This is a genomic window from Streptomyces sp. WM6378 (genome assembly GCF_001279695.1).
GTDB lineage: Bacteria > Actinomycetota > Actinomycetes > Streptomycetales > Streptomycetaceae > Streptomyces.
In genome coordinates this window covers 1-54,821 of record NZ_LGDD01000223.1, presented here as the reverse complement: position 1 = coordinate 54,821, position 54,821 = coordinate 1, and the positions used below count along the sequence as shown (strand labels likewise).

The 54,821-nt window shown below is 69.6% G+C and carries 57 protein-coding genes, 2 tRNA genes and 1 pseudogene (1 of these 60 running past the window's edge); 29 read left to right on the top strand and 31 right to left on the bottom strand.

The window, feature by feature from the left end:
• Together ADK54_RS18080 and ADK54_RS18075 are read left to right on the top strand one after the other, a co-directional pair.
• A protein-coding gene (locus tag ADK54_RS18080; RefSeq protein ID WP_053726671.1) for a hypothetical protein crosses the window boundary here: on the top strand, positions 1-460 show its 3' portion. 77 nt of this gene lie to the left of the window's left edge; 460 of the gene's 537 nt are visible here — the last part of the coding sequence; its start codon lies beyond the left edge, outside the window; it ends in the stop codon at positions 458-460.
• A 116-nt stretch (positions 461-576) separates the two neighbouring features.
• The gene (locus tag ADK54_RS18075) at positions 577-795 is read left to right on the top strand and encodes a hypothetical protein (protein ID WP_053726670.1); all 219 of its coding nucleotides are present in this window, start codon (positions 577-579) and stop codon (positions 793-795) included.
• A gap of 27 nt (positions 796-822) precedes the next feature.
• Here ADK54_RS18075 and ADK54_RS18070 read toward each other — a convergent pair whose 3' ends face one another.
• The 5 genes and pseudogenes from ADK54_RS18070 to ADK54_RS43490 all read right to left on the bottom strand — a co-directional run.
• Positions 823-2,289: a hypothetical protein gene (locus ADK54_RS18070; protein ID WP_053726669.1), complete on the bottom strand. Its 1,467-nt coding sequence runs from the start codon at positions 2,287-2,289 to the stop codon at positions 823-825.
• Positions 2,286-2,840, bottom strand: a complete 555-nt coding sequence (locus tag ADK54_RS18065; protein ID WP_053726668.1) for a hypothetical protein — start codon at positions 2,838-2,840, stop codon at positions 2,286-2,288. The genes ADK54_RS18070 and ADK54_RS18065 overlap by 4 nt, the downstream gene beginning before the upstream one ends.
• A gap of 202 nt (positions 2,841-3,042) precedes the next feature.
• Positions 3,043-3,246 carry a hypothetical protein gene (locus ADK54_RS18060; RefSeq protein ID WP_053726667.1) on the bottom strand — a complete coding sequence of 68 codons (204 nt, stop codon included), beginning with the start codon at positions 3,244-3,246 and terminating at the stop codon, positions 3,043-3,045.
• A complete protein-coding gene (locus tag ADK54_RS18055) occupies positions 3,246-4,301 on the bottom strand; it encodes a hypothetical protein (protein ID WP_053726666.1) in 1,056 nt (351 codons plus the stop codon). Before ADK54_RS18055 ends, ADK54_RS18060 begins: the two co-directional genes overlap by 1 nt.
• 690 nt (positions 4,302-4,991) lie before the next feature.
• A pseudogene (locus tag ADK54_RS43490) lies at positions 4,992-5,258 on the bottom strand (WhiB family transcriptional regulator); the annotation flags it as partial.
• A gap of 236 nt (positions 5,259-5,494) precedes the next feature.
• Here ADK54_RS43490 and ADK54_RS18050 point away from each other — a divergent pair.
• A complete protein-coding gene (locus tag ADK54_RS18050; RefSeq protein ID WP_053726665.1) occupies positions 5,495-6,040 on the top strand; it encodes an HAD domain-containing protein in 546 nt (181 codons plus the stop codon).
• A 52-nt stretch (positions 6,041-6,092) separates the two neighbouring features.
• Here the strand turns inward: ADK54_RS18050 and ADK54_RS18045 are convergent, their stop codons facing one another.
• Positions 6,093-6,749 carry a hypothetical protein gene (locus ADK54_RS18045; protein ID WP_053726717.1) on the bottom strand — a complete coding sequence of 219 codons (657 nt, stop codon included), beginning with the start codon at positions 6,747-6,749 and terminating at the stop codon, positions 6,093-6,095.
• 386 nt (positions 6,750-7,135) lie between these two features.
• Between ADK54_RS18045 and ADK54_RS18040 the strand changes: the two genes are divergently transcribed.
• The 6 genes from ADK54_RS18040 (at position 7,136) to ADK54_RS18015 (ending at position 12,552) form a co-directional block, all read left to right on the top strand.
• The gene (locus tag ADK54_RS18040; RefSeq protein ID WP_107090556.1) at positions 7,136-8,332 is read left to right on the top strand and encodes a methyltransferase domain-containing protein; all 1,197 of its coding nucleotides are present in this window, start codon (positions 7,136-7,138) and stop codon (positions 8,330-8,332) included.
• Positions 8,333-8,705: 373 nt separating this feature from the next.
• Positions 8,706-9,263 carry a hypothetical protein gene (locus tag ADK54_RS18035; protein ID WP_053726664.1) on the top strand — a complete coding sequence of 186 codons (558 nt, stop codon included), beginning with the start codon at positions 8,706-8,708 and terminating at the stop codon, positions 9,261-9,263.
• Entirely contained in the window at positions 9,260-10,435 is a 1,176-nt protein-coding gene (locus ADK54_RS18030; protein WP_078966454.1) for an MFS transporter, read from the top strand. The genes ADK54_RS18035 and ADK54_RS18030 overlap by 4 nt, the downstream gene beginning before the upstream one ends.
• A 422-nt stretch (positions 10,436-10,857) precedes the next feature.
• A complete protein-coding gene (locus tag ADK54_RS18025) occupies positions 10,858-11,496 on the top strand; it encodes a hypothetical protein (RefSeq protein WP_063802000.1) in 639 nt (212 codons plus the stop codon).
• Positions 11,497-11,971: 475 nt separating this feature from the next.
• Positions 11,972-12,175, top strand: a complete 204-nt coding sequence (locus ADK54_RS18020) for a ribbon-helix-helix protein, CopG family (protein ID WP_053726662.1) — start codon at positions 11,972-11,974, stop codon at positions 12,173-12,175.
• Entirely contained in the window at positions 12,172-12,552 is a 381-nt protein-coding gene (locus ADK54_RS18015; protein ID WP_053726661.1) for a hypothetical protein, read from the top strand. Before ADK54_RS18020 ends, ADK54_RS18015 begins: the two co-directional genes overlap by 4 nt.
• Positions 12,553-12,739: 187 nt before the next feature.
• On the opposite strand, the gene ADK54_RS18010 is transcribed toward ADK54_RS18015, so the two are convergent.
• Together ADK54_RS18010 and ADK54_RS18005 are read right to left on the bottom strand one after the other, a co-directional pair.
• On the bottom strand, positions 12,740-13,003 hold the full coding sequence (locus ADK54_RS18010) for a hypothetical protein (RefSeq protein ID WP_053726660.1): 264 nt from the start codon (positions 13,001-13,003) through the stop codon (positions 12,740-12,742).
• 82 nt (positions 13,004-13,085) lie between these two features.
• A complete protein-coding gene (locus ADK54_RS18005; protein ID WP_053726659.1) occupies positions 13,086-13,415 on the bottom strand; it encodes a hypothetical protein in 330 nt (109 codons plus the stop codon).
• A gap of 122 nt (positions 13,416-13,537) precedes the next feature.
• Here ADK54_RS18005 and ADK54_RS18000 point away from each other — a divergent pair, with 122 nt between their 5' ends.
• Both ADK54_RS18000 and ADK54_RS46070 read left to right on the top strand, forming a co-directional pair.
• The gene (locus ADK54_RS18000) at positions 13,538-13,981 is read left to right on the top strand and encodes a hypothetical protein (protein WP_234392120.1); all 444 of its coding nucleotides are present in this window, start codon (positions 13,538-13,540) and stop codon (positions 13,979-13,981) included.
• A gap of 66 nt (positions 13,982-14,047) precedes the next feature.
• Positions 14,048-14,971: a hypothetical protein gene (locus ADK54_RS46070; protein WP_053726658.1), complete on the top strand. Its 924-nt coding sequence runs from the start codon at positions 14,048-14,050 to the stop codon at positions 14,969-14,971.
• Between the two features lie 168 nt (positions 14,972-15,139).
• Here the strand turns inward: ADK54_RS46070 and ADK54_RS17990 are convergent, their stop codons facing one another.
• The 10 genes from ADK54_RS17990 to ADK54_RS17935 form a co-directional block, all read right to left on the bottom strand.
• Positions 15,140-15,574, bottom strand: a complete 435-nt coding sequence (locus ADK54_RS17990) for a hypothetical protein (protein ID WP_159047823.1) — start codon at positions 15,572-15,574, stop codon at positions 15,140-15,142.
• A gap of 173 nt (positions 15,575-15,747) precedes the next feature.
• A complete protein-coding gene (locus tag ADK54_RS17985) occupies positions 15,748-16,644 on the bottom strand; it encodes a hypothetical protein (protein ID WP_159047822.1) in 897 nt (298 codons plus the stop codon).
• Positions 16,645-16,688: 44 nt separating this feature from the next.
• Positions 16,689-17,954 carry a hypothetical protein gene (locus tag ADK54_RS17980; RefSeq protein ID WP_053726655.1) on the bottom strand — a complete coding sequence of 422 codons (1,266 nt, stop codon included), beginning with the start codon at positions 17,952-17,954 and terminating at the stop codon, positions 16,689-16,691.
• A 121-nt stretch (positions 17,955-18,075) separates the two neighbouring features.
• The gene (locus tag ADK54_RS17975) at positions 18,076-18,315 is read right to left on the bottom strand and encodes a hypothetical protein (RefSeq protein WP_053726654.1); all 240 of its coding nucleotides are present in this window, start codon (positions 18,313-18,315) and stop codon (positions 18,076-18,078) included.
• Positions 18,312-18,920, bottom strand: a complete 609-nt coding sequence (locus ADK54_RS17970) for a hypothetical protein (RefSeq protein WP_053726653.1) — start codon at positions 18,918-18,920, stop codon at positions 18,312-18,314. Before ADK54_RS17970 ends, ADK54_RS17975 begins: the two co-directional genes overlap by 4 nt.
• Positions 18,921-19,054: 134 nt before the next feature.
• A tRNA-Trp gene (locus ADK54_RS17965) sits at positions 19,055-19,125 on the bottom strand.
• A 79-nt stretch (positions 19,126-19,204) separates the two neighbouring features.
• Positions 19,205-19,276 (bottom strand) — tRNA-Arg (locus tag ADK54_RS17960).
• 669 nt (positions 19,277-19,945) lie between these two features.
• On the bottom strand, positions 19,946-20,281 hold the full coding sequence (locus ADK54_RS17945) for a hypothetical protein (protein ID WP_053726652.1): 336 nt from the start codon (positions 20,279-20,281) through the stop codon (positions 19,946-19,948).
• A 90-nt stretch (positions 20,282-20,371) separates the two neighbouring features.
• Positions 20,372-20,578 (bottom strand): hypothetical protein, encoded by a 207-nt coding sequence (locus tag ADK54_RS17940; protein WP_053726651.1) that lies wholly within the window; start codon positions 20,576-20,578, stop codon positions 20,372-20,374.
• Positions 20,578-21,231, bottom strand: coding sequence for a hypothetical protein (locus ADK54_RS17935; RefSeq protein ID WP_053726650.1), 654 nt, complete (start codon positions 21,229-21,231; stop codon positions 20,578-20,580). The genes ADK54_RS17940 and ADK54_RS17935 overlap by 1 nt, the downstream gene beginning before the upstream one ends.
• A gap of 795 nt (positions 21,232-22,026) precedes the next feature.
• Here ADK54_RS17935 and ADK54_RS17930 point away from each other — a divergent pair.
• Both ADK54_RS17930 and ADK54_RS17925 read left to right on the top strand, forming a co-directional pair.
• A complete protein-coding gene (locus ADK54_RS17930; RefSeq protein WP_053726649.1) occupies positions 22,027-22,647 on the top strand; it encodes a hypothetical protein in 621 nt (206 codons plus the stop codon).
• Positions 22,648-22,958: 311 nt separating this feature from the next.
• Positions 22,959-23,393 (top strand): hypothetical protein, encoded by a 435-nt coding sequence (locus ADK54_RS17925; RefSeq protein ID WP_063801999.1) that lies wholly within the window; start codon positions 22,959-22,961, stop codon positions 23,391-23,393.
• Between the two features lie 214 nt (positions 23,394-23,607).
• Here the strand turns inward: ADK54_RS17925 and ADK54_RS17920 are convergent, their stop codons facing one another.
• The 3 genes from ADK54_RS17920 to ADK54_RS17910 are packed head-to-tail and all read right to left on the bottom strand — an operon-like array spanning position 23,608 to position 27,220.
• Entirely contained in the window at positions 23,608-24,930 is a 1,323-nt protein-coding gene (locus tag ADK54_RS17920; protein WP_053726648.1) for a UDP-glucose dehydrogenase family protein, read from the bottom strand.
• A 57-nt stretch (positions 24,931-24,987) separates the two neighbouring features.
• Positions 24,988-25,425, bottom strand: a complete 438-nt coding sequence (locus ADK54_RS17915; RefSeq protein ID WP_053726647.1) for an NUDIX domain-containing protein — start codon at positions 25,423-25,425, stop codon at positions 24,988-24,990.
• Positions 25,426-25,453: 28 nt separating this feature from the next.
• Positions 25,454-27,220, bottom strand: a complete 1,767-nt coding sequence (locus tag ADK54_RS17910; protein ID WP_053726646.1) for an asparagine synthetase B family protein — start codon at positions 27,218-27,220, stop codon at positions 25,454-25,456.
• A gap of 325 nt (positions 27,221-27,545) precedes the next feature.
• On the opposite strand from ADK54_RS17910, the gene ADK54_RS17905 reads away from it, so the two are divergent.
• From ADK54_RS17905 to ADK54_RS17885, 5 genes are all read left to right on the top strand, one after another.
• Entirely contained in the window at positions 27,546-28,943 is a 1,398-nt protein-coding gene (locus ADK54_RS17905; protein ID WP_107090555.1) for a sporulation protein, read from the top strand.
• Between the two features lie 291 nt (positions 28,944-29,234).
• The gene (locus tag ADK54_RS17900) at positions 29,235-31,124 is read left to right on the top strand and encodes an ABC transporter ATP-binding protein (protein ID WP_053726645.1); all 1,890 of its coding nucleotides are present in this window, start codon (positions 29,235-29,237) and stop codon (positions 31,122-31,124) included.
• 446 nt (positions 31,125-31,570) lie between these two features.
• Positions 31,571-32,161: a GNAT family N-acetyltransferase gene (locus ADK54_RS17895; RefSeq protein ID WP_234392119.1), complete on the top strand. Its 591-nt coding sequence runs from the start codon at positions 31,571-31,573 to the stop codon at positions 32,159-32,161.
• 308 nt (positions 32,162-32,469) lie between these two features.
• Positions 32,470-33,843, top strand: coding sequence for a hypothetical protein (locus ADK54_RS17890; protein ID WP_159047821.1), 1,374 nt, complete (start codon positions 32,470-32,472; stop codon positions 33,841-33,843).
• A 313-nt stretch (positions 33,844-34,156) separates the two neighbouring features.
• Positions 34,157-34,723, top strand: coding sequence for an RDD family protein (locus ADK54_RS17885; RefSeq protein ID WP_053726643.1), 567 nt, complete (start codon positions 34,157-34,159; stop codon positions 34,721-34,723).
• A gap of 217 nt (positions 34,724-34,940) precedes the next feature.
• On the opposite strand, the gene ADK54_RS17880 is transcribed toward ADK54_RS17885, so the two are convergent.
• Positions 34,941-35,483 carry an IS1096 element passenger TnpR family protein gene (locus tag ADK54_RS17880; RefSeq protein WP_053726642.1) on the bottom strand — a complete coding sequence of 181 codons (543 nt, stop codon included), beginning with the start codon at positions 35,481-35,483 and terminating at the stop codon, positions 34,941-34,943.
• Between the two features lie 591 nt (positions 35,484-36,074).
• Between ADK54_RS17880 and ADK54_RS46065 the strand changes: the two genes are divergently transcribed.
• On the top strand, positions 36,075-36,410 hold the full coding sequence (locus ADK54_RS46065) for a hypothetical protein (RefSeq protein WP_053726641.1): 336 nt from the start codon (positions 36,075-36,077) through the stop codon (positions 36,408-36,410).
• A 303-nt stretch (positions 36,411-36,713) separates the two neighbouring features.
• Here ADK54_RS46065 and ADK54_RS46060 read toward each other — a convergent pair whose 3' ends face one another.
• Positions 36,714-37,736: a hypothetical protein gene (locus tag ADK54_RS46060; RefSeq protein ID WP_159047820.1), complete on the bottom strand. Its 1,023-nt coding sequence runs from the start codon at positions 37,734-37,736 to the stop codon at positions 36,714-36,716.
• Positions 37,737-38,357: 621 nt separating this feature from the next.
• On the opposite strand from ADK54_RS46060, the gene ADK54_RS17865 reads away from it, so the two are divergent.
• From ADK54_RS17865 to ADK54_RS17845, 5 genes are all read left to right on the top strand, one after another.
• Complete coding sequence (locus tag ADK54_RS17865) at positions 38,358-38,669, top strand: hypothetical protein (RefSeq protein ID WP_053726639.1); 312 nt, start codon at positions 38,358-38,360, stop codon at positions 38,667-38,669.
• Positions 38,670-38,888: 219 nt separating this feature from the next.
• The gene (locus ADK54_RS17860; protein ID WP_053726638.1) at positions 38,889-39,203 is read left to right on the top strand and encodes a hypothetical protein; all 315 of its coding nucleotides are present in this window, start codon (positions 38,889-38,891) and stop codon (positions 39,201-39,203) included.
• Positions 39,204-39,500: 297 nt separating this feature from the next.
• Positions 39,501-40,346, top strand: a complete 846-nt coding sequence (locus tag ADK54_RS44930; protein ID WP_053726637.1) for an endonuclease domain-containing protein — start codon at positions 39,501-39,503, stop codon at positions 40,344-40,346.
• 681 nt (positions 40,347-41,027) lie between these two features.
• Positions 41,028-42,113: an RNA ligase gene (locus ADK54_RS17850; RefSeq protein ID WP_053726636.1), complete on the top strand. Its 1,086-nt coding sequence runs from the start codon at positions 41,028-41,030 to the stop codon at positions 42,111-42,113.
• Positions 42,113-43,021, top strand: coding sequence for an AAA family ATPase (locus tag ADK54_RS17845; protein ID WP_053726635.1), 909 nt, complete (start codon positions 42,113-42,115; stop codon positions 43,019-43,021). Before ADK54_RS17850 ends, ADK54_RS17845 begins: the two co-directional genes overlap by 1 nt.
• Positions 43,022-43,420: 399 nt before the next feature.
• Here the strand turns inward: ADK54_RS17845 and ADK54_RS17840 are convergent, their stop codons facing one another.
• Positions 43,421-43,690, bottom strand: coding sequence for a hypothetical protein (locus tag ADK54_RS17840; protein ID WP_053726634.1), 270 nt, complete (start codon positions 43,688-43,690; stop codon positions 43,421-43,423).
• Between the two features lie 687 nt (positions 43,691-44,377).
• Here ADK54_RS17840 and ADK54_RS48290 point away from each other — a divergent pair.
• Positions 44,378-44,506, top strand: a complete 129-nt coding sequence (locus ADK54_RS48290) for a hypothetical protein (RefSeq protein ID WP_267887019.1) — start codon at positions 44,378-44,380, stop codon at positions 44,504-44,506.
• A gap of 122 nt (positions 44,507-44,628) precedes the next feature.
• Here the strand turns inward: ADK54_RS48290 and ADK54_RS17835 are convergent, their stop codons facing one another.
• From ADK54_RS17835 to ADK54_RS17825, 3 genes are all read right to left on the bottom strand, one after another.
• Positions 44,629-45,072 carry a hypothetical protein gene (locus ADK54_RS17835; RefSeq protein WP_159047818.1) on the bottom strand — a complete coding sequence of 148 codons (444 nt, stop codon included), beginning with the start codon at positions 45,070-45,072 and terminating at the stop codon, positions 44,629-44,631.
• 715 nt (positions 45,073-45,787) lie between these two features.
• Positions 45,788-46,225, bottom strand: a complete 438-nt coding sequence (locus tag ADK54_RS17830; protein ID WP_053726632.1) for a hypothetical protein — start codon at positions 46,223-46,225, stop codon at positions 45,788-45,790.
• 7 nt (positions 46,226-46,232) lie between these two features.
• Positions 46,233-46,535 carry a hypothetical protein gene (locus ADK54_RS17825; protein ID WP_053726631.1) on the bottom strand — a complete coding sequence of 101 codons (303 nt, stop codon included), beginning with the start codon at positions 46,533-46,535 and terminating at the stop codon, positions 46,233-46,235.
• 355 nt (positions 46,536-46,890) lie between these two features.
• On the opposite strand from ADK54_RS17825, the gene ADK54_RS17820 reads away from it, so the two are divergent.
• From ADK54_RS17820 to ADK54_RS17810, 3 genes are all read left to right on the top strand, one after another.
• Positions 46,891-47,352, top strand: coding sequence for a DUF5949 family protein (locus ADK54_RS17820; protein ID WP_159047817.1), 462 nt, complete (start codon positions 46,891-46,893; stop codon positions 47,350-47,352).
• Positions 47,353-47,684: 332 nt separating this feature from the next.
• Positions 47,685-48,056, top strand: coding sequence for a DUF6573 family protein (locus ADK54_RS17815; protein WP_053726629.1), 372 nt, complete (start codon positions 47,685-47,687; stop codon positions 48,054-48,056).
• A 126-nt stretch (positions 48,057-48,182) separates the two neighbouring features.
• Positions 48,183-48,680 carry a hypothetical protein gene (locus ADK54_RS17810; protein WP_053726628.1) on the top strand — a complete coding sequence of 166 codons (498 nt, stop codon included), beginning with the start codon at positions 48,183-48,185 and terminating at the stop codon, positions 48,678-48,680.
• Positions 48,681-48,829: 149 nt separating this feature from the next.
• On the opposite strand, the gene ADK54_RS17805 is transcribed toward ADK54_RS17810, so the two are convergent.
• From ADK54_RS17805 to ADK54_RS17795, 3 genes are all read right to left on the bottom strand, one after another.
• Positions 48,830-49,414 (bottom strand): hypothetical protein, encoded by a 585-nt coding sequence (locus ADK54_RS17805; RefSeq protein WP_053726627.1) that lies wholly within the window; start codon positions 49,412-49,414, stop codon positions 48,830-48,832.
• A 254-nt stretch (positions 49,415-49,668) separates the two neighbouring features.
• Complete coding sequence (locus tag ADK54_RS17800) at positions 49,669-51,096, bottom strand: hypothetical protein (protein WP_053726626.1); 1,428 nt, start codon at positions 51,094-51,096, stop codon at positions 49,669-49,671.
• 12 nt (positions 51,097-51,108) lie between these two features.
• A complete protein-coding gene (locus tag ADK54_RS17795; RefSeq protein WP_053726625.1) occupies positions 51,109-51,636 on the bottom strand; it encodes a hypothetical protein in 528 nt (175 codons plus the stop codon).
• Between the two features lie 243 nt (positions 51,637-51,879).
• On the opposite strand from ADK54_RS17795, the gene ADK54_RS17790 reads away from it, so the two are divergent.
• A complete protein-coding gene (locus ADK54_RS17790) occupies positions 51,880-52,359 on the top strand; it encodes a hypothetical protein (RefSeq protein ID WP_053726624.1) in 480 nt (159 codons plus the stop codon).
• A gap of 410 nt (positions 52,360-52,769) precedes the next feature.
• Here the strand turns inward: ADK54_RS17790 and ADK54_RS46795 are convergent, their stop codons facing one another.
• Positions 52,770-53,351 (bottom strand): hypothetical protein, encoded by a 582-nt coding sequence (locus ADK54_RS46795; protein ID WP_199826987.1) that lies wholly within the window; start codon positions 53,349-53,351, stop codon positions 52,770-52,772.
• Positions 53,352-54,821: the final 1,470 nt, after the last annotated feature.

The window sequence follows — 54,821 nt, the reverse complement described above, 5'->3', positions numbered from 1 at the left end:
CGCCTCGCTCACCCGGGCCACCACCATCCCGGAGAAGGCATCGGCTTCAGCCGAGATCGTCCGGTTCAACTCCGCCGAGCAGCACCTGCCGCTCCTGGACGCCGAGGTCGAGACGGTCCTGGAGTTGATGGACGACACCGAGCAGGGTGTCGAAGCTCCCTTCCCTAACCTGTGGGACCGCCTCGTGGCCCAGCACGGGCTCACGGTGGCCGACGCGCTGATGCGCGTGGCCCTTGCGGCGGGCCGCGAAGGCCACCGGCCGCCGGCCCACCGGGCCGCACCGCGCCCTTCGCGCAGCCGGGCCGACGAACGCTTCGAGCACGCCCTGCGGGAAGTCCTCCTGGGGCACGTTGGCCCCGGAGGAATCTCGCCCGCTGCGCTGGACGACACCCTGACCAGCATCCGACACCTCGCCGAGGCATGGGCCCGGTCACGTCCGCTCCACGCCCCGGGCAGCTGAGCGCCCCCTCCGCATATCCACCCGGCAGCGGGTCACAGCGCCCGCGGCCGTGCCATCCCCAAGGAGCAGCCCTGAACCCCGGACTCATTCACGAACTGCACCAGGCTGCGTACTACTTGCCGCCCGACCCTCATGCCCCCGGGGAGGCCGTCTCCGTTCTGGCACTGGCTGGATTTCGCATCGCCGCGTACATCACCGAGGACGGCGGGCTGTCCCTCGACGTGAACAGCGAGGAAGCCGCGCCCGTCTTCCGCCGCCGCGCCGACGGCAGCCTCGCCGTCATGGTCCGCGTGGACTCCTTCACCGCGCAGACGTGGACCCGCGCAGTCCACTGATCGCCTGCAGCCCAGCGACGCGGCGCCTCAACCGCGAAGTCCGGGGTCTTGGGGAAGGTGGGAGCGGCCCCGGCCTTTCGCGAGACGGACGAGCGCCTCGCGAACGGATACCGCGCCCCGGCGCGCGGGCCAGCCGACCACGCTCTCCAACGGCTTCTCCTGCGGCGGCAGCGCCCATGACTCCGCCGTGCCCAGGTGCATGAGCCGCTTTCCGGACCGCTCGGTGTCGGCAGTGATGGAACCGCGATCCCGCTCCGGCCGGCACGGCACGATCAACCGCTCCCTCGTCACCCGGCGCACCATCGGCAACACCTTCTCCCACGGCAGCGCCCGCTCGAGGTCCGCATCGCTGATCTCGTGCACACGGCGCTCGCCCAAGGGAGAGCCCGGCCGTACGGGGCGGTCCAGGAGCACGGCGCCCGAGGCGATGTCGACAACCGCGACTTCGACGATCTCGTCCTCCACGCTCTCGACGCCGGACGGTCCGGATGTACGGGTGCACAGGACGACGCCGACCCCGTCCATCAGCAACGGGCGCGCCCACCGCGCCCGGCGCCCCCAGAGCGTGTTGCCGAGCCGGATGTCCGAGGTGAACCGTGCCACCGCTGGGTCCGCCCGCAGCTCCGCCAAGACGGCGCCGACGCCCGGGTTTCCCTGGTCGTCCCGCATCCAGTCCAACTCCCAGCAGCCTGTCCGCTCGTCGTGATGCGCCCAGACCTCGACGTGGTGACGGTCTGCCAGGGCGCCGGCGAACCCATGGACCAACTCGGCCCGGCTCGGCTGACGGCTCACGAACTCGCGCAGCGGGCTGGGGGCGCCCGGCCGCACCGCGCGGACCTCCTCCCAGGGTGCGCCGGGAAGGTCGCGCAGGGCCTCGACGTCGCGGGTGGTGAACAGCGGAATGTCGATCCACCGACGGCTACCCACCTGGGACTGCACGTAGGTCGCCGGGGTGATCCAGCCCGCGTCCAGGACGTACTTCCAGTCCGAGGGGCGGATCTCCAGTACGTCCGTGGCGGCGGCCTGCGCGGTGACGTACTGCTCGCCGTCGGCCTCGGCGGCCATCGTGTCCAGGTCGGCGATCAGGTACCGGCCGCCGCGACCGGTGGTGATACGGCCCTCCTCCCCCATCCGCACCAGGTCGCTCCAGTGCCACCCGATCCGGTCAGCCGCCGCGTCCCGGGGCAGGCTCGCTGCCTCCCACGCCAACCGGTCGGCGACCACCGACCGCACCAGGTCGGTATCGAGGGCAAGCGCGGCCGCCGTGGAGTACATCGGCCAGCCCTTGTAGTGGTCGACCACCTCCAGGTGTTCCTGGGCGACCAGGTCGTCGACGTCGGCGGCGGTGACCGGCTCGCCGACGTGGTCGGCGAGCAGGCCCGCGATCCGCCGGGCGCCCAAGGCCTCGGGCAGGGGAGGTTCCTGCTGCGGGACCACCAGGGTGGTCCCGGTCGTGGCGGTCTCGGTCGCCGTGTCCTGCATGGTGTCCGTCACGGTCGGGTCTCCTTCTCGGTGGTCGTCGTGCAGCGGTCTTTCTGGGTGCCGAGCCGGGCGACGGCGTCGATCTCGGCGGTGAGCCGGGCGCGGGCCTCGGCGAGCTTCTCGCCGGCCGTGCGCTTGGCGGCCCGGGTGCGGGCCAGGGCCTGGGCCTGGCGCTTCTCTCGCTCGGTCAGGGTCCGCACCACTTCCTCGTAGTGCGCCGCCTTCTCGGCGGCGATCTGGGCGCCGGGGCGCTGCGGGCTCTTGTGGCCGGTCCGGGGGCCGGACTTCCTCGACAGCTGGAGGCGGGCGAAGTCGATCAGCTCCGCAGCGACGACCCACTTGGTCCGCTTGTGCAACGAGCCGGTGAGCAGCACGAGCCGGGGGAAGTTCGCGTGACGCTTCTGCCAGTTCGAGATCGCGGACTTGCTGACGCCGACGAGCCGGGCGCCGTCGGCCAGGGTGACCAGCTCGCCGTGGCGGTCCTGATACTCGGGCCGGAGCCAGACCACACCGTCGGCGCTGGCTTCGGGCGGGGACTCGGGGTGTTTCAGTTCCTGGTGCATCTGCGGGTCTCCTCGATGCGCCCGGGGCCGGGGCCGGTGGCTGCCGGGGGGCTTCGCCGCCCCCCCCGGGCCCCCGCTCCCCCGGCACCGCCCGGCGCGGTCAGCGCTCCCGTGGTGCGGGTGCGTGCGCGCCGGACGGCACCGGGGCTGTGTGTCCCTGGCCTGGGCAAGTTCCTGTTTTCCGACCGGAAATGAGGCGCGGTCAGTCGACGTCTGGGTCCGCCGCGGTGTTGCCGGTGTCGAGCCGGAGGTAGGCATAGCCGCTGTCGTACGGCTCGGGGTCGGTGTTGCTGAACTCCCGGCGGAGGACTTCGACGACCAGGGCAGTGGTGGCCTCGTCGGCCGCGATGCGGAGGTCGGCGATCCCGGGCAGGTGCTGGCGGGGGCGGCGCTCACGGCGGGCCATCAGTGGAAGCTCACGCGTGCGATGACGGCGAGCAGTTCGCCCGCGTCGCCGGCGGCCTGGAGTGCCTGGTGGTCGGCTTCCTTGACGGGGCCGACCACCAGGACGTGCTGGGCCCGGTCGAGCAGCGACCACCAGTCCGCGGGCAGGCTCACGGTCTGCGCCGCCCGCCACAGCTCGATGTCGTCCTGGCCGTCGTCGTCGACGTGGACCAGTCCGCTCAGGGAGCGGTCGGCGATGGTGGCGCGCAGTCGCCAGGACGGGTCCACGTTCGGCATGCCGTGCAGCCCCCAGTGCTCCCAGTCCGTGCGGGCCTCCAGGTCCTCGATCCCGGCGCCCTCGCTCTCGGGGTACAGCGTGAGCATCGGCAGCGGCTGCCCGTCGGGAGTCGTCGTCTGCCCGACGAACACCCCGTAGTTCTCGGCGAGGTGGTAGGCGTCGACGTCGTCGCCCAAGTCCAGGTCGTCCAGGGTGAAGACGTCGATCCCGGCGGCTCGGAAGGCGTCCATCGGGTCGGCTGGCCTGCGCCGCGGCGGGGCCTCGGCGGCCTTCTCGGCGACCTTCCGGACGGCTTCGGCCAGGACGGGGCCGTCGCCCATCGCCCAGTGGTCGAGTGCGTCGTCCAGGAGCGCGGCCGCCGCCGTCTCGTCCATCGCCTCGACGGCGGCGAACGCCTCGTCACCGGTCCCGGCCTGCATGGCCGTACGGGCCAGGGGCGCCCACTGCCGGGTCGCGTCGGAGGCGACGAACCCCACGGTGGGGACCGCACCGTAGACGGCTCCGGCGAGCGCGGCGAGCGTCGCCCGGTCCTCCTTCACGACCTTCGGGATCAACGTCTGCTGGCACGGCTGGCACCCGGCGCGGCAGGCGGCGACCAGGCGGGCGGCGAGGTCGAGATCCAGGACCCTCCAACTGCCGTGCGGCACGAGCGGCAGGGCGCTCAGGTCGGGGAGCGGGGTGTGCGTGTGAGTGGTGCCGGCGGCCGCAGAGCTGTACGCGGCTCCGGTGCGCTGCGCCCTCTTCTTGGCGCGCTGCTTCTTCCCGTGCTTCTTGACCACGAGTTCTCCTCGTCGGCGTGCAGCGGTTACCCATGACCCGATGCACGCGAGCAAGAACGTGGTGAGCTGCGCGGGCATACGGAAGATCCGTTGGAACGGACCGGTGTTGCTCTCTTCGCACTGATGCACTGGGACCGTGTGGTCCTGGCACCTTCGCCTCAGATCGCTCCCAGTCATGGGCTGAGGCTGGCTTGGGCCTGTGCGTGGCCTTGCTCGAAAAACGATACCCACCCCCACTGACAAAGAACGGTGAATTCGGCCAAGGCGCGGCCAAAGGCGGTGTTCGGAAACACCCGCATTCATCGAACTGGCCCCCGGCGTACCTGGATCGAGGTTTTTGACCTTGGTCGGTAGGGTCCAGAGGGGATGACGTGGCGTGTGCTTGCTGACGTGCCACTGGAACCCGCTGCGAGTTCCGCACTCGGGCGGATCGCACACCGGGGAACCCGGAGCGCGCGGACCGACGGTCGAGGCCGGTTCCCTGCACTGTGCCGAGCGGCCACGACCGGTGCTCGCTGTCGCGCACATTGCGGTGGGGCGAGGGTTCGGCCTCTTTCCGGTCTCCGCTGCCGTGCAGGCGAAGCACCGGCACCCCTTCCGGTACGTACGGCGGACACCGTGCTCCTGCCCGTCATCAGGGATCGGCTGAGGGCGCTTCGGAAATCGGCGAGCGCGGGCGAGCGCGTAGCGCTCGCGGCCGTCGAGGCCGCCGCGGATCCCCGATCGCTCCGAAGCGGCGAGCCCGCGTTCGGCCACCTGAGCGGCATCAAGGCACTGCCCTCGTACCGGGCAGGGAGCGCAGACTGAACGAGCTTCGTCGGCCTGCTGGATGAGCGCGTTGCTGAGCGGGCCCTCCGGATAGAACAGTTCCGGGTCCGTTCCGCGACAGGAGGCCTTCTGCTCCCAGTGGGGGAGCGGGCGACATCGCCCTTCTGCCGTGGATCCGGGATGGGGCAAGTCGATCAACTCCTGGTGCTACTGGCGAAGTTCAGGGGGAAGGGGAGGCGACCACGTGCAGGCGGTAGCACCTCGCTCTGGGGGTGGCGGAGCCGGAGCCCGGCCACGAACACCCCTGCGGGTGCATCCCATGATACATGAATGACCCTTTAAAGTTGACACAAGCACCCTGATTGAGTAAATTAAAGAGTGAGACCCGGGCGTCGCCCCGAGTGCGCTTCGATCCTGGAGAGCCCTTGCCCAACCCCCTCCTGCTCCTCGACATCGACGGAGTCCTCAACCCCTTCCAGGCTGCGCCTCCGGGCCCGGCCGGCTACCACCTCCACCTCATGCGCCCCCAGTGCTGGATCGCTCAGCATCCCCACCTCCTATCGGAGGATGTCCCCGACTTGGAGGTGCGACTCCACCCCGAGCACGGCGCGGAACTCCTCGACCTGCCCTTCGAGCTCGCCTGGGCCACCACTTGGGAAGACGACGCGAACCGGCACATCAGCCCGGTCATCGGACTGCCCGCGTTGCCCGTCATCAACTGGACCAACCCCGATCACTTCCCGGCGGACGGCACCTATTTCAAGACGGCCGACGTCGTGAGCTACGCCGCCGGTCGCCCGTTCGCGTGGGTCGATGACCAGATACATCAGGCGGACCGCGACTACGTGAGCCGCAACCACCCCGGTCCCGCGCTGCTCTACGACGTCGACCCCGAAGTCGGCCTCACCCTCGACGACTTCGAGGCGCTCGCGCACTGGGCCGGAGAACTCGCCCTGCCCCGCTCCGCGTAGACCGCTCGCCGCCCGTTCCACCCGACGACGGGCGGCGAGGCCCTGAGGCCGCTCACCCGCGGTTGTTCACAAAGGGCACCAGCCCAGCAGCGGTGAACCCCAGCCCCCGGCCCCGACGGAACTCCTCCAGCCGCTCCTGGTCCGTGTATCGATTGGCCGGCATCCCCGGCGGCGTACGCACCCCGAGTTGGATCCCGTACAGGCACAGCACGAACCCGGTGGACACGGCGGCGGAGATCCATGCCGGATTGAGCGGGACCTCGATCCGCGAGAACACCTCCCCGTTGGGACTGCGAAGCTCCAACCGCTCGTCGGCGAGCCGGTGCAAAGACCAGCCAGGCGCGGAGCACAGTGCAGAGAGCCCCCGCCCGAACCGTCCCAGGCCCAACTTGATCGCGATCTCTACCTGTTGTTCCTGCGGGGGCTGGCCCGGCAGGCGCATCATCAGCGCCCGCTCCGGCTCAAACAGGGCCGCCGGCAGCTGCTCGGTTCCGCCAGGCTCGACCGTCACCGTTCCGGACGCGAGGTCGAAGCCACGGGCGACCTGGCCGAGTTGAAGCGCGGGGTCATCCCAGAGCGTCACCCGCCCGTGGTCGTCGACTGTTTCCGCCACCGCCGAGATGTGAGACATCAAGTCGGACCGGCCCACCGGGTGCCCGTCGACCTGGAACCGGCTGCGCCGCTGCTTCTTCTGCTTGAACCTGCCCACGAGGGCCTCCTGCTCGACTTGGGACGCCCCGCTCACCGCCAGGCGGCGCGGAGCGCATCACAACGCGGCTCTTCATCGCCGCGAATCGATGCTCGAACGAGGCCCCTGTGGACAGATTCCAGGCCCCGCGCCCTCGCAGCAGCGCCGGCCGACTCAGACGCTCAGCACCAAACCGGCGAGGCGAGCCGTCACGGAGGACGGCCTGCGGACGGACACGTGACCGTGGCACCGCACCGGAGTAGAACAGAGGTGAGAGGCAATGGAGTTGAGATGGACCTGGCACGCGAGGATGCCGAGAGCGACGGCGCGCTGAACGACGAGGAGCAAGAAGGTCTCGGTGGCATGCCGATCGACGATCCCGGCGACGGCGACGAGGAGTAGCGGCAGTGACTGCCGTTGCCTGGAAGGAGCTGGTCGACGAGGTCGCGACGGCCACCGAGCTGCCGGGCCCCTGGCGCAGCGCGTTCGAGGACGTCCCGCGGGGCCACTACGTGCCCGACGAGGTCTTCGTGCCGGAGCCGGGTACCCCGCGCGCCTACCGTACGGTGAACCGGAGCACCGAACCTGGGGCCTGGGAAGCCTTGGTCCACTCGAATGCCCAGGTCGTCACCCAACTTGCCCCGTCGCCGTTCGACGGAGGACCCTCACCGTCGTCGTCCTCCTCGGCCCCCGAAGCTGTCGCGCGTATGCTCGTCCTCCTCGACCCCGCCCCCGGAGCCCGCGTCCTGGACCTGGGCAGCGGCACTGGCTGGACAGCCGCCCTCCTGGCCCGCTTCGGGACCGTCGTGGTGACCATGGAATCCGACCCCGAACTGGCCGCGCAGGTCCGCGCACGCCTGATCGGCTCCGAGGCGACCGTCACCGCGCTGCACGGGAACGCGACGCTCGGATACCCGAATGCAGCACCGTATGACGCGGTGCACGTCGGCTTCTCCGTCCGGGACATCCCCGGCAGCTGGATTGCGCAAGTACGACCCGGAGGCCGACTCGTGATGCCCTTCGGCACCCTGTTCGCCAACACCGGGCTCCTGTGCCTGACCGTCCGCGAAGACGGTCAGGCTGCCGACGGCCGGTTCCGCGGCGGCGTGAGATTCATGTGGGAGCGCGGGCAACGGCCGCACTGGGCTCAGGCGGCTGCCGGCGAACCCGAGCGCATGGCCTCCCCAGTCGACCCGCGCACCGTGCTCGCCACGGGCGCCTCTCGCTGGGCGGTCGGTCTGCAAGTCCCCGCCGTCACCTGGGACCCCGTGCCAGCCGACGGGGACCGACTGTTGCGCCTGTGGTGCACCGACGGCTCCTGGGCCACCGTGACCGTGGACGCATGGAACAAGCCGGACGGCGTTACGCAGTGCGGACCACGGAACCTGTGGGACGAGGTATGCGCGGCGTGGTCCTGGTGGGACGGGCAGGGACGACCCGGCCGGAACCGCTTCGGCGTAACCGCCGGCCGCAGCGGCTCCTGCCGGGCTTGGCTCGACAGCCCGCAGTCCCCACTGCCCGGGGCTCTCGAACCCGCAACGCGCACTCGCCCAGCGGCGCCCCTGCTCTCCGACCGGCCCAACTCGACCACCAGGCAACGGTGATCCGACAGATCGCACATCAGCATCTCGAGCTGACGCTGACACGAGCGGTCTTCACGCGGGGACGCGCAGGACTGCCGCCCCCAGAATGATGTCGACTCGATAGCCGCCCACCTGCGCCAAATCGAGGGGCTCAGGCCGCAATGTCTGCTCCACCGTCTCCGACCAATCCTGGAATACCCGCTTCAGCACGTCCTGCTCGCGGCGCAGCCCCCGATGGTCGGCTCGACATCCAGCAGGGTCTCCACATGGCGCACCGGCATCTCCGCGCCACGCAGCAGGACCGCCCCCGATAGCAACAGATGTCGAGGACATGCCGGGCCGTACCGTTGCAGGGTCGGCCGAGACCATGGTCGATCGAAACGAGGGGGATTTCGTGCACATCGGTCCCAACGTGGAGTTGGCCCGCGACATCGTCGAACTGCTGCAGGCACTCAAACCCGATGACGCCAAGGGATTCCAGAACATCGCCGACCAGCTCCGACTCTGGCAGGTCGACCTTCACCTGCTTCAGGGCGGATACCCCGCCGGTGATCCGCCGCGCGTACGGATCGAGTACGGCCTCGCCCAGACCCTTCAGACCATGGAGAACGGGCCCCAGGAAGCCTGGTACGACCGGCAGAACATCACCTTCCACATCAACGTCCTGACTGCAGAAGCAGGCTCGCGCCCGAGCTCCCCGGAGGCGGAGAAGAAGCCGGACCTCCCAGCCATGCGACCCCATTCATACCCCTGGCAACGGGAGCCCGGGATGATGGCCGCCATCACCGGGGCCGACATCGCAGGACGCCTCTCCATGGACTCCGCCTGGATGGTGACGAGTTGGGATACGTATCAGCCCAACTCCGACCACCCCACGAGCTGTTCGGTGGCGCAGCGCTATTCGTGGACGGCTTCGACGGTACGTCCGATGCTCACGGAGCGGAGCAAGTGAGCGACACCGTTGGTGAGGCGGAGCTCGGCGAGGAGATCGAGCCGTCATACGTGGTGCGCCGGTCGCGCTGGCTGCTGGCAGGCTATTTCGCGGCCCAGGGCGAGATCACGGCGACCTGGGCTTCTCGCCTGCCCGCTGTGAAGGAGACGGTGGGGATCAGCCCTGGCAGGCTGTCCATCGCCCTCCTCGCGGCATCACTCGGGCTGATCGTGATGCTGAGTGTCAGCGGTCGGATAGCCGAGCGCCCCCGCGGCACGCCTCGTCTGCTGGTGGCCGCCATACTCACCCTCGGCGCCGCGCTGGTGCTGCTGGGCCAGGTCCGCTCCTTCGGCACTCTCGTCGCCGTCGCGGTGATCTTCGGCTGCGGCCAGGGGTTGCTCTTGGTGCCGCTGAACGCGGCCGGTGTCGAGTGCCAACGACGGCTCGGAAAGCCGGTCATGGGGAGCTTCCACGCGGCCTACTCGATAGGCGCGGTCGCCGCATCCGGGGTCGCAGCCGCCACCGCCGGGTTCTCCCACACGATCGTGTTCACTGTGGTCGGCGGCACCGTCATCATCGCGGCGCTCGTCACCATCCCCGCCACCTTGTCCCTCGCCGAAGCGGACGCACCGACCTCGGGCCCGGACCCGACAACCCGGCGCCCGGGCAGGGTGTTGCTGCTGGGAGCAATGGTCGCTGCAGGGCTCATCGCTGAGGGCACGGCGCTGGACTGGTCCTCGGTCCATGTCCGAGGTCTCGGCGTCTCCGCCACGACGGCGGCCGCCGCCTACTTCGCCTACGGCTCCGGCATGGCCGCGGGCAGGCTGATGGCCGACGCCTTCACGCAGTGCCTCGGCCCACGGAGGCTGCTCCGCGCGGGCGCCACGGTGGCTGCGGTCGGCCTCGGTGCGGGACTTGCCGCCACCAATACGCCCGTCGCAGCGTCTGCCGCACTGATCGGCTGGGGCGTCCTGGGCGTCGGGCTCTCCCCGATCGTGCCACTGCTCTACACCGCCGCAGCCGCTTCGTCCGGCCCCCGCGCCGTTGCAACGGTGAGCACGATCGGCAACGTCGGCCTACTGGCCGGCCCGGCTGCGGTGGGCGGCATCGCCACCGCCACCAGCTTGCCCCTGGCTCTCACGGTGCCGGTCGTTCTGACCGCTGCACTTGTCCTCGTCTCCCAAGCTGTTTGAGCTCACCACTGCCCGTTCGTCAACGGAACGCCCTGACCAACTGGCAGTCATCCGGAAACGGCACTGACACCTATGCGACAGCGTCAACCTGGCCAGCATCAAAACGGACACTCAACCACTCGGAAAATCACTGAGGCCCTTGCAAGATCCGTGCTGGTGTATGCCTCCCACGTTGGTGGCGTACCCGAAGCCGTGGGCTCAGCACAAGGCGAGAGGCCCGGCGCCTTCTTCCCCGGGGGCGACGAGGCGTGGGACACCGGCGCTGCCGAAATGGCTCGCCGACGAGGACATCCGAGCTCGCCTGAAAGCGGTCGGCCGAGCGGTGGCTGCGCGGCGCGCCGAACAGTTCCGGATCCGACGTGGGAAGCCGTAAGATCGCCGATCCCACGCGGTCAACGAATGCCGCGGATTATGGTATGCGCATGTCACGCACAGGTACCGCAGCACTCGTCGCCCTCCTGGGCATCGTCGCTCTCACCTCCTGCTCGTCGGACAACTCGGACAGTTCCGCACAGGAGTCGGACAAGCCCATCACCAAGCAGCTCGCCCAGGGCGAGATATCGCAGGCCCTTCCGGGCACCGGAGAGGTCATTTCGGGATGGGAGGCCTACGAGGGCAAGAGGGTGACATCGGAGGGCACGTCCTGCACAGCATCGGGCGCCACCGCCGCCCCCAAGGGGTGGGTCCGCGGCGGCTCCGCATGGTTCACCTACAACGGCTCCACGGACAACATGATGGATGTCGCCGTCTGCCTGTACGACTCGGCGGAGAACTCCAAGGCCGCGTACGGGGCGTGGAGGGGCAAGGAGTCGAGCAAGGAGCAGGACCTCAAGAAGAAAGTGGGGGAGGAGTCCGTACTCGTCGCCAACCCCGGACTGAGCAAAGACACCGTCTACGCGTTCAGCCGCTCGGGCAACGTCAACATCAGAGTGAAGGTCGACGGCACCGGCGGCGACAGCACCGGCGCCCAGGATGTTCTTGCCGCCACGCTCAAGCGGCTGCAGCAGGTGCAGGAGGGCGAGCGCCCCACAGCCACCGCCGCGGAGCAGGCCAAGAAGTAGCACCAGCATCACCGGCGGCCAAGAACCGGTGCGGCGGTCCGGCGGCCGCCCGCTGTCACGGAACTACAGACCCGGCAGCGGGTCCTGGCCGCGGCGTTCCACGGAGGATCCGGACGGCGGCTGGGCGGCCTGGGGAGGCGTCTCGACCGCCGAGGGAGCATCTGCGGCGGGATCGGTGCCCTCCTTTGCACAGGGGCACCGGCACCACCACACCGTTTTGGGAGGTGGGCCGCTCTGTGGAGGACTCGCCGTCACGTCGCTGCCGGCTCGGGAGCTCGGCATCGGACTGCAGGCCCTGCTCCGGGGAACTCCGCGAGCGCCACGGCCCCGGAGAGCCATCGCATACCCAGGACTACGCCGCAAAGCTGCGGCGCCTGATCATGGGCTTGCGGAAGTGGACACCAGCTCCGTAGGAGACGGCAATGCCTCCACTGGTGCCTCCACAGATGGAGGCATCGGGCGGTACGGTAGAGACATGCCGAAAATCTCCGTAGACCTCACACAGGAAGAACTGGACCGGGTGAACGAGCACGCCGCGAGACTTGGCCAGTCCACCCGGTCCTGGGCCAAGCAGCTGCTGATCAGCGACGCCGACAAGGCGCGCTTCCTCACTGCTGCCCGAACCGCTGTACCGGTCGCCCTGGAGGCCGTCAAGGACGCGCCCGAGGGCATGCGGTGAGCCCGATCGTCTACGTCGACCCTGGATGGCTCCTGGCCATCCAGGAGGAGGCCGCCCCCAGGAACATCGGGATCGCCGACTGGGGAGCCCTCCACTGGACCGGCACCGCGCACCGCTACGAACAAATCGCAGGCCAGCCCTATTACGAGGATGCCGTGTCGAGGGCGGCAACGTTCCTGCACCACGCCCTGGTCCTGAGGCCCTTCGAGGACTACAACCTCGTCGTCGGGTACGCGGCCGCTGATGCCTATCTCCAGATCTCCGGTCACGCCGTCGCGGCCAAGCCGGACGCCCTCTGGGCGCTCGCCGGAGCGGTCCGCGCCGGTGAAGAGGACCTTCGCGGGGTCGCGCGCTCACTCCGGTCTTGGACGACCTGACCTCGCGATTCGGCCGTCAGGCAGTGGCGACGGCGAGCCCGGCAAGGGGCGAGCGTTGCCCCTTCTGGAGAGTGCGGTGAGTGTCCCAACCGATCTCCGGGTGGGCAGCCGGCAGGCCGGCGTGCTCAGGTATGAGGCACGGCGCGCCCCATCTTCAACGGGGTTGGGGCCGGGGCGCCCTTGGCGGCTAGAGCTTGTGCTGGAAGCGGTAGTTCGTGACGACCGCCAGGGCAGCGTCACGCTGCGCCTCGGGCCCGGTCTTGCCGTCCTTGATGGACGAGTTGTAGGTCTTCGCCGCGCGGGCAATCGCGCCAAGGTTGCCTTCGAGCCGGGTCCTGACGGCCTCAAGGCTGTGCCCGTTGATGTTCTGTTCGGCGATGTTGTGGATCGCCGCGACCAGGATCTCCGCGACGACCTGCGCGGGGGCGAGACTTTCTACGTTCGTGATCACTGTGGAGCCTTTCGTTTGGCGTGACTGGGAGTTGGCGGGCAGCGCGCGGTGCTCTGGCCTGGCCGGGTGCCCACCTTCCGGGCTACGCCGGATCTCCTGCGGTGAGGCTCCGAAGGACCGGCAGGAACCCTGACCGGTCGAAGTTCTCGGGCAGGACGGCCGTGCTCTGCCCCGCGCTGATCGCCTTCGAGACGATCTCCGACAGCAGGTCCGGCCCGATCGGGAAGGATACTTCGGCGACGACGCCGGAACCCTGATCCGGGACGATGACGACCCAGTGCCCCTTCGCGATCACCCGCTGGACGAAGTCGAGGGGGCGCCAGAGGTCAGAGCCCGGCGGGCAGGTCAGGTCTTCCACGACCCCGTCCTCGTAGACCCGGTGAACGGTGATCCCAACAGGCAGCTTCTCCATCACACACTCCTCAGACATCCGGATGCGAGGATCGCCCCGCGCTGGCAAACTCAAATGTACCCAGAATGAGGTCGATAGTCAAATCAAAAGGGCCGTTTGGGGCCTGAGATGATCCTAATAGTTTGCTGAATGACGCCGACCTGAGTACATTGGAGTTGTGGCCGAACGCTCCATGCGCCGGCTCCCCCCGTCCCCATCACGAAGGAGTCCTCCTGCTGTACGCGGACGAGAACAGCGCCGATGAGTTGGAAGCCGTGCTCACTCAGCGCCTGGATGTCGATCTGGAGATGGCGCAGATGCACGCCGAGGCTGATGTCTGGCACGCGGTACGTGACCGCGGGTTTTGCAACCACGGCTCCGCCGTCGGCTACCTCAACCCGCCGGTGCACGAGCTGCAGAAGCGCCTCAAGCCCGGAGAACTGGCCTGCACCGCCGGATGCGAAACGATCTTTGCCAACGGCGAGGACTGGTACGTCCAACTGGATGACCCGATGCTCAACCCCGTTCCGCTGCCGCGCCGTTCCGGCATCGGTGGCGGCCGTGCGGCCTCCCGCTCCGGCGCCTGATCACGCCCCTCGTGCCGCCCGACGACGGCAAGTTCTACCGCTTCCCTGATCCTGATTGGAGACCTTGTGCCCGTCTACCTGGACAACCCCAACGACTACGGGTCCCGCGGGCCGGACGGTCAGGGGTGGAACCGGCTTTCGCTGAACGCCCATTTCGACACGCCTGCCCATTGCGGGCTTCGGCCGATCAGGTTCGCGTCGCTCTTCGAGGCCCGTACCGGCCGGCAGCGCTGGGGCGGCTACGAGCGCTGCGTCGGCGGGAAGCTCCCGAGCCTGCCCGCCGACGGCGGGTCGAGCGCGCCCCTGGTCCGGTGCGCGCACTGCCCGGTCTACCAGAACGCGCACGCGCATCCACCGCTGCCCAACTGGCCCGGCACGGCACCCCTGTTGCTCGGGCGGGTGAGGGACTGGCCGCGTACCCCCGGAAGGTGGATCGCGGATCCGGCCGCCGGACGCAGCAGCGTTCACCTGCACACCTGGCAGGGAGAGGACACCGGCGCCGCCGCCGACTGGCCGGACCTCGCCGTCGCCGCCGACATCTGCATGACCTGGCAGTTCCACGACCAGGATGGTGACGCCTTCTGGATCGTCCGGCTCAACTCCGGCGCCGAACAGGCCGTCGTGCACACGAAGAAGTACCAGGACCACACCCGGCACGTGCTGCACGCGCCCGACGGCCGGCGCCTGGCGAGGATCCGGTGCCACGGTGCGTGCGCGCACGAGGACTGGCACCTGCGCCACCTCACCGCCGACCTGGCCGACCTCGACGGCGCACTGCCCATCGACGGGCACTCTGCGGCGGACCTGCCCGAGAACCTGCCCGGGGTGCGGTTCTTCTCGCTAGCTCCCGTCGGGGGCACCGCAACGATCACCCACGCGGCCAGCCGCGCCTTCGGCGCCTCGACCATGACCATCAATGCCGAGGTCCCGACCTCGCCAGGTGTTACCGGGGCGCTGCTCGCATACATCGCACGCGTCGCCGCCTGGTAAGGATCGGCGGCCGCGGGCCGGTGGGCGTCGAATCACCTGGCGAGCGCCGGCGAGGCCCGGCGGCCAGCCGCCGGGCCTCGCGCTACATCGGGCGCCGGCGCACCGCGATGACGTCGACGTCGCGGACGGACCCGGTGCCGGGCAATGCGTTCGCTCCCGGGCCGTCCGTCAGGCCAAGTTCAGGCCGCGGTGGTCGTAGAAGCGGACGTGCACTTCACCGTCACCGTCCGTCCCGATCTGCTGCAGCTTCCCTAGCAGTTCGGACTGCGTACGCTCGCTCAAATCGACCTCGACCACGCTACCGCCGCCGAAGTACTGGAAGAACCCGCGTACGTCCGGCTCCCCATCCCAAGGGCTGATGCGGAAACCGTGGAAGCCATCGTCCTCATCGCCGGGGCTGCGGTAACTCTCCCGCTGGACCAGGGCCTCGCATATGGCGCGCACCTCACCGTGGGCGATGAACACCGCGGCACTCTTCACACGGGACCGGCCCTCGCGCGGGTTGAACTGGGATTCCCGCCGGGTGGAGGCGAACGACACCACCGCCCCGCCCACGATCGGCTCGATGCCGATGCTGTCGATTTGCTCCTCGTACTTCGCCACGATCTCCCCTTTCGCTGGCTTCTGATCCGCCACTCCGCGAGCGGCCCGTCCATGCTGGCAGAGAGCGCTGACACCGGAGTTCGGCACGTGCCGGCCCTTCCCGCTTGTGACCGGGCGACACAGTTGTCACCTGGGCGCGCCCCGTGCCCGTCATGCGGTATCGGCCGGGGCCGTTACCGCTCGGCGTGAACGGCTGCTTCCCGGGGCATCTGGAGCGGGCGCCGCGTACGGGACGGGGCGAACCACGGCTCGAAAACCGCCCGTTCGCCTGCGCTGCGGCCGCTGGACAGCTGCGGTTGCACGCGCTGAGTTCGTGCTCCGTGTACGACTTCGCCGACGAGGATCCGCGGCGTGGTGATCGCCTCGGGCGCGGCGCCCAGTGCCCGTGGGCCGGGCATGATCCGGCCTTCCAGCGGCGAAGCCGGATTGAGGACCTGGAGGATGCGTACGGCGAGATCCGCGGGCACCCAGTCCAGCTGCAGGTCGACTGTGGTTCCGGGGTTGTCCATGCGCGCTTTCACACGACACGTCGTCCGCTCCCCCTCCACCTGGTGAGCCACCGACCCGTACGACTGGAGCCGGTCGGGTCCGCCGCCGACAGCACCCGGCCCGAGAGCGGGCAGCGCGTGCTCAAGACGCGCATTGAGCCGGGTCCGGGCAGCGGTCTGCCGCTTCTCGAGCCGCTTGTGCAGCATCGCCTTGGGCCACACATTCAGGTACCCGGGCAGGAACCTGGTGACGATCCTGCGCGCGAGCCAGGCGGCCGGCTGGTCGAGTCCGACGCCGATCGTCGGAGCACGGTCGCCGTAGAACTCCCGCGGGTAGTGGCCGTCGACTGTCAGGCGGCGCCCGGCCGCTCCGGAGAGGTTGGGGGTGAGGCGGGCGACGTGGACGGCGAAACCGGCGGGGTGGTGCAGGGTGAACGACCCGTACACGTTGACCCCGGCCTCAGCCGTCCAGCCTCCGCCCTGGATGTCCTCGGCGTTGAGGACGTCGGCCACGGCCTGGCCGCGGGCGGCGAAGTCCTCGTGCGCCTCCTGCATCCGCTGCTCGATGACGTTGCTGTGCATGATCTCCAATCCATGGGCGGGGTACGGCGGAGGGTTTGGCCTCATCAAGCGGCTTCGACCGGCAGGTCTTCGCGAGGGCTGCCAGGGACCAGGGAGAGCAGCTCGCGCTCGCGGGCCCGATGGCGGCGCGCATTGCGCTCTTCGATGGCCAACTGCTGCGTGACCTCGCGCAGCGACCGCCGTGCGTCTGCCCGCATGGTCGGGACGTTGGCCTGCGCGGCCGCCAGGCGCAGCGCGGCAAGGTCCTTCCGGCGCAGGTAGTGCAGCGCTAGCGCGCGGACGACAGCTGCGGTGCGGCGCTCGGTGGCGTACGGCGCCGAGCCCCGGGACGGCACCTGGGCACCGATCGTGTCGGGGGCGGTGGGGGTGATGCCGGCGCTCGTGTCCTGGTCCCACTGGCCGCACAGGCGTACTCCGTTGACCACGGGCGCGTGAGCGCGCTCATGCTCGTAGTACGCGCCGCTGGCGTGCCCGTAGGCGACCCAGATGCCCTGCGGGATCGGCTCCGTCCGGTACCGGTTCGGTCCGACGGTGAACCGCCCGGATACCCGAGGGCCGGTAACCTCGTAGACGACGCTGCCCGCGACCTCGGCGTTCACCGCGACCTCGCGGACCGTGATCTGCCCGAGCGGCCCACGGCGGGGATCTTCGATCCGCAGCTGCACCGGCTCGGGATCCGGCCACTGCACGAGACGCGGGCGGCGGCGCAGAATGCCGGCCAGCGCACAGAGCCGCCGACGTACGGCCCGGGCCGCCTGCTCGAGCTCGACGACCTGAGCCTCCGCCGCGGTCGCGCGGTTGCCGTCGTGCTCGGCGTACTCCGCTGCCTTCTCGCGCGCCGCCGTCCTCATGAGGGCGCGCCGAACGGGCAGGCTGCGCCAGTGCGTGACGATGGCAAGGATCACGGCCTCGGTGCGGCGCTCCGTGCCGCGGGTGAGCTCATGGTGAATGCCGTTGCGCAGGCCCGCGGCGTAACGGCCCAGGAACCAGCCGGTCGGCAGGTCATCCGGGTACAGGTGCCCGGTCCAGCCATGGACCCGGACGCCGTGCACCACCGGCTCGTCGGGCCGGTGCTCGCGGTAGAAGTCGCCGAGCGGCTCCATGCCGTCACCGAACTGCACCGCGACGGTGGCCGGCAGAATCGGACCGTTCGCGATGTGTTCCGGCACGACCACGAAGGTCCCGTGCACATGTGGAGCACGCACGACGTAGCGGACGCGGCCGCGCTCCAGGATGGTGACCCGGGCTGAGGCGGAGCCGATGCCGGGCAGCGGCAGCTCAACGCGCTCGGTGAGATGTCGGACGGTCAAGGAACTCCTCTGCTGTACGGACGACTTCGGCTCGGGGCTGCGTCAGATCACTGCGGGCGATCGCCCCGTCTCAGGGCGCAGCGACCCCGTCCGATGACGGCAGGGCGGCGGTGGACGATGTTCAGGACACCTCCGGGGACTTGCGTGTCCGCCAGACCTCGAGTGCGGCCCAGGGCCGCGTGACGGCCAGGGCTGCGAAGAGGGCCCACTCGCGCACGCGGTTGCCGACCCAGCGTTTGTGGTTGTGCGGCAGGAGCAGGTCCTCCACCCACGTCCCGAAGCGTTCCCAGGGCCGGAGTCGTCCCGCGGCGTAGCCGAGAGCGAGCAGGCCGAGGACGGCGAGGACGGCGAAGGCGATCACGCTGCGCCCTTCGCGTACGAGTGCTCACGGATCAGTTCGCGGATCTTGCGCACCGACGGAGCGTCATGCCACTGCGGGCGGTCAGGCGTGCGAACAAGGCCGGCACGGGCCCGGCGGGCCGAGCCCGGTACACAGATCCAGGTCAACTCGAAGCGCCACTGGGCTCCGCGCGAGGGAGCGTCGGAGGGGAGGGCGTCCCGGCCGAGGACGACCTTCAGTAGCATCTCGTCCGTCCCCCGCGGCGTCCAGGCCCGCGCAGAGCGCCAGCCGTGGGCTTCGGCGTGCGCGAGCAGCGCCCGGACGGTCTTGGGCAGTTCCCACCCGTCCGGCGTGATCGCGGCCAGCTTTCGCTCCGCCTGGGCCAGCTCCATCTGAAGCCTCTGCGCGCTCGCCTTCCACTGATCGCGTTCGGACTGGGCGACGTCCGCATTCCACTCGGCGGTGCGCAGCTGCCGCATCAGCTCCAGCGGCGACAGGTCGCGGTACTTTGCGAACGCTCGCGTCTCGTCTGCGGTCTGCGGCCGGTCGTGGAACTCCACGCGATCGACGGTGCCGTCGGGGTGTATGACCCTCGACACTCCGGAGAGCGGGTACTGCGTGGCCACGGGCGGGCCTCCCTTACAGAGCAGCAGGAACAGCCGGGCAAACCCGTCGAGTGAGACGGCCGGCGATCTCCCTCGACCGTGAAGGCCGAGGAAGACGTCCAGCGGCGCGACGGATCGCACGGAGGGGACACAGCGGGGGGTGGCAGGAATCGAACCTGCGCTGCCGGTTTTGGAGACCGTCGCTCTGCCTCTGAGCTACACCCCCTGGGATTGGCGATCGCGCCCCGGAGGCCGGGGCCATCGCCTCTGGGCACCGGTGGGCGGCGCGACAGCGGACAAATAGGTGCTCCTGCAAGGACTCGAACCTTGATCTCCGGCTTCGTAGACCGGCGTCCTCTCCGTTGAACGACAGGAGCGGCGCGCATAATGCGCAACTTGCGTACCCTCGGTGAGATTTGAACCCACGACCTCCCGGTTTAGAGCCGGGCGAGATATCCACTACTCCACGAGGGCGTGTCCGGCATCGGCCGGGGACCAGATCAGGTTGCGTCCGTGAGGACACGTCCATCGCCTTCCCCGGCCGACGGCCGGTCCGTTTGCGGGACCTCCCCAGATGCTGCAAACGGATGCGTGTCAGCTAGGCCGGATCCGCGGGGAACTTCACCTCCCTGCTGACACGTCGTGAGCGGACGGGACTCGAACCCGCGACCACCCCAAACGGGGTCTCTGCCACTGAGCTACCGCTCCAGGGGAAGCGTCCTTCTCCCTTCAACCCGACCGAGGATCAGTCGGTCTGGTCCGATTGATGTGCTGGCGTGTGCCCTGCCGGAGCGCCGGTGGGTGGAGTGCGCCAACACGTCGTGACTCGTGGGGAGTTGGACCCTCGCCCCGAATGCCTTCAGGGCCAGCTCCTGTAGCTGCGAGCCTGCCGTACGGTGCGGATCGGCCGCGTCCGTGTGCCGTACGGCGACTGCGGGGTTGATCACCCCCGCTGACTCTTCTAATTTACGCCACACACCCCCCTGTGTCAAATTAAAAGGGTCGCCCTCCGCCGAAGACGGGGCCAGCTGCCGAGCGGCACCCGGCTAGCTCAGGTCGTACATGAACAACCAGCCGGGCTCGACCGGTTCGGCGTGTCCCACTGACACGGCGGCCCGGCGCACGACCTCGTCCCGCTCGGGCGACAGGGTGAAGTCGCGTACGGACTTGCAGCTGCCGGGCTCGAAGCCCACGACGGCGGCCCCGATCACCACCCGAGACGGTCCCCGGTCACCAGAGACGGTGAAGAGCTGCACGTCCTCGGCGTCACCGGCCGGGCTCTGAGCGCGACGCAGTTCCTCCAGGCGGTCGTAGACGTGTACCCAGTCCGCCCCGGGCAGCTCGACGCCGTACACGGCGAGGAAGGAGTGCTCCAGGCTCATCGCGGTTCCCCTGATCTCCCGGTTCCGCCGGGTACGGGGCTGCGGCTGATGCCGCCGCCAATGGGTTCGTCATCCTCGGCCTCGTCGCCGTCACTCATCACCGCGGTCTTCGCAGTCGGGGCAGTCGTCGTCGCAGCGCTCTTGGATGCCGAGGCTGTGGACGCGGCAGCGCATGCACGGCTCGCGGGTGAAGGTGACCTCGCCGTCGCCGTACGTCTCACCGTTGTAGTCGTCGACGGCGATGCCCTGCGGTTCACGGCAGTGGCCGCAGTTGACCTCTCCCGCGCGGTACAACATCAAGCCGTCCCGGCTGCGCGGCGGGCCTGCAGGTCACATACGACGGCGGCGATGTACTCGGGGTCGCTGGTGTCGGCGTCGACGAGCTCGGCGTGCACGCGGGCGACCATCTCGGCGATCTCCTCGACGTCTGCCTCGAAGTCGGACCTGTCCCATACGTCGTAGGCGCACCCGAGGAACCCCTGCGCGTACGCGTCGGCCGCGTTGCGGGCATGGCCGGTCCAGAAGTAGCGGGACCAGTCATCAGAGCGGATGCCGTTGATGTCGTACTCGTCGCCGGTGATCTTCACGCCCTTGAGCGCGTAGCCGCGCGTCCAGGCATCGGCGTCGGTCTCGCCGATGAAGTCGGAGGACACCCACATCACCGAGTACATGGGCCGCTTCCACGCCTTGTACTGGGCGTCGGTGGCGAGGTAGCGGTGACGGCCCTTGCGGGGGCTGCGGGCCTTGACGCCGACCTTGCCCCACTCGCGGGCGGACAGGTTGACCAGACGCCCACTGACCTCGAGTTCGAGGATGGCCATGTGGGCGGCGCGCCACTCCTCGGCGTTGGTGTCGTCGGCGATGGCGTGAGCGACGTCCTCGTACGGTACCGGCGCTTCCTGGGTGCTCATCCAAGCGTAGGCGGCGTCGGCGGGCTTCAGTTTGGGCATGGCGTGAGGTCCTAACGGTTCGTGGCGAACTGAGTGAATTTCGTCGCGGGGCGCCTGCCGCGGTCGCGTCGCGTGGGCGCCAGCCCAGGTCGCAGCCGGGACCTCGGCCTACTGGGGGCGGAGTTCCGGCGCCCTTGCGGCGCGCTGCTCCCTCATGGGCGCGGCAGCCGCCTGGTGGCCCGAGGGGAATCGCGTGGGGGCCGCTCTACTGGCTGAGCTACAGGCCTGCCAGGCAGGTCGGGTTGGCAGGCCTTCGCTGTCCGGTGCTGAGGAGGGCGCTCACCCTCATTGACCCTTTAAATTTTACCCACGTTGCTGTGGCATGTCAAATTAAAAGGGTCGCACAGGTGGTTTCATCCGTACTTACCCGCGCAGTTCTAACTGGTGAGACCTGTGGGTGGCTCGGACGTTGTTACCTAACGCCAGAGCCAGAGTGCGATGCCGGGACCTGGAAAACGAGGTCCCAGTGGTGCCGGAGTGACCGAACGGTATGACCGCGACTGAAAGACACCATGGTCACCGCGCGTGCGATCGGGACCAGGCCAAGGCCGAGCGTGCCGGCTTCGTCAACGCGTCGCCCAACTTGATCGACGGCCGCGTCCGGTTCGCCGCGTGCCCGCCATCTGTGGGCCGAGTTCCCCATGCCGCGGCTGGAAGGCGAATCGGAGCAGACCGTCACGGCGTTTGGTTCCCCGGCAATCACGGGCCGGGGTGATCGCGCCAGTGTGCGTGCGCGGCGAAGACACGTACCATCCGGCAGGAACTCCATGCACACACATCCGGAGGAGCATCAACATGTCGGAAAAGTCCACGCTCCAGTCGCAATACGCGGATCAGGTCCGCAACGACCTGGAGACTAATGTCGCGGAACGCGACCGCGTCTCGTCCCAGATCGACGACCTCCAGGCGCAGTTGAAGGTCTTGGAAGACAACCATGCGCTGCTCATCTCGATGCAGCACGCACTTGGTAACACAGCAACCCCAGTTGCCGAAACGCGGAAGACGCCCCGCGAGGATGCACCGGCCGGCGGGCAGGTTCCGCGGGCGCGCACCTCGGCCGAGCTCCCCAGCCCCGGGGCAAAGAAGCAGAAGCAGAGCACTACCAAGACCCGGGCACGAGGGAACGGTCCGACGCTGCGCGACTTGGTCGCCACGCACCTGGCCGAGCTTGAGAATCCGGCTTCGGCCGCCGAGATCACCACCAGCCTGGCCGCCGCCCATCCCGGCCGGAACATCGCCGCCACCGTGGTGCGCAGCACCCTCGAAAACCTCGTAGCAAAGCGGCAGGCCGAGCGCACCCGGCAACGCCGCTCAGTCTTCTACAGCCTGCCCACCACCGCTATCGGAGTGGCTGGGCGACCCCAAGACACAGCGTCCGGGGACGTGGCTACCACGGAGCCGAAAACCACGGCCTGATGGCTGAATGCCCCGACTTCTTCGGTGATGCCGAACGGCGGCGCTGGGAGACATGCTCCCTTCATACGGGCGAGGGGGGCCATGGGGGCGCAGGGTGAAGCAGGGCGGCTCCGCGTACGTGCGAATGATCACGGAGCCGCCGGGTGAACCGCTTCGGAGTTCACCCGGTGGTAAGGTCCCGAGCGCCAGAAGGCGCGTAAGGACACACATGCGCCCTGCTCCCGTGACATGAGCCCAGCGCACGTCAGCGCGCGCCTAGCCATCTCATGTTCGGGCGCCTGCGGTGTCCGAGGTGGCTCTACGATGCGGACGTGGCCTCCTACGCGAACGATCCGCGCTGCATCGCCCTGGCCGAGGCACTGGTGCCGCTGCTGCGCCGTGCCTGCCCCGAGAACGCGGGAGGCTACGGCGGCTCGCTTCAACTGAACCTGGACGACGAGGAAGCCGTTGCCATGGGAGGCGTGCAGCTGATCCGGGCCGCTATGAGACGCGCAGCCCGCTCGCTCAACTGGAAAGTGGAGACCGCAGGGTGGCCCGGCACACAGCATGGAACCATCGTGCTCGTCCATGACCGGCGTGAGGTTCCCGAACCGTACGCGAGGGTCGTGAACGACGACATGAACGACCGAGTGCGCGCCGCGCTGCACCGAGTCTGGGACGAACACGGCGAGCCGCCCGTGCAGCGACGCACCCCGACCCTGCAGACCCAAGAGTTCCGCGCCGCTGTCGCCGCCCTGACCAGCTGAACCGACGCAATCCACCACGAACTTCGTGGCCTGCTGAACTGGCGTCAACTGGACGGCACACTCGCCACGAAAGATCCCGAAACCCTAGTGCGCTCCGGACACACCCGTCGGCGGGCGCAACCTGCCATACGTGATGGACGACCTTGCGGGCCTCCGGCAGGGCGGTCAATGACTGCCTATGAGCAACTCGAATCACGAAATCCGTGATTGCGGTTCAGGTGCGGCGGCCAAGGGTCCGGACGGTCCATCCGGCTTCGCGCCAGGCGTCGGCGTTGAGGGTGCCGCGACCGTCGATGACCGTCGGGGTTGAGGCCCGGTGGGCGAGGTGGTGCGGGTCGATGTGCCCGAACTCGGACCACTCAGTCAGGTGCAGCAGAAGGTCAGCATCCTGGACTGCAGCGATCGGGTCCTCGGTGTAGTCGAGTTCGGGGTGGAGCTTGCGGGCGTTGTCGAGGGCCTTGGGATCGGTGACCGTGACGGTGGCGCCGAGTGCGTGGAGTTTCTGGGCGACGGCGAGGGCGGGTGAGTCGCGGATGTCGTCGGTGTTGGGCTTGAAGGCGGCGCCCCAGACGGTGATCCGCCTGCCGCCGAGATCACCGTCGAGCTGTTCGCGCGCGAGGGCGACGACGGCCTCGCGGCGGCGGGTGTTGACGGCGTCGGCCTCGCGGAGGATCCCGGTGGACTCTTCGGCCCCGAGCTTGGCGGCTTGGGCGATGAAGCCGCGGAGGTCCTTGGGCAGGCAGCCGCCGCCGTAGCCGAGGCCGGATCGCAGGTTGCGCCGTCCGATGCGGGCGTCGTGGCCGAGGATCTCGGCGAGCTGGTGTACGTCGGCGTCCGCCTTCTCGCAGATCTCGGCCATCGCGTTGATGAACGAGATCTTCGTGGCGAGGAAGGAGTTGGCTGCGCCCTTGGCGAGTTCGGCGGTCGCCCAGTCGGTGACGATCGTCGCGGTGCCCGCTTCGATGATCTTCTCGAAACACTGCCGCAGCATGGTCTCGGCCCAGGTGTGCTCGGCCTCGAAGCCGAGGACGAGCCGGTCGGGGCGGAGGGTGTCCTCGATGGCGAACGACTCGCGCAGGAACTCGGGGTTCCAGGCGACCTCGACCTGGTCGCCGGCCGGGGCGAACTCGTGCAGCAGGTCGCGGACGCGGGGTGCGGTGCCGACCGGGACGGTCGACTTGACCGCGACCACGGCCGGATCGGTGAGGCGGGGTGCGAGCTGGCGAACGGCGGAGTAGAGGTACGTGAGGTCGTAGGTGTCCGCGCCGGGGGTCTGCGGGGTGCCGACGCCGATGAAATGCAGGTCGGCGAAGTGAGCAGTCTCCGCGTAGGAGGCCGTGAACTTCAGGCGGCCACTCGCGGTGTGTTTGGCCAGCAGCTGGTCAAGGTCGCGTTCGAAGAACGGGGCCTTGCCGGAGTCGAGGGTGGCCACCTTGTCCATGTCGGAGTCCATGCCCAGGACTTCGTGGCCGAGTTCGGCCATGCAGGCCGCGTGGGTGGCGCCGAGGTAGCCGCAGCCGACGACGGTGAGCTTCATGACGAGGTGTCCTTCCAGGTGGGGCCGCCGCCCGGCGGCCCCATCCCGGGGACGGGTTCAGGCGGGCCGGGCGGCCAGGCAGCGGTGGATCCCGGTGCGGATGAACGGCGGGATCGTGAGGATGTCGAGGTGTTCGGGGGCGAAGAACTGGAGCTTGACGCCCTCGCTGAGCGGGAGGCTCGTCTCGTCGCCGTCCCAGTCGGCGGCGAAGAACGTGATCAGCTGGCCGGAGCCGTGGTCGTCGCGGATCTCGAACAGCTCGGTCAGATTCCGGACGGTGAGTCCGGCTTCCTCGTCGAGCTCGCGGACGATCGTCTCGGCAGTCTGTTCGCCGGGATCAGTGCCGCCCCCGAGCAGGCTCCAGTGGGCGGGCCAGGCAATGCCGTCGATGTCGTCCCGCAGGTGCATGAGGAGGTCGCCGCGCCGGTTGGTGATGATGGCGACCGCGCCGCGGGCGGTGGCCGGGCCCGTGGGGCGGGTGGTGTCGGAGTGCATCCGCCCACGGTAGTAAGCCAGTTGGGGATCATGCGGCAGCCCTCACCGTCTGGTCCTGAAACCAGGCGGCGGCCATGAGGGCCTGCATCCGGGTGCGGTCGAACCGGCCGCCCGGCTTGAGGCCGCCCATCAGCAGCGGCCGCAGCGCGGGCGGGGCCTCGGCCAGCGCGGTGCGGATCTGAGCGTCCGCCCAGCTTGCAAGCGGCCCGTTGAGCCAAGTGGGGACCGGAGAGGCGAAGCCGAGCTTGTCGCGGCTGGCCCAGACCTCGCGGGGCAGCCCGAGGGCTTTGGCGGCGTCCCGCAGGATCCGCTTGCCCGCCGCCGGGTCAGTGATCTTGTGGTCGACGGGGAGCCGGTAGGACAGCTCCACCAAGTTCCGGGCCAGGTAGGGGGACCGGCGTTCTAACGCGTAGGCGGAGGCGAGCTTGTCGCTCGTCATCACCAGCGGCCGCCAGGCTGTGGCCAGATCGGCCAGCGTCATGCCCCTGGCCAGGTCGCCACCGGCCCGCTGGATCGCGTCGGCGACCAGATCGCGGATGCGGTGGTCGGGGTCCGGGCCGCGCAGGATCAGCCGGGTGACCGCGTCCACCGGGTCCAGCTGTTGGCCGGCATCGTGTATGAGCTTGGTGGCCAGCGGCCGGTAGGCCTCCAGCCCGGCCTTCAGGACCGCGTCCGGGCCGAAGAGGACCAGGGCATGGCGGACGTAGCCCATCAGGAACTCGTCCGGGCCGAGCCCGCCGGCCACCACCTTGAGCCCGAGGTCGGAGATCTTCCGGTAGGCCATGTGCTCGGAGAAGGTCGATGCGTTGCCCATCGGGTAGTCCAGCGCGGCCATCATGTGCGGCAGGAGTTTGGTGAAGTCGATGTGGTCGGGCTCGACGACCACCAGTTCGGCCCCGATGTCGGCCGCGATGCGGGCGGCGGCCTGGGACTCGTCGAGGCGGTCCTGGCCGGGGTAGGAGACGGTGACGCAGACCGGGGGCCGCATGAGGTAGGCCAGGACCGCCGAGTCCAGGCCGCCGGACAGCAGCAGCGCGAAGTCGCAGCCCGGCGCCCGCAGTGGGATCTGCTCGGCCAACGCGACGGAGAACGCGGCTAGGGCCTGGCGGTAGTCGCCCGCGAACGGCAGCCGGTCCTCCAGGTGCCACCAGGTCGTCTGTTCCAGCGAGCCGGTCACCACGTCGAAGGACAACAGCGTCGCCGGGGCCAGCAGCTGGATGCCCTGGAACGGGGTGTCGACGCCGACCGGCGTCTCGATGGCCAGCATTTCCGGGCGGACGATCAGCGGCGCCGGGCCGTAGCCGGTCAGGGTGGTTACCTCGGAGGCGAACGCGAGCCGGCCGCCGTCCAGGCGCCAGTAGAGGGGCTTCTCCCCGAGCCGGTCGCGGGCCAGGAACAGCCTGCGGACGCGCAGGTCATAGACAGCGAGGGCGAACATGCCGTCGAGCCCGTCCAGGCAGGACGGACCGAGCTTCGCCCATGCCTTCAGGACCAAGTGGGCGTCGGTCTCCTTCTCACCCAGCTCGATGCCCCAAGCCTTCGCCTGGGCCCGCCAGTTGTAGATCTCGCCGGTGAAGGCCAGCAACACCCCGCTCTCGCGGTCGAGGTAGGGGCCCGGGTGGGCGAGCGGGTCGACGATCAGCAGGGTGTTCATGGACAGCACCGCCCGCCCGTCCTGGCTCGCGGTGTGCTTGGTGCCGTCCGGTCCCCGGTAGTGCTGGGCGACGCCCATCGCCCGGACAGTGGCCTGGTGCCACTGCGCGTCCGGTCCGGCCAGTCCTGCGATTCCGCACATCTGGTTCACCCCCGAGAGTGAGTGGTGCCCTGTCGGCGGCCACCGCCGGAAGGAGCTGCTTCCTGTTCCGGCGGTGGCCTGGGCCCTCATCACACCGGCCGGGGACACGACCGGGGAGGGCTCGCAGGGGGGCTCACAACTCGCAGACGCGGTTCGCGGCCGGTCGGGGAGGAATACCCTCGGTGACCCAACACGCGGAACGCGTACGACTCTTCGTGCACCAGCGGCGTTCGCGTACGACTGAACGTCCCCAGCCGTTCGCGTACCACTTCTGGGCCCAGGCGAGTGCGTGCGCAACGCTTCAGTAACTGGTCAGGGGGACGTCGTGGCATCGACCGTCCGCCGGTCCCGTCCGCCCAACGCGGACCTGGCCCGGCTCATCGAAGCCTGCGGTGCGAGCCACAAGTCCTTGGCTCACCGCGTCAACCAGCTCGCCCACCAGGCCGGGGTAGAGACCGACTATTCACACACGTCCGTGGCGAACTGGTGCCGGCGCGGCATGACGCCGAAGCCGCCGGTGCCCCGGCTGCTGGCCCAGGCGATCTCGGAGCGGCTGGGGCGGCCCGTCCACCTCGCCGAAATCGGTATGGGCGAGGCGGAGACAATCGACGCGTCGGTGGGGTTGGATTTCCCGCGAGATCCCGCCGACGCCGTGCGCGTCGCCACCACGTTCTGGAGCTCCGTGAACCGCCGCGACTTCCTCAACCAGGCCGGGTCCGGCTTCGCCGTGTCCGCGTTCGCCGTCCCGGTCACCCGCTGGCTGGTCCACCCCGCCGACGACACCGCCAACCACCAGGGCGGCGGGCAGGTCGGCCGGGCCGACCTGGACGAACTGCGCGAGGCCGCCGACCACGCCCGGCACTGGGACTCGAAATACGGCGGCGGGAACTGGAAGGCGAACTCCGTCACCGACTGCCTCGAACACCGGGCCGCCCCCCTGCTGGAAGGCACCTTCTCCGACACCGTCGGCCGGGAACTGTTCTCCGTGACCGCCGAGTTGTCCCGGCTCGCCGGCTGGACCGCCTTCGACGTCGGCCAGCACGACGCCGCCCAACGCCACTTCATCCAGGCCCTCCGCCTGGCCCGCGCGGGCGGCGACGTTCAGCTCGGCTGCTACGTCCTGACCACGATGGCCATGCAGTCCCTGATGCGGGGCTTCGCCTCCGAAGCCGTCGACATGGCCCAAGGCGCCTTCGAACGGGCCAAGGGCCAGGCCGCACCGAGGGTGCTGGCGTTCACCAAACTGATCGAGGCCCGCGCTCACGCCCGCGAGAACAACGCCCGCGCCGCCTCGCGGGCCTTGGCGGCCTCCGAGGACCTGCTGGGCCAGGCCAGGACCGAGAGCGGCTACGAGCCCGGCTGGATCGACTTCTATCACCACGCCCGCCTCTCCGCGGACGCCACCGAGGTCTTCCGCGACCTGAAGAACCCCAAAGCCTCCCTGGCCTGGAACAAACAGGCCACCGCCATGCCGACCGGGGTGTTCACCCGCTCCGTCGGCATGCGGCTCGCCATCGTGGGAACCGCCCACCTCCAGGCCCGCGACCTCGACCACGGCCTCGAACTCGGCCACCGCTCCGTCGACATCCTCGCCTGCGTCCAGTCCACCCGAGCCCTGGACTACGTCCGCGAGTTCAACACGGCCCTGGCCCCCTGGCGGCGCGAAGCGGCCGTCCGCGAGTTCATCCACCGCACCCGCCAAGAACTCGGCGTCACCGCCTGAGCCTCAACCGGCAGGTGGCTGGGGCTGCGTGGGCAGAAGGCGAACAAGGGGCCCGAGGGCGCGGTCGGCCGGGACATCGGCGACGCCGTCGACCGGCCCTGGACACCGGTCCTCGCCGTCCCGTAGAGGGCACCCAGACCGCCGTGGTCCGGGGCGGCCCGAGCCGGCGTCACTTGAACGAGTGAAAACCGCATGTCGCGATTGACGTCCGGTGCGGACGGCCTGATCCGATCCACAAGGCGCCGAACAACCCCGTTGCCCCGCCGCCCGGCTCGGCTCCCTGATAGGGCCGTGAGCACTTCCGTATCCTCGCCGCCCGTCACCGCAACGAGCCAGCCGCCCGTGATGCGCCTGGCCTCCGACCGGCACTTCGAGGCGAGCGTCAACCTGTCCACCTGGGCCATAGCGCGCCGTCTGCCCCGCACGCTCAACGAGGCAGCCCGCCTCGGATGGCGAACCGACCGCCCTGCCGTCCTGACCCTGCTGACCTGCCAGATCGGCGCCGCGGCGCTCACCGCGACAGGGCTCGCGGCCACCACCCGCGTGCTGGCCGCAGTGTTCACCGGAGACATCGCCGCCAGTCTGCACGCCAACCTGACCGCCGTGATCGTCCTCGCGCTCGCGGCCGGTGGCCGCTACGTGCTGGATGCCGCCGCCCGCGCGGCCGCCGCCCGGCTCGCGCCGAAGGCCGTCCGCGAGGCCGACCTCGAAGTCATCACCGCCGCCACCGCCGCCGAACTCGTCGCCTACGAAGACCCGGCCTTCGAAGACGCCCACGCCGCCGCCTCCGACGGCGCGGACAAGACCGGCGACCTCATCCTCGACGCCCAGCTCCTCACCTCCGCAGCCGCCCAGATGGCCGCCGCCGCGACCGTCGTCACCATCCTGAATCCCGTGATGCTCCCGCTGCTGGTCCTCTCCGTCATCCCGTGCGCCTGGGGCGCGGTACGAGGGGCGCGCATCGAACACGCCGCCCACCACCGCAACCTGGCGGACTCCCGACTCCGCAACGTGTTCCGCTCCTACACCACCGAGCGGAACACCGCCGACGAGGTCCGCGCGGGCACCATGGCCGACTTCCTGATCCGCCAGTACCGCATCGTCTCCAGCCGCCTGGAGGCCGAACAGCTCAAGGCCACCCATAAGGCACTGGTGGTACAGGGCATCGGCGACGCGCTCACCGCCGTGGGCACCGCCACCACCTGGGGCATGCTCGTGCTCCTGGTGGCCACCGGACGTATGGAGTTGGCCGGGGCGGGGACCGCCGCACTGGCGGTGCGGACCTCCGGGACGGCCCTGACCACCACGGTGCGGGCCGGGGCCCGGCTCTTCCGCACCTCGCTGTCCCTGGACGACTGGGCCCGCTTCCTCGCAGTGGCCAAGCCCTGGACAGCCCACCGAGGTTCGGCCCAGATCACCGACGACGGACCGCAGGTGATCACCGCCCGCGATGTCTCCTTCACCTACCCCGGAGCCGACCGGCCCGCGCTCGACGGCATCAGCCTGGATCTCAAGCGCGGCGAGGTCATCGCCCTGGTGGGCGAGAACGGCGCCGGCAAGAGCACCCTGGCCCGGGTACTGACCGGCCTCTTCCTCCCCACGACAGGGTCAGTGAGCTGGGACGGCCTGGACCTGACCGACGCCGACCCGGCAGGAGTGCTGTCCAAGGTGGCACTGGTGCCACAGGACTACACCCGCTGGCCCCTGGCTGCCCGCGAAAACATCACCCTTGGCCAGCCCAGGCCCGACGGCGACATCGCTGTCCACGCAGCCGCCGAGGCATCCGGCGCCGACACCGTCATCGCCGGCCTGCCTCATGGACTCGACACATCGCTGGCCCGCTCCTGGTGGGGCGGACACGATCTGTCCGGCGGACAGTGGCAACGCATCGCCGTCGCCCGAGCGTTTCACCGCGACGCCCCGGTGCTGGTGATGGACGAGCCGACCGCCGCGCTCGACGCCCGCGCCGAACACCGGATCTACACCCGGCTCAAGACGCTCGCCGCAGGGCGGGCAACCGTATTCATCACACACAGGCTGGCCAACACCCGTCTCGCCGACCGAATCATCGTCCTCGATCAGGGCCGCGTCGCCGAGACGGGGACGTACGACGACCTCGTCAGCCGCGGAGCAACATCGATCTTCTTCGAGATGCTCAAGCTGCAGGAAGACCGAGCATGACCTGGCAAGTTGCCCTGTCTGCTCGGGCGGGGGATCGGATACGTTGGCACGACTTCAAGGTGGCCAGTCCCTATGACTGAGCTCCGGCCCTGGGGCCGGAGCTCAGTTGGTAGCCGGGTGGTCAGTTCCAGATCGAGTCGGCACAGATGATCTGGACGAAATCCCACCGGGTGTCGCTGCTGGTCTTCATACGCATCCCCTCTCTCACAGTTCGGCCATGCGAGAGGGCCGTCTCGTTCGGCAACACCATTCCCGCCGCAGGGTTGGCGTCGAGGAGGTGATGGCGTAACGCGCGCCGCTCTGAGCAGAGTTGGGGAAGAATGAGAGGCATGGGACGAGCTTCTCGACGACGCGCAGAACGCCGCAATGCACCGCAGGCGGCGACCGGGCCCGATGCCGTTCCCGGCGTTGTGATACCGGAGCGGTACCTGATCCGCCCGGCCACCATGGACGATGACCCCGATGTGGTGCGCGCCCTCCTGGAGCCGGTGGATTTCATGGATGCCGCGATGCCCGAGGAGATCATCGATCGGATGCGCACCGGCTTCTGCATGCCAGCACACTTCGGCACCTCGACCCTGCTGCTCGCCCAGGAACACCCTGAGGGACAGGTGGTCGGCCTCGCTCATGCGATCCCGCCCGTGGAATGGCTGATGGAGATGGAGCCCACTCTGGGTCGGCAGCTGTGCCTGAGGCTGTCGAGGTCGCTCGTCGAGTTGGAAGCGGTGTCGGTGGCCGACAGCGCCCGCGGCCAGGGACTGGGGCACCGACTCGTCAACGAAATGATCCGCTTCTACAGCGGCCAGGGCTGCGAGGCGATGCTGGGCGGAATCCACACCCACAAGCCGCATTTGGAGCGGTACTACGAAGCCGTCGGCTTTCATGTCCTGCCGCCCGGGGCTCCACTCGACCTGGGGCTGCCTGCCGGCCGGATCCGGTACCCGGCCACTGCGTCGATGCGGCATCTGGCGCGCCCATTGGCCCCGCGTGTCTCCTACCGCGCCGGTGTCCTCGGAGAGTTGCTCACCAGCCGGTGAACCCACATGGCAAGGAACTGCCCACTGTCACCGGCGCACCCGGCAACTGCACCAACCCGCCGCCGATTTGCGCCGCGCGGTCCAGGAGTTGATGCAGCGAGGCTGGAGCGGCTCTACCCGTCCGCTGGCGCACGGGCGCCTCTGTCCACAGGGCGGTGCTCCCAGGATCGGTGGTGAACGCCGCTGCTCGTTGTCCGGGGGCTAGCGGGACGTAGCAGGCCGACGTCCCGCAAGTACCTGTCCGCGTGCAGTGTCGGGTTCGATCCAGGCCCGGATGGGCCGCATCGTGATGTCGAGGAGGGGTTTTCATGAGCATTTTCAGCCGACGGGCACCGGAGGATGCTGCCACCAGCGGCGAGGACAGGGCGTGGCTGGAGAGCTGGGCTGGAGGCCCGCGAGCCGACTTTGACGAGGTGGAGTTCGTCGACGACTACGCCGTGCTGCGCTGGGAGACCGACCGAGGCGGGTTCGGGCTCGCGTACGCGCTGCACGACGGCAACGGCAGCGTGCACGGCGCGCGCCGGGCGCTGCGCCAACGTCACCGGGACCATGTTGGTGCCCGGTACGCGTGCGTGGCGGTGGCGATGGCGGCGACTCAAGTCTCCAACCCGTACGTGCCCAAGCTGGTTGCCTGCGATATGGACGAGGGCGCCCACCAGTACGAGACGACGTGGGCCCGCCTGGCCGCAGTGCTCGGACAGCGCGCGCCGTACTGGTTCGCCACGCTGCGGGACCGCGACGCGATCGCCGCGTGGCAGCCGGGCGCCCCGCCCGCGGTGGTCCCGGCTTGCCACGTCACCAACCCCATCGGCGCGGCAGCCGATCTCGCGGCCGCCGAGCCGGACGGCTCTCCGGCCGCTGAACTCTGCCTGCACCTCGTCCGGGAGATCCGAGCCCGTGACCACGACGCCGTCACCCGCCACATCACCGAACTACAGGAGAACGCGGCTGAAGGCGGCGACGGCGCCCACCTCCTCTTGGGCGCGGTCCCGGCGGAGCTGCGCCACCCGGAGCCAGCCGAGCCCTCGGAGATGGTGCGCCGGGCCGGTTGGCTCGCCATCACCGAGCGCCGGGATGTCGTGGCCCACCGTGTCGCCGACTTGGTTCAGCGCTGGGACGGCGGACAGGACTGGCATACCGGTGGCTTCGTCATCGTCGACCCGAAGGCCTGCGCGGTGACTCGGGAGTGGGAACAGCGCCTGGTGCCGGCCAACCACGGACAGGCTCCGACGGTCCTGGAGAAGCACCTCCTCGACAACGCACATGGAGAGTCCGACGTTCTGCTGTTTGACCCGGCCACGGGCGTCCCGGCACTGCGCCGGGCCCCCGGCACTGACCGGGAAGACATCTTCACCCTGTGCCTGCAGCGCCTGCCTACCCGCTCTCCGCTCTCCGCCCTGGTCGTGAGCGGACAGACGAGCTGGATCCGTACCGAGGACGGCACGGTGTGGTTCGCGCCGCACCGCGAGGGCTGGGGTGTGAGTTGGGGCTACTCCGGGACCGGTTGTCACACCCTCGCCCAGCTCCTGGGAGCCCTGCTGGACGACATCTCTGCCCCCGCGATGACGTCCGGCGCCAACGAGGAAGAGAACGGCCTCTTCGAGCTGCTGCGGACCACCCCTCAATCCGGCGCGACGACGTACACGAGAGGTCAGCTGGAGGCGGCCCGCGCTAGTAGCTGAGCGAGTAGGAGCAGGCCGCGGTCGTGCCCGGAGGGGGGTTCCTTGACCAGGATCCGCCCGCCGCGGCCGCCACTCTGCTCGCCGTCAGACAGACTCCACGACGCCGCAGGACGAACGACCGGACCGGGCTGAGTGACCGGCTGCCCGCCTATACAGACGACACCGACGCCGGCTCACGGTTCTGTTGCTACCGCGAGCCGGCGTCGGCACCGATCGTCTTCACCGAGCAGAGCACTGCCATCAACGCGGCTGCCCCCGCCCGATCTCTCCGCCGTAGAATCACTGTGCGCCGCATCTATTTAGACAGGAAAGCATGTCGAACCTCCCGCAGTACCCGCAGTACCCGCAGCACTCAGCCGCCCCGCCTCCCCTTGGCGCGATCGGCAACACTCCGATGTATCAGCCCTACCCGGGGCCGTACGGCACGCCCGCCGGCATGGGAAGCATGGCCGCTCCGTTCGGCCTGGCCGACCTCGGCTCCAGGCTCGGCGCGCGAGTGCTGGACCTGGTCTTCTGGTACGTCGGGTACATGGCCACCGGTGGTATCTGGCTGAGCATGTGGATCGATGCGGGAGGCGGCTCCACCGCTCGCACGCTCCTCCTCATCTGGGTCGTGGCTTCCGGCGTCCTCTACTACCCCTTCTGCATAGGGAAGTACGGCTCCACGCTGGGCAAGCGCATCTGCAAGGTACGGATCGTGCGCCGCGAGACGGGACAAACCATTGGATTCTGGCGTGCGTTGAGCCGGGAAGTCTTCTGGCCCGTGGCGAGCATCATCCCGGTCCTCGGGTTGCTCAACTCGCTCTGGTGCTGCTGGGACAAGCCATATCAGCAGTGCCTGCACGACAAGGTCGCCGACACCATGGCCGTAGCGCGATAGAACCCCGCACGGACGTTCCACCCACCCAACCGTCCGCCGGCTATCAGCCCATCGCCCTCCGGGGGGCCCATCCGGACGCCGCAGACCGGGACGACTCCCACTGCCCAGAGGACGCTCATGCTCATCGATGAGCCGACCGGCGGGCCCCGGAGGATCGGTTCAGTACGGCGTCGCAGTGGGCATTGCCATGACCGCATCACCTGCCCCGCAGGAACGGTCAGCGCCCTGGGCGCTCGCCCCAGCCAGGCAGGATCGGAGGAAGATCGCTGAGCTCACCGGCGGGACGCTTGGGCTGCGGCGACTCACCGTCATCGCCGTCCCACCGCCGCGCGTACTGATCGGGAAGGTCCCCCCAACCCCAGTACGGCGCAGGGCTGCTGGGCCGCTCGCCGAGCGCCTTCAGCGGGTCGATGCGCTGCTCGGCGACAGTGCAGAGATGGGCCCAGTAGTCGCCCAGGTCGAAGACGTACGCGAACTTCTCGCCGGCCTTGAGACGGCTAAGGGTGGCGGCGCCGTCGACGGTGCCCTCGGGGGCTTCGTCGTCCCACCACTCCAGCGGGCTGATCTCGGTTCCGTCCGCGAGCGTGAACTGGTGCAGGTGCGACAGGTCCCAGCGGCCGAAGGCGGCGTCGATGGCCGTGGCGAGTTCGGTGAAGCAGTGCGTCCGGGCGGCCGCGAAGATACGGCCAGGCCGCGGCCAGAAGTCGGCTCCGTGACCCGAAACCAGCTCGACGCGGATGGAAAGCCATGTGCGTGACACGACGAGCTCCTGCCCATGAACAGGCCCAGAGCAAACCGGGAACGAGGCGGCGGCAACCGTCGCCAATGAGGCGGGCTGGGGCAACTCGATGCTGCCGGGTAGGCTGCCGTTCAGCGGCAGGTCGCGCACGTCGTTCGCCTGATACGTCCGACTCCCACGTTGCCGGACGGTGGCCAAGGACCCCCGGGACCTCCCGGCGCGGGCCCGTGGAGTGCATACGCCCTTGCCTGCGCTGTTGGCGCCCGAGCCCGGCGGGATACGTGGGGTCCCGTATCGGAGGCTGTCATGACCAAGAGCGGAGCCAACGGTCCCAAATCCCGGGCCCGCAGCCGCGCGGAACGCAGCGGCACCAAGTACATCCAGGCCCGGCGCGGCGGGGCCGCGGAACCCGGTGCCTGGGCTGACCCTGGTGCCTGGGGCGAGATGATGCTCACGTCATTCCACAAGGGCGAGCCGCTGCCATGGGGAGAGACGGTCAGCAGCTGGCAGTGCCATCGATGTGGCGCCAGCACTGACACGTGCGCGCTCGTACTGGGTACCGGGACCGTCGGTGTGCGGGCGTACTGTCCCGGTCCCAGTTGCCTGCCTCCGTTGGCCGACTACCCCGCACTGCGGGCCTTCGCCCACAGCATCCAAGTTTTCTACCTTCGAGCCGGGTCGCCCTCCACCGAGGCCCTCGGGCGCTACGTCGAGGCGGTGACGGGGGGTCCTGCCGCAGCCGCAGTGAGGAACGTTCTCAGCGGAACCGTTTTGGCCCGCTGGGACACGGTGCGAGCCCTTGTGCACGCTCTGGGGGGTGACGAGGTCGAGGTCCAGGACGTGCTGCCCCTGTGGCAGGCGGCCGAACGCGAACAAACCGAGGGCACGGATGGGCTGTTGACCAGCCTCGCCCGCCAGGAGCGGTTCACAGGGCTCCCGCGCCGCTGATAGAGCGACATCCCGCCCCACCGGCTGAGTGACCTCGACTAACCGGCCCCGCATGGGCTTTCCCGGACGTGGTGGAGGCGAGCGTGTCAGCGCGGCGCCGAGGAGCCCTATCAGCGCCACGGCGGAGGCGGTGGCGAGGCTGAGCTCGTGTAGCCCGCGCAACCCCGCCTCGCGGCTCCGGCTTGCGCTTGCCTGCATGAACACCCCAGGCATGGGGTGAGCAGCCCTGTCCGGCTTCAGGCTTCCCGTTACGCACATCGTGGTGCGTAACGGGAAGCCGAGCGCACATCCGCGGCCCGACCCTTATTCGGGCGCCGTCCCTGAGCCCTGATGGCCGGGGCGCCCCGCTGCGTACGCGGACGACGATCTCTGGTTCGGGCGACCTGTTGCTTTGTCAGCTGCCTTTCGAAGCGAGCGCGCCGCTCGGCGCAGGGACGTGGCTGCGGGCGAAGACGGCTCTGCCACTGTGAGGAGCGGCCACCGCTTGTCCATGCCGGATCCTTGTGGTCTGGGGTGGAGGCCGAGTCGGATGTCAGGCACCGATGCCAGCACCGGCCACCCCAAGGCCACCATCTCTTTGAGCACTGCTCGTTGGAATGACCGGCTCGGCAGGTCACCGTCGGGGTGATCCGGTCCCGACAGCAGCAGGCCCAGCAAGGGTGTCAACAGGTGGCGAGTCTCTTGCAGTTGAAACCGATACTGATCGACGACGAGCACGGCCGCCTGGGCGGGAGAGTAGAGATGCTCCCGGGCTTTCTTGACGCCTTGCTGGAGTACATAGTGGCGTGTGCTCCATGGGACCGGAGCGCGGCGGGTGATGGCGACGGCGGCGTCGGCGAGGTCATCGATCGAGGCTGACCAATCCTCCTGGACGACGAGGATGGAGTCGTATTGCGGGCGTGCCCGTACCAGAGCTTGGTGCATAGCCGTTCCGCTCTTGGCGACGGCGAAGTCGTCTTGGACCACTAGCTCGGCCAGGACGCCCGGGGCGACGGCGTCCATCGTTAGGGGCGGGCTGAACGGGAGTTCGGGAGCCGGCTGCGGCAGCCGCCGCGGGGGTGCGAAGGGATGGAGAGCATCGTCCTCCCGGATGACCAGGACTCGTTGCCCCTCTTGCGCCCACACCGCGCCCAGATTGAGAGCCGTGCCGGTCGCGTCGTTGGCACCTCCGCAGGTCATCACGATGACGGTTGCCTGCAATGCAGAGTTTGATCCCTGCGATCGTGCTTTCAGCACTGCTGCTCGTGCGGCACGGAAGTTCTGTCCGCTGCGGTCCATCTGGGTGCGGATCCGAGCGACTTGGGCGCTCGATCGATCTTTGGCCATGAGGGCCTCCCTGACGGGATCCACGCCCTCCCGCTCGGAAGGTCAATACGGCCGTTGAGGCCAGGCAGATGGGGGCACGGGCACTTGCCCGGGAGTTGGCCCGGGGGGCGCCTTGGTCACCCCTCCACCAGGGCGTGGGCGTGGTAGAGGCTGCGGTGACGAGGTGGCGTACGTGGCTGGCCGCCTGAACTGTAAGCCGACTGCTGCGCGAGTTCATCGTCGCCTACCTCGAAAGGCGGACGATTCTGAGCGTGTTCATCCGTGTGGCCGAACGCCGCGCCCAGCCACCCGACCTGGCCCCGCTCCGGCGCACCGCTGCTCGCTTCGTACCCGGCTGCCCACTCGCCCGGCAGCACCGCGGGCACGGACTTTGCGGCCGCCGCTGGCCCCTCGGGCGCGGTGCAGTGGTGGGATCGGCGGTCGAGGGCTCGCTGCGGCTGCTGGCTGGCCGCCAGGCCGCGGAGGGCACCCGTCCATGCCTGGGTCTCCGGACCGGGATCCACCACCTGTGGTGACCCTTAAAAGTTGCTCCATTGGACCTCGCGGGGTACATTAGTGAATATGAGTGATGCAAGTGCACCGTTCGCCCCCTGGAGGAGCTGTATGAATCGAGAGTCCCGCATGGCCACGTTCTCGAAGAGCGAGTGCGTTCGCTCCGTGGTTCGCAGTATCGAGGCGTCGATCGAGTCGTTCAAGGCAGAGCGTAAGGAGGCGTCCGGGCTGGATGCGCAGGACCTGGACCAGATCGTGGAGTCCTTGGAACTGATGCGTGCCGACTGCCTTCAGTTCGCCGAGCACTGGACCGACGAGGAGCAGCGGCTCCGCGTGGCAAGCGACGTAGAGCAGTTGCTCGGGCATCCGCGTGGGGTCCTTGCCAACTCCCCGGAACGCTTCTGGGCGTCGATGAGGCAGATGCCGGAGCCCGCTCGTTAGCGGGGCGCCCAGGGCCACCGCCGACGAGGCTCTACGCCTCCGCACGCGTCCCGGCCGAGGGGCGATGGCCGAACTGGCCGCCCAGGCCCCGACGACGAGGACGACGAGCCCCGCCATCACGCGGCGCACCCTCGCATCTGCCCATCACCAGCCCTGAGCCGCACCCGCGCACCATTCGGGACCGCACGAGGTCCGCACCCCACACGTAGGGAGAGTTCCATGAACACATCGGTCTGGGTCGCGGAGAGCCTCCCCGTCCGCCTGGTCCCCGAGGGCCAGGAGGCGGCCGGCGACGCCCTGTCGGCACCGGTGGTCGTGCTGCGGCATCGCGCGCGTAAGTCGGCGGCGCGCGCCATGGCCCACCATCTCTACGTCCTGGGCAGCCGCCGGCCCGAGCTGAAGGCGATGGTCCAGGCGGCCGGGGACATGTTCGCCGCGTCCGCCAGTTGTGATCCCGCTTCCGCTCCCGTGCTGTGCATCAAGGGCAGGGTGTACCGCCTTCGCCAGGAGACGGAACCCGCAGCCGATGCCTGACCGCGCCGGGAGTGGGGTCCTGCGGTCCTCGGCAGCATCCACGTGCAGGTACGGGCGCCTCGGCAGTGAGCCCGCCCCGTGAGCCGGGCTGCGACTTTCATGTGCCTGCTGGTAGGAGAGTTGTCCAGGGGTTGTCCGGAGTGGTGGTACGGCGCCTCGGCGACCAGTCCCGGGATGATCACCTGGCTGCTCGCCGCCGAAAGCACAGGTGCCCGCCCGCCGGCCCGGGCGGATGATGGGCATGGCCGGCGGCGCCCTCCTGCAGTCGGCGATGCATGGGCCGGAAGGAGGACGGCGATGACCGGGTGGGCATGGCTGATGGCCGTACTGGCGAGGCTGCACCGCACAGGCGCCCCTGCCGACGCCCCAGTACGCGCTGAGCCCGTCGAGCGCCCGCTCGGTGCCGGCGCCCTGGTCGGCGGGCGCCCGGCGAGCACGACGGACGAGCTCCGCCCGTTTCCCGCGCCGCACCGGGCCCGAGCGGTCCCGGTCCCGGTAGTGCTGGCCGAGCAGTGGCAGGCCCGACGCGACCCGCGGCTGGTGTACGCCCGGATGTCGAACGCTGAGCGGGCCCGGATGCTCAGGCAGCGCCCCGACTGCGAGTTGTGCGGGCGCAGACCGTCGGCCGCCGTCGATCACGATGCAGGGACGGGCCGGGTGCGCGGCGTGTTGTGCCGGAGCTGCAACAGCTGGCTGGGGTCGATGGAGGCGGCGCTGCGCGTGCCCCAGCGCCGGATGCAGAACCAGGCGGCGTACCTGCACTGGCGGTTCGAGGCCGGCGGACCTGCCGCGCTGGCCTGGTACCTGGGGGAGCTGTCCTATCTGGGCCTGAGCGAGAAGGAGTTCGCGGACGGCCTGAACCAGGTGCGCCAACTGCTGTCGGTCCCCTGCGTGTACTGGACCGATGACGGCCGGCCGCCCTCCCGCGACACCCAATGGACGAAGACCGGCCCACTGGAGGATGCCGAGGAGGCGGACCGTCACCACCGCCGCCTTCGGTGCGCTCTGGGGCACGAGAACGTCGTCGTGACCGCGTTCGAGCCGGATGACGGGGTGAACAGCCCGGTCCCGCGCGGTCTGATCAAGCCCTTCACCGGCGACGCCCACTCGGTGTACGGGCACAGGTTGTACACGCACACGTAGTGCGGGCACGCGGCCTGACCAGCCGCCGGCCAGGCCGCGTGGTGTCTCCCTGCTGACCTGCGAAACCAGGGAGGCGGGCATGGCGCTGGGCCTCCCCCTCGGGCGCCGTGCCCGCTTCTGGCTCTGCCAGCGCCCTCGCGGGGGAGGTTCCCCGCTGTGCCCTCGCTGCCCTTCCACCAGCCGGGAGCGCTGCGCTGTGGCTCTTCTGTCGTTGCCGGTAGGGGAGTTGTCCAGGGGGTGTCTGGAGCTATCCGGCGCGGTCGTGGGGCGCCCCGGTCGGTTGCCCTGGGGGCGGCAACGTTCGGCGATGGGCGCTGGCGTTCGCGCCGCCCTATAAATTTGACGTATGCTTCCTTTGTGGGTACGGTAGTGAATAAGTGTTCGGGGGAGTGCCCGCCAATCTCACGGGTTCGGTGAAGTCGTCCTTGTTCTTCGCGCTCATGGTTTTGGTGCTGGTTGCGGCGGGCGTTGCCTGGGTCAAAGGGCCGGGCAGCTGTGCTCACTGACTCTTGCCCCTAAGTGCCCGCGCGTCGCCTGCGATAGCTGTTTCCGTACGAGGGCCGGAAGGCCCGGTGTCGGACGGCTGAACAGCTCACACGGGCGCTCCCTCGAGAAATCCGCAGGCGCCACGCGCCGCTGTACGTGCATGACCGGTCATTCCGCCCCAGCTCAGGAGAGGCAATGTATTCCCACATAGATGACCTGCTCGACCCGGTTCTTCTCGCGCGCAGCCTCGATGCAGGCTACGTCCGTGAGCAGACCCACCCCACCCTGCCGCTGCGCATCCTCAACTACAGCGAGAAGGCCCAGTTCGAGCGGCAGTGGCACGAGGTCACCCTGCAGTGCCGCGGGCTGGTCATCGACCACCAGGGACGGGTCCTTGCCCGGCCCTACGGGAAATTCTTCAACTACTCCGAGCACCCCGAGGGCACGTTCGGCCTGGACGACCCAGTGGTGGCGACCGACAAGCTGGACGGCTCGCTCGGCATCCTCTACCCGCTGCCTGGCGGCGGGTACGCGATCGCGACCCGGGGTTCGTTCGCCTCCGACCAGGCGCTGCACGCGACGAAGATCTGGCGGGAGCGCTACGCGGACACCGCGTCGGTCAAGCCGGGTGTCACCTACCTCTTCGAGATCATTTTCCCGGAGAACCGGATCGTCTGCGACTACGGCACCCTGGACGACTTGGTGCTGCTCGGCGGCGTTGATGTGGCCACCGGCGCCCCTCTGTCCGCTGATGAGCTGCCATGGGACGGCCCCCGCGTCGACACCTTCGACTTCACCACGCTCGCCGAGGCTCTGGCAGCTGCTCCGCGTCCTGGCGCCGAGGGTTTCGTGCTGCGCTTCCCCGGCCGCGACAACACCATGATCAAGATCAAGCAGGACGACTACGTGGCACTGCACCGGATCATCACCGGGCTCAACGCCCGCGCGGTCTGGGAGCGGCTCGGCGCGGGTGACACCGCAGCCGAGATCTGCGACGGCCTGCCCGACGAGTTCCACGACTGGGTCAAGGACGTCGCGGTCAACCTGACCGCGCAGTGCGGCGCGATCCTCGCCGAGGCCCGCGCCGAGCACCAGCGCATCCTCGACGGCCTGCCGGAGGGATGGACGCGCAAGGAGTACGCCCTGCACGCCGGTCGCTCACCCATGCGCGCCTGGCTGTTCATGCTCCTGGACGGCCGCGACCCGGCGGCCCGGATCTTCCACACCCTGCGGCCCGAGGCCGACGTCCGGCCCGCCAACACCACTGAGGACAACTCCTGATGCCCACCCTGCACTTCACCCGCGGCCTGCCCGCCAGCGGCAAGACCACCTGGGCGCGCACCTGGACCGCCGAGCACCGCGCGGGCCGGGTGCGCGTCAACCGGGACGACCTGCGCTCCATGCTCGACTCCAGCGAGCACATCAAGGGCGTCACCGAAAAGCGCGTGATCGCAGTCCGGGACGCGACGATCCTCAAGCTGCTCCGGCAGGGCTACGACGTGGTCTGCGACGACACCAACCTGCCGCAGCGCGTCGCCCGCGACCTGGCCCGCCTCGCGGACCGCGCCGGCGCCGAGCTCCAGGTGCACGACTTCACCCACATACCGCTGGACACCTGCCTGGAGCGCGACGCGGCCCGCGAGGCGACCGTCGGCGAAGACACCATCCGGGGCCTGCACCAGCGTTTCCTGGCGGGCAAGCCGTCGCCGCTTCCCCTGCCAGAGGAGAGGCGTTCCGCTGCTCCGACGGGGGTGCAGTACGAGCCGAAGCCCGACAGCCCCAAGGCCGTCCTGGTGGACATCGACGGGACCGTCGCCCTGATGGACGGCCGCAGCCCCTTCGACGAAACCCGGGTACACCAGGACGTCCCCAACGCTCCGGTGATCAGCGTCGTGCGGGCGCTGCACGCTGCGGGCCAGCGCATCGTGTTCCTCTCCGGTCGTACCGACAGTTGCCGGAACGCCACCGAGGCCTGGCTGACCGAGCACGTCGGCGTCCCGTACGACGGCCCCTTCATGCGGCCCACCAGCGACTACCGCAAGGACTCGGTCGTGAAGGTCGAACTCTTCGACGCCCACGTACGCGACGCCTACAACGTCACCTGCGTACTCGATGACCGCACCCAGGTCGTCAAGGCATGGCGGGGGATCGGGTTGACCGTGCTTCAGGTCGCAGACGGTGACTTCTGACACCACCCCACCTGCCCCTCTGGCAGTGGGCGTCCTCGAAGTGGCGTGCTGCTTGGGGGAGTCAGTCCGAGAATTGGCGGGCAGCCCGGGCCTTTGAGCCTGGCCTGCTTCCACGGCCCCCCGCCATGGCCGGGGGTCTCGTCGTTTCCAAGCCCTCCGAGGAAGAGATCGCCCGCCGCGCTGCCGTCCGCTCGCCCCTTCGCTTCCTCCTGCGCCTCGCCCCTTGGTATCCCGACTCACCGTCGATGACGGGACACGTCGCACCCCCAACGGGTCTAGGTCCGGCCAGGGCGAGGAAACACAAAGCTCCGCCGGTTCACTGTGACGGTGGTGTCCATGGTGTGCCCGGGGCCTGGGCCGTTGCCTCGGGCCGCTGCAGGTCGTGGCAGTCAGTGAGGGTCAGGACTTGTGGAGACGGAGACGGCGGTGAATTTCCCGGCCGAAGAAGTAGGGCCAGATGGCCAGAGCGAAGACGAAAAGGATGGCGATCATCATCACGATCACAGGGGCTGGGAGTGTGTCGACTCCCGGCGGGGCGTCGGGGTCGTCTTGCGCACGCTTGAGTACACGCTTGAGTAGATCGGAGGGACCACGTTTGCGCCAGGCGGCCACTGCCATGCCGAGCGAGGCGTAGATGATGAGGATCAGGAGCAGTTGGACAGTCGGCATGTGGCAAGTGTGGTCCAGTATCCGTTGCTTGTCAGACACTTCACGAAGCGGCGCCAGGTACACGGCTGCCTGCCGCGTCCTTTCTCACCTCAGAAAGCCACGTCTTCGCCCAGAACGAGGTTCTGGTGGTCGGTCGACTGCTGGTCGGTCGACACCCGCATGTAGACCAGATTGGCCACGTCGCTCCTTGCTTCTGCCGCGTCATCGGACTCCGTCTGTCATCTAACCCTGCCGTCAACCGCCACCGGATCCGATGGGATGTGGACGGCGGCCCGTACAGCGTGGCGGTCGAGCGCGCATGACCAATCAGAACCACGCCAGCCCGCCCGGCGCGCCTGGTCACGAGCGAATGACGTCGGCTGAACTCCGCGCCTCTCGCGTGTAGTTGGGCCTGGCCGCGGACAGTTGGTGGTACCGCCTTGAGTTCCTCGAGTGGCTGATCGCCGACGATCCCGCGAACCTGCAGTACGTCGTACCGGACGACATTGACGAGGAAGTTCGTGACCGGGTCGGGACGTCGATGGGGAGGGTTGTGGCGCCGTGGCTGGCCAGGGTCTGCTATAGCGGGCCAGCTGCTACAGGGATGCGGAGCGGCGGCGTACCTCGCGCCTGTCGGGGCTGCTTGTGCGGCAGGCGGATGCGGCACTTGCTCAACTGGATCAGGAGCGCGGCTCCTCACCGTTGGGCATGGGCTACTACACGCTTGATCGAGCCAGGGCGGCCGCCGAGTTGTACGAGCTGGCCTGGGAGGTCACCTGCGCGGTGGGGCAGGAGCAGCGTGCGCCTACTGCTCCCGACCTGCCACGAGCGGCCTGAGACTCGCCCCCCGGTGTGGGGGTCTTGCAGCGGACTGCCGGACCCCACATCGTCGTCGGCCCGCCGCCGGAGAGGACTGGCGCCGCGTATGTCCGCGTCGCCTCCGCTGCCGCGCCTCGGGGTCAGCTCACACTTTCCGGCTCAGGCTCGTTGGCCAGGCCTACCAGGATGTTGTTGATGCCTTCGATCAGCTGTGAGAATTCCTTGTCGCCCAGCCCGGCCCGCACGCACTCCACGACACGAGCGGCCCATTCCACCTTCGGGGGAAGCGCCAGGTCGATGTCGAACTGCTTGTCCGGGGTGAGCTCCCGGAAGAGGAAGTTCAGGAAGCCGGCGGTCCTCAAGGCCCCTGGTGCGGTGTACCGGCGGTGGGCTTCCGCCGCCGCCTGGAGCAGTCCTTGGGCGTTGGCCGGGTCATACGTCTTCATCGCGGTTTCGAGCAAAGACCAAGCGCCAGCTAGGTAGGCATCCACTCGCGGGCGTCGACCCGGGGTAAGCGGGTTCCCGAACCGGCGGGCCACCTCCCCGTGCAACTCTGCGCGATCAATGGCGTCGTTGAGGTCCATGCTCGTATCGCTATCCCGTTGGATGGCCGAGTGCATGAGACTGAGCCGCAGGGCGCGCCACCTTCACCTTGATGGCGCAGCGCCGTGGAGGCCGGGGGGCGGGACGCGGTGTAGAGAATCAGGGAGCAGGGGAGGCGCCGAACTCGTCCGCTCCAGCCGAGTCAAGCAGACCCTGGCTCCGGTCGGCCTAACTGACGACATTCCGGCCGATCTGCCCCCTCGCGTCCGGTGGTGCGCGCCTGCTGCTCGGCGCGCGGCCGTGCGGTGTGCCCGGCCCGTCGCCCTGGCCGTGCACGGCGGGGAGTCATTCCGCGTGGCGCGCGGGTGCTGGGTGGGTTGGTGCGGTGGTGTCCCGGTTGGTTTGGTCGGTGCTTGGTGTTCTGTAGTTGGGTGGGTTGGTTGCGACCTGGTGTTTGTTGCTGTCGGTTGGGGCTTTGGTCTTCTGCGTGAGGGGAGTTGATGCAGGGGCATCCCGCTGGGTGTTGCTCGGGTGCTCATTGCTCGGGCATGGTCTGGGGGTGCTCCCTTTTGACCGCTGCGGACTCCACTTCCACGCGAAAGAGGATCACGACAGTGCACAGGTGTGTTGCAGCACGGTGCGCATGTGGTTGGCCCGGCTCCTGTTGGCGAATTCCAGGAGTCGGGCCTTATTGGTGGGTCGGGTCTTGGTGTTGCGGGGGCGCCTTCGCCAGTGCTTCCCGTCAGTGCTGTGCATTCAGAACGCGCTGCGCCAGCTGTACATCAGGTCGCGATGCATCCGCTCGGAGATCGCGTCTCCCGCCGTGGCGGCCATGCTTGCACAGACGAACGCGTCATACACCGTGCCGAAGTCGCTGAACCTTTCCCAGTCATCGATGGCCCCTGCCTCGTACTGCGCATCCCAGCCAACATCCGATTCGACATGCCCGGTTCCGAGAAGCGTGTTGTGGGCCTGCTCCAGGTCGAGTTCCCAGTTCGCGTCACGCCCGCATTTGGTGATCTTCTCTGCCTGCTCGTAGGTCAGGTCAGCGGCCTGCCGAATGACGCTGACCACGTCCCGCCAGTTCCGGCCGAGCAACTGAGCCAGGTCATCCTCAGTGCAGTTCTCCGGGTCGAGCGGGCGGGCGTACCGAGCTAAGATCTCGTCGACTTCATCGTTCTGCTCGTAGAGCATCGTGCCCTCACTTCTCCCTGTGGGCCTTCTTCTCGTGGTTGCGCATGCTGGCGGGGGCGCCGTAGTAGTCGCAGGGCTCGCAGTACTCCCAGCCCGCGTCTCTGACAGCCTTGTGGACGACGGAGTGGCTGGGGCCGAAGCCCTTCGCGTGGAGCATCTGCGCGACGGACCCGCCGTACTCGACGGCGATCAGTGCCGCTTCGGCGACCTTGTCGTGGCCGCGAGCGAAGAACGAGCCGAGGCCGACGTCGTTGCCGCAGCCGCAGAAGCACTTGCCCGTCGGGATCAGTCGGGGGAGGTTCCTTGCCATAGAACCAAGGTAGCTGAACTAGGTTGAACTACAAGGAGTTTGACTAAGAATCATGATGAGAAAAGTCCGGGCCCATTGGGGGCGTGCGGCGCCCGGCGGGTCCTGGGCATGAGCTGATCGTGCAGGACGCGGGCCCCAGGGCGCGAGCCGCCAACGCCGCCCGCCGCGACCGACGTTGACTCCAACCCTGCGACGTTATCCCAGTACAGAAGGCAGAAGCGCGAAGATGCTGTCCCGTTCCGCAGGGCGGTCTTCAGCCTCCCCGCTGCCGTCCGTCTGGCCGTCTGGTGCCGTCCGTCGCTCATCTCTGTGCTTCGGTTCCGTCGCCGGCCGTCGTCGCCATAGGCTGGCGAGTATGAGTGGACAGAGCGTGTTCGGCACCCTTTCGTCGACTGGGTGGCTCGGTGAACACCCCGGGGACGGCAAGGACTTCGCTTTTCTGATGCTGTACGGCCTGGGGGACGGCGTCGCTTCCCCTCGGAGTGCTCAAGGAGCTCTCCGTGAGGTGCTGCAGGCATGGGGGATGCGTGAGGGCGTCTTGGCCGTGGACCCGGTCATCGACGGCACGCCCGTCACTGTGGTGGTCGAGGGTATCCAGGCCACCGTCACGGGCCTGCCCGGTGTCACTCCCGTCCGGCCGACGTCCCAGGAATGGGCCGATGTCGCCTGTGCCCGACGGCAGGTGTTCCTGGGCATTACGTCCCGGATCTACACGGCCGCTGACCGCAGTGACACCGCGCTCTCCGCATTCTTCAAGGAGTCGCGCACCATCGACGCGACCGCGTCCCTCCTCGTTCCTGTCACTGCTGCCGGCTGACCCGCCGGGCTCGCGAGCGGGAGGCCTTCGGTAGCCCGCCCCGCGGCCGCCGCGGCTGCGCTCCTCGCTGGGCTGCGCACCCCCGGCTCGGCGGCGTCGCCCGCCCGTGGGTTCGCCGTCGCGCGCTGCCCGGCGTCCGCCCGGTCTCTTTGGAAAGGGGCGGTCTCGCGCCCCGTTGCTGCCGTGCTCGCTGTCGCCCCGGGCTCCACCGTCAGCTGTGCGGCGCTCTGCTGTACTCACTCGTTCGAGGGACGGTGTTCATGGGCGGTAGGCGGCAGGCTCAAGGGATAGAACGACAAGGCGGAAGCGGAGCGATCCGGGGGTTGTGTGGCATGGACGATGAGTACGGGCCCGTGGTCGCCTCCTTCACGCGGGCGGAGTTCTTTGCGGATGGCACCTTCATCGCGGTCCCGCCGGTGGTGTCGTCGGCCGCCGGCTTGAAGATGCCAGTGATCATTACCGTGGGGGCGCGGCAGGAGTTCGTGACTGGCGACGGCGGTGAGGACGACCGGCTGCGGGCGGTGCTGTTCGCGGTGGCACGGGCTGTTGAGCAGGCACCGGTGGGCGAGGTGTGTTTCGTGGTGCCTGCTGGGGAGTTGCCCTGCGGCCGGGAGCCCATCGGCGCGGACCGGCTCATCGCCATCACCGAGCCCGGCGATACGGGCGAGCCCGTGCTGACCATGATGCTTCCCGGGGAGATGTGAACGCGGGCATCTGCCCGCCCTGCGGATCCGGTGCGGGAGGGAAGTAGGGCTGTTGTCGTGAGCGCCGATGTGCCGGTTCCGGTGTTGAGCACCGACCGGATCAGGGCTTGTCTGTATACGCTGGGGGTGCCGGAGCCGGAGGTGCTGCCACGGGCGGCGGCTCTGGGGGTGCTGCTGTTCTGGGCGGAGTCGTCGGCGGCCGCAGCCGACCGTGTCGAAGTCGAGGAGATGCGCGAGGCGTTCGTCCTGGCCATGGACGCCACGCTGGGCGTAGACCCGTTCAGCGATGAGGCGGCAGCCGAGACCGTGCCGTCCTCGGTGCTCTGGCCGTACCTGCTGCGCTCCCGCATCACCCGCACGCTGGTGGACGTGGACGCCACCCGCCTCGATGACGCCGCCGACGGCGTTTTGCCGGCCACGGTCCTCCAGCACATGCTCACCGGCGCGCAGACGATACTCACCATGGCAGCCCCGGACACGGGCGAGCCCTCACGGGAGCAGATGGGCGAGAAGCTCCACGCCGTGCGCGACGTGCTGCGCACCGTCGACGGGGAACTGAAGGCCGCACAGCGACGCGTCAACGCTGCCCGACGGCAGCTGCGAAACCTCGGTGTTGATCTGTAGCCGAGTCCGACGACAACTCGACATGGCGCTCGGTCCGCCTCCGCGCCTCGTCCGGCGTCCGTTCGCTGGTCCGCCCGGGGCGGCTGGTCTGGTCTGGCGCACCTATCCGTTCGCCAGTGGGCGGGCGGGGGATGGCGGCCTCCGGAGGATTATGACGTTGCCGCGTTCCGCTGCGCCCGCTTGTCCCGGAGCCACTTGCGCGGGCTGACCCCCGCCGGGCGTTCGCTCTCCCACCGGACCTCGTCGGCGGCTTTCTCCGCCTGGACGACCGCGTGCTTGGTGGCCAGGCGGGCGTAGGCGAGGGCCTTGGCCACGGTCGACAGGACGGCGGCGGCGAACCGAGGGTCGTGCTGGTCCGCGGCCGCCACGGCGAATGCAGCGGGGAACCCCATCTCCGACCGGGAGTTGGTCATCTCCCACTCGACGTGCCCGATGCCGTCCACCTGGACGGTCTGGGGGACGAGCAGGGTGGCGTGAGCGCGGACCTCCCGATACAGAGCGGTGCTGTCCGGGTCGTCGCGGTCGAGGTGGTCCTCGTGGCCGACGGACACCTGCACCTCGTAGCCGGCCCATGCGAAGCGGGCGGTGCGCTGCGGGGTGAGCCGCACGTCGGCGAGGGGCGCGCCGAACTTCGACGGTTCGGTCTGCCGCAGGCCGGGGTATGCCGCGGCGAGCGCGGCCACAGTCTGGTCGAGAGGGCTGGGCGAACTGGGCAGGGTGGTCTCTTCGGGCACGGCGGGCCTTCCTGGCTGCGAGGGGATGGGTACGCGTCCAGGCCGCACACGGTGGCCGGTGCGTTCGCCTGGGTGACGCCATCCCCACTCATGCGGGAAGCAGAAGAGCAGTGCTCCTAGCGGGAGCCATCCCCGCGTGCGCGGGGCACAAGGGCCGGGGCTGCCCGGCTGCCCCCAGGATGCCAGAGGCGTTCCGCCCATGAGGGCCCTTTCCCACACACGCTGCGGTCGGAGTCTCCTCTCTTCCGGGTCGGTCAGGTGCGGTTGCGGTCGGAGGGTTCCGTGCTGGTCCGGGCCAGCTGCGGGTCCACCGCGTAGACGGCCGGCTGACCGGGGCGCGGCGGGAGGTGCTCGTTGATCCAGGTTCCCTTCACCCGGGTCCGGCGCCGGGTGAACGTCTTGCCCTCGATGGCGTCGGGGCCGTAGACGGGGCCGGAGGGCCGGCCGTGTTCGTCGAGGAGGTGGACTCGGGTGTTGCGGGTCCAGTGGGCGCGGCGCCAGTCCCGGTACTGCGCGGGCGCCCTGCCCGACGGGCTTGGCGTGCTCGGCGGCGGGACAGTGGCGGCCTGGTGGGGCGGTGCGGTGAAGCGGAGCACGCGGACGCCGAGGAGCGCGCCGAGGCGGGCCTGCGGGGTGCGGGCGGCCTGTTCGAGCTGCTGCTGGCGCCGCTGCGCCGCGGGCAGCCGGTTCTTCTTGCCCTTGCCGCTGGTGCGGGCACGGCCCGGGATCGGCGGGGGTGTGTCCCAGTCCTCCAGCGCGTTCAGGGCGGCGTAGTTGCGCAGTACGCGGGCGGCCGGGCCGGGGTTGGTGTCGAGCCGGTGTACCGGGTGCATCGACCAGGCGTAGCGGCCGTCGTGCATGATCTTGGCGATGATCAGCCAGCCGAGCAGCGGGTTGAACATCAGCGCGGCGTCGGTGCCGTCGTCCGGGTGGGCCAGGAGCACACCGCCCATGACGAGCGGACTGCCGCCGAAGAACGCGTCGGGCCCGGCGCCGAAGTGCGCGGCGACGTGGGCGTGGAGGTCCTCGTCGTCGGCGGTGACGGCAGGCAGCGGAACGCCGTCGTGGAAGACCATGACGGCCTCGCCCGTCAGCCGCAGCTGTGCCTCGGGTTCGGGCGGCAAGCCGGTGACGGCGTCGAACGCCTCGGAGGCCGGCACGAAGTACGGCTGCGCGGTGTAGGCAGCGAGCATCATCTGCAGGTCGACGAACCGCTCGACCTCGCGCTCCCGGCCGGGCTGGAGCAATTCCCCTTCGACAGCAACCGGGTTCGTGCTCCTGAAGCGGACGCTGGCGGCGTCGCCGGGCTCCAGGCCGTGCCCGAGGACGACCTGCTCCTCGCGCTGGGCGGTGTCCTCGTAGAGCACGTCGCCGGCAAGCTTCTCGCGAAGCACCCAGGGGATGAGCCGGACCAGATCGATGGTGCGCCCGTCCTTCGCGCGCAGTACACGGCGGCGCGGCATCCCGCTGCGCCAGCTCAGGTCCTGCCCCGGCGCCAGCCAGTTCGTCACCTCGGCGTTGTGCAGCAGCCGTTCCCAAATCCCGGAGAACTCCCGCTGGCAGCGCTGCTCTTCCTCGGGCGTGAGCCGGGCGGCATCGACCAGGTCGGCGCCGTGCATGAGGCGGGCGTAGGCCTCGCTCACCGGGTTCCCGGGCGTCATGGTGCTGAACGTGGCGGGCATCGTGCGGTCCTCTCAGCGGCCGAGCCAGTGCCGCTCGACGGTGAAGCTGTCTCCCGCGTAACGGTGCCACAGCCGGGGGCCGACGCCCGGCCAAGCGGGGATCCCGGACAGCGGCGGGCGGCCGCCCCGAGCGGCGTCGTCGGCAAGCATCCGGGCGAAGCCGGCCCGGTACTCCTCGCTGCCCCGGTGCCCGCGTTCGACGTCGGCGAGGACCTGCCGCAGCGGGTGGGCGCGCACCTCGATCCGGCCACGGTGGGTGGTGCGGGCGCTGTGCGTGAGGATCTCGACCCAGGACCAGGCGTCCAGCCCGCGCGCGAGCGCGACGCGGTCGATGTGATCGGCCAGCGGGCCGCCGCCGTCGGTCCAAGCCGCGTACAGGCGCACCGAGCCGTCGGGCTGGGGCACGTCGGTGCGCACCAGCGTCTCGGGCCCGGCCGAGGCGAGCGCGCCCTCGACCACAGCTTGTTCGACCGGGCCGCGGCTCCCGATGGGCGCGAGAACGGGCCGCGCGGCCGCGGGCGGGGCCGCGAGGACGGGCACGGGCAACTCCAGCAGCAGCGAGTAAACGGGCGGGGCTCCGCATCCTCAACGACGAGCCGGCCCGCCGATTACGGTCCCGGGCGAACCAGGCCGCCCCCCCGGCGACCCCGCGCCTGCCGTCGCCTCCGGCCTCCGCCCGTCCCGCCCCGGCGCCGCGCCAGCCTCCGTGCACTGTGCCCGTGCCCGCCGGGGCCTCTCGCACGACGGACTCTGTCCACAGGGCCGTGCTCTGAGGATCGGCGCATGACTCGGATGACTGCTGCTGACCGTAGGTTTGAGAGGGAACTCAGGAGGGACAAGGACCTGGCCCGATGGTGGTACCGCCACGAGTTCTTCCAGTGGTTGATCGATGACGACCCCGAGAACCTGGAGGGCGTCGACCCAGCCCAGGTGGACGAGGAGGTTCTTGAGCGCGACGGCACCGGATACGGCAAGGTCTTGGCGCCGTGGCTGGCCAGGGGCCTGCTGGCTCATGCCGGCTGCTATGCGGAGGCGGGAGCACGACGTGCATCCCGTCTGCCTGCCTTGCTCATACAGCGGGCCGACGCGGCGCTTGCGGGGCTAGCGGGGTATCGCAGCTCCTCACCCGACGGGTCCGGCTACTACGCGGCGAGGTACTCCAAGGAAGTTGCCGAACTCTACGAGCTGGCCTGGGAGGTCACCTGCGCGGTGAGGCAAGAGCAGCATGCGCCGGCTGCTTCCGACCTGCCGCGAGCGGCCTGAGACTCGCCCCGGATTGTGGGGTCCTGCGACGAACTGCCGGGCCCCACACCGCCCTGGCCCCTCGCCGCCGCGCCCGGCCCGGCCGCGGACGCCGCCTCGGCCTCCGCCGCCCGCCGGCCCCGGCCTGCTACCTTCCGCGGCGCCGTCCGCCTTCCGGCCCGGCGCCCGCCCGCTCCGCCCGCTCCGGCCTCCGCCGCGCGGTGCGCGCGCCGCCGCGGTCTGTCGCGCTGTCTGGTTCTGGTGTGTCCGTGGCTGTGGTCTTCGGTTGTGCCGTCTGCGTTATCTGGAGTTCGACGCGCTTCATGGAGGTCGATCGGGTGGTCTGGTGTCGGGCGAGTTCGGCGAGTCGGTGTTGGTTCGGCCGAACCATTTCCTGGGCGGGTGTCCGTGCCGGGGCTGACCGGCGGCTCCTATGCGGGCTGGCCGTACTCGGCGACGTAGGCCGCGTAGTTCTCGGCGAGGGCGGCCCGGCCGGCTGCTGCGGTGAGGTGGTCGATCGAGGTGAGCAGCGGGACCTGCCGGCCGTCGATGGTGGTCGTGAGGTGTTCGATCCGGCGGGTCAGTTCGGCGACGACGCTGGGAGCCGATTCGATCAGCAGCTTCCCGTCGCGCCAGGAGAACCGTGGTGCGCGTCCGATACCGGTGCTGTGGGCGTGTACGGCCAGGGTGGATGAGTAGCTGTACGGCAGCTCCGGGTTCTCGGTCAGCAGCAGGTAGACCCGTTCGGTGTCGCCGCCGTAGCCGACCAGGCCCGTGCAGGGCTTGATCGGTCCGTCTGTGTCCCGGGCCGCCAGCTCGTAGACCCGGCACTGCGAACAACGGAACAGATCGGTCACTTGCTCGTACTCGAACTCGTGGCCGCCGAACCTGTCGTCCAACCTGGTGACCTCGGTGGCCGGGCCTTTGGCGGTGCGGAGGGCCCGGGTGTACTTGCCGCCCTGGCTCGCGACCTCGCGGGCGCGCTGTGCGGCGGTGGGCTGCTTCTTTGGCACGGTCGACTCCAGCCTGGCGGTACTCCCACGCTCCCCGCCGGCGAATCGGGCCGGGACGGTCTGCTGCTCTCGCGGGCCCCGGAGGACCTTGGCCGACTGTGCCCCTGGCGGCGTGGGCGCTCGGAGCGGCGGCGGACGGCGGTACGCGTCTGGCCGTGGTGCGGTTCCACGGTAGGGCACAGCGGCGGCGTGGTCACGGTGGCACGGCGTCGGCGCGTCCGGCCTCGTCCCCCCTCCGCGCCGGCGGCCGTGCCGCGCCGGTTCCGCCGTCCGGCCGTCGCGCTTCGGCCGGCCACCGGTCCGCCGTGCGCTCCTCGCGGCGGCCTCGTCTGCTGCTCGCCTCTTGGCCGTCCGCGCGCCGTGTCCGTGTCGTCTGCCGCCTCCCGTCGCCGCTCCGCACTGTCGTCGCTGTTCCGTCGCCGCCGTGCAGCGCCTGCGACGGTCCCCGACTGCGCCCGCCGGGCATCGCGGCGCGCGCCTCGATCCCGCCCGGGCCGTCCATCGGGCCGTCCATCGGGCCGTCCATCGGGCCGTACGCCGTGCAGCGCCTGGTGCCGGGGTCGTCGTCCGCCGTCGCTCGCTCGCTCGCTCGCTGCCGGGTCGTGCTGCTTCCACTTGCTTTTATAGCGTGCTGGTTGAGCTTGTTGTTATAGCGCGCTGTTGGGGCGTGCTGTGCATGCGTGTGTGCCGTGTGTGGTGGTCTGTTGCGCTGGTCTTGTGGGCTGGTGTGCCGGGCTGGTGTCGCGTGTGTCTGCTGCGTGTTGGTAGGGCTCGGGGTGGTGGCGTGGGTGGTGTGTGTGCTGGTCGTGCGTGGGTGTTGTCCGGTCTGTTTCGGTCGGTTCCGGTCGCTGTGGCCCGGTGTGCTGATGTGGGGTTCCGGGGCCGCTAGGGTCCGGGGTTTGTGACGGAGACGACGGGAAAGCGGAAGCGGCTGGTGCCGACGGGGGATTGTTTCTGCGGGTGTGGTGGTGAGGCGGGGATCGGCCGGTGGTTCGTGCTGGGGCACGACATCACGGCCGGTGCGGCGTTGCGTGCGGTGCAGGGCGGGGTGAGCCTGCCGGAGCGGCTGGTCGAGTCGGGGTTCGGGCCGGGGCGTTCGGTGGTCCAGGAGGCGGTCGACCGGGCGGGCTGGGTGCGTTGTTCGGGGTGTGCGTATGCGGGGGCGCCGGCGGGGCTGGCGGCTCACATGCGCTCGGGCGGGTGCGACGGCGGCGCCGGGCGGGCGGAGTCCGGGCCGGACGGGGTGGCCGTCGAGGAACTGCCCGCGGCTGCGCCGCTGCCCGCCGCCGAGGACCGTACGGGCGGTTCGGGCGGGCCTGGTGTGGGGGGTGGGGATGCCGGCGTGGTGCGGGTGGAGGCGGGGGTGGGTCGGGGGGTGGTTTTTCCGGGGCCGGGTGACGGGGTGGGGGGGGGGGGGGGGGGGCCCTTTGGCGGGGACGTGGGGGGGGGGGGGGGGGGGCGGGGGGGGGC

What these genes read in the sequence shown, in the direction of transcription:
- ADK54_RS18065 (WP_053726668.1), bottom strand. Translation starts at nt 2,840, where the DNA reads ATGCACCAGGAACTGAAACACCCCGAGTCCCCGCCCGAAGCCAGCGCC.
- ADK54_RS18060 (WP_053726667.1), bottom strand. Translation starts at nt 3,246, where the DNA reads ATGGCCCGCCGTGAGCGCCGCCCCCGCCAGCACCTGCCCGGGATCGCC.
- ADK54_RS18025 (WP_063802000.1), top strand. Translation starts at nt 10,858, where the DNA reads ATGTCACGCACAGGTACCGCAGCACTCGTCGCCCTCCTGGGCATCGTC.
- ADK54_RS18020 (WP_053726662.1), top strand. Translation starts at nt 11,972, where the DNA reads ATGCCGAAAATCTCCGTAGACCTCACACAGGAAGAACTGGACCGGGTG.
- ADK54_RS18005 (WP_053726659.1), bottom strand. Translation starts at nt 13,415, where the DNA reads ATGGAGAAGCTGCCTGTTGGGATCACCGTTCACCGGGTCTACGAGGAC.
- ADK54_RS17985 (WP_159047822.1), bottom strand. Translation starts at nt 16,644, where the DNA reads ATGCACAGCAACGTCATCGAGCAGCGGATGCAGGAGGCGCACGAGGAC.
- ADK54_RS17945 (WP_053726652.1), bottom strand. Translation starts at nt 20,281, where the DNA reads ATGAGCCTGGAGCACTCCTTCCTCGCCGTGTACGGCGTCGAGCTGCCC.
- ADK54_RS17940 (WP_053726651.1), bottom strand. Translation starts at nt 20,578, where the DNA reads ATGTTGTACCGCGCGGGAGAGGTCAACTGCGGCCACTGCCGTGAACCG.
- ADK54_RS17935 (WP_053726650.1), bottom strand. Translation starts at nt 21,231, where the DNA reads ATGCCCAAACTGAAGCCCGCCGACGCCGCCTACGCTTGGATGAGCACC.
- ADK54_RS17930 (WP_053726649.1), top strand. Translation starts at nt 22,027, where the DNA reads ATGTCGGAAAAGTCCACGCTCCAGTCGCAATACGCGGATCAGGTCCGC.
- ADK54_RS17920 (WP_053726648.1), bottom strand. Translation starts at nt 24,930, where the DNA reads ATGAAGCTCACCGTCGTCGGCTGCGGCTACCTCGGCGCCACCCACGCG.
- ADK54_RS17915 (WP_053726647.1), bottom strand. Translation starts at nt 25,425, where the DNA reads ATGCACTCCGACACCACCCGCCCCACGGGCCCGGCCACCGCCCGCGGC.
- ADK54_RS17910 (WP_053726646.1), bottom strand. Translation starts at nt 27,220, where the DNA reads ATGTGCGGAATCGCAGGACTGGCCGGACCGGACGCGCAGTGGCACCAG.
- ADK54_RS17895 (WP_234392119.1), top strand. Translation starts at nt 31,571, where the DNA reads ATGGACGATGACCCCGATGTGGTGCGCGCCCTCCTGGAGCCGGTGGAT.
- ADK54_RS17890 (WP_159047821.1), top strand. Translation starts at nt 32,470, where the DNA reads ATGAGCATTTTCAGCCGACGGGCACCGGAGGATGCTGCCACCAGCGGC.
- ADK54_RS17885 (WP_053726643.1), top strand. Translation starts at nt 34,157, where the DNA reads ATGTCGAACCTCCCGCAGTACCCGCAGTACCCGCAGCACTCAGCCGCC.
- ADK54_RS46060 (WP_159047820.1), bottom strand. Translation starts at nt 37,736, where the DNA reads ATGGCCAAAGATCGATCGAGCGCCCAAGTCGCTCGGATCCGCACCCAG.
- ADK54_RS17865 (WP_053726639.1), top strand. Translation starts at nt 38,358, where the DNA reads ATGGCCACGTTCTCGAAGAGCGAGTGCGTTCGCTCCGTGGTTCGCAGT.
- ADK54_RS17860 (WP_053726638.1), top strand. Translation starts at nt 38,889, where the DNA reads ATGAACACATCGGTCTGGGTCGCGGAGAGCCTCCCCGTCCGCCTGGTC.
- ADK54_RS44930 (WP_053726637.1), top strand. Translation starts at nt 39,501, where the DNA reads ATGACCGGGTGGGCATGGCTGATGGCCGTACTGGCGAGGCTGCACCGC.
- ADK54_RS17850 (WP_053726636.1), top strand. Translation starts at nt 41,028, where the DNA reads ATGTATTCCCACATAGATGACCTGCTCGACCCGGTTCTTCTCGCGCGC.
- ADK54_RS17845 (WP_053726635.1), top strand. Translation starts at nt 42,113, where the DNA reads ATGCCCACCCTGCACTTCACCCGCGGCCTGCCCGCCAGCGGCAAGACC.
- ADK54_RS17840 (WP_053726634.1), bottom strand. Translation starts at nt 43,690, where the DNA reads ATGCCGACTGTCCAACTGCTCCTGATCCTCATCATCTACGCCTCGCTC.
- ADK54_RS48290 (WP_267887019.1), top strand. Translation starts at nt 44,378, where the DNA reads ATGGGCTACTACACGCTTGATCGAGCCAGGGCGGCCGCCGAGTTGTAC.
- ADK54_RS17835 (WP_159047818.1), bottom strand. Translation starts at nt 45,072, where the DNA reads ATGGACCTCAACGACGCCATTGATCGCGCAGAGTTGCACGGGGAGGTG.
- ADK54_RS17830 (WP_053726632.1), bottom strand. Translation starts at nt 46,225, where the DNA reads ATGCTCTACGAGCAGAACGATGAAGTCGACGAGATCTTAGCTCGGTAC.
- ADK54_RS17825 (WP_053726631.1), bottom strand. Translation starts at nt 46,535, where the DNA reads ATGGCAAGGAACCTCCCCCGACTGATCCCGACGGGCAAGTGCTTCTGC.
- ADK54_RS17820 (WP_159047817.1), top strand. Translation starts at nt 46,891, where the DNA reads ATGAGTGGACAGAGCGTGTTCGGCACCCTTTCGTCGACTGGGTGGCTC.
- ADK54_RS17815 (WP_053726629.1), top strand. Translation starts at nt 47,685, where the DNA reads ATGGACGATGAGTACGGGCCCGTGGTCGCCTCCTTCACGCGGGCGGAG.
- ADK54_RS17800 (WP_053726626.1), bottom strand. Translation starts at nt 51,096, where the DNA reads ATGCCCGCCACGTTCAGCACCATGACGCCCGGGAACCCGGTGAGCGAG.
- ADK54_RS17790 (WP_053726624.1), top strand. Translation starts at nt 51,880, where the DNA reads ATGACTCGGATGACTGCTGCTGACCGTAGGTTTGAGAGGGAACTCAGG.